The sequence below is a fragment of the Limnohabitans sp. genome, assembly GCF_036804465.1.
Taxonomy (GTDB): domain Bacteria; phylum Pseudomonadota; class Gammaproteobacteria; order Burkholderiales; family Burkholderiaceae_C; genus Limnohabitans.
On the sequence record NZ_DAIRSK010000002.1, the window covers coordinates 57,672 to 115,342 of the forward strand.

Genomic DNA, 57,671 nt, shown 5'->3' on the forward strand with positions numbered 1-57,671 from the left:
TTACCCGCATAAATCGGTCGCTCAAAGGTGTCGGCGGCTTGGATGCGGGTCACGTCAGAAACCTGCGCCACATCAAGCAAAGCCGCCACACGCGGTGCCGTGTTCTTGCCTGCCGCCGTGGCGGGGAAAAGAATGTGCGAATAAGCACTCGCCAGCGCATGCACTTGGGTGGCCAAGTTTTCGGCCAGCCCATCAGCCAGCGGGGGCCCATCCACATGAATCACCTGACTCAGGCCCGCCATGCTGGAGGCAGCCTGTGCAGCCTGACTGGCCGCATGTCCCATGACCAGCAAATGCACTTGCCCTTGCGTGTGTGCGCTGATTTGGGTAGCCGCCATGACGGTGTTGAGCGTGGCAGCTTGGATGGACTCGTGGTTGTGTTCAGCGATAACGAGGATGTTCATTGGGCAATTTCCAAAATAAGGGGTTCAGATGACCTTGGCTTCATTTCTGAGCTTGTCGAGCAAGGTCGCCACATCGGCCACCTTGATGCCCGCTCTGCGCTTGGGCGGCTCGCTGACATGCAGCGTCTTGAGGCGCGGCAAAACATCCACCCCCAAGGACTCCGGCGTGAGCGTGATGCAAGGCTTTTTCTTGGCCTTCATGATGTTGGGCAAGGTGACATAGCGGGGCTCGTTGAGCCGCAGGTCCGTGGTGACTATGGCAGGCAGTTTCAGGCTCAGCGTTTGGGAGCCGCCGTCCACCTCACGGGTCACAACGACATGGCCATCGGCCAGCTCGACCTGAGAGGCACATGTGGCCTGCGGCCAGCCCAGCAATGCCGCCAGCATTTGCCCCGTCTGGTTGCAATCGTCGTCAATGGCTTGCTTGCCCAAAATCACCAGTTGAACTTGCTCTTGATGCACCAAGGCCATGAGCAACTTGGCAACCGCCAAGGGTTGGAGCTCATGCTGGGTTTCCACCAAGATGCCCCTGTCAGCGCCAATCGCCATGGCGGTGCGCAGGGTCTCTTGGCACTGAGGGAGGCCACAACTGACGGCAATCACTTCAGAAGCAAGGCCTTTTTCTTTGATGCGCGTCGCCTCTTCCATGGCAATTTCATCAAATGGGTTCATGCTCATCTTGACATTTGCGATGTCAACACCCGAACCATCTGACTTGACACGCACTTTCACGTTGTAATCCACCACGCGCTTGACTGGGACCAAGATTTTCATGTTTGAGCTTCCTTGTGTGGCCTCATTTCACCGAACAGCACGGGAAATGAACTATGCAATGGACTTTGGCTCAAGTACGAACTTTGGTCAGCGTCCGAATGGACGATGTTGGCTGTGTTGGCTGTTTCACAATCACTCATGTTTTGACTGAGCCCTCCAAAGACCTTCATGCACAACCCTTACGCCCCCCTTCTCCAGCCAGGTCGCATTGGCCAATTGGACATTCGCAACCGCATCATCATGTCGCCTATGGGCTCTAATTTTGCTGAGACCGACGGCACCTGTGGCGAAAGAATTCAAGCCTATTACGAAGCCCGCGCCAAGGGGGGTGCCGGTTTGCTGACCATGGGCGTGTGTTCTGTGGCATTTCCAAATGGCACGGGCGAGCCCTATCAAGTGGGGGTGTCTCGCGACGATTTCATTCCCGGCCTCGCCCAAGTGGCAGCGCGCGTGCATCGCCATGGCGCCAAGATCGCCATGCAGTTGCAACATGGCGGTAAAACCGCGGCCCTCGATCGTGCCCAAGGCCGTGAACTGTGGGTTCCCTCCATTCCCAAAATGGTCAAAAACAACATGATGTCGGCCATCACCCGGGAAGAGTTGGCGACCTTCATCGGCATTGGCCCTCATCCGGTTCGAATCCGTGTGATGGACAAAGCCGATATCGCGGTGATGGTTGAATACTTTGCAGCCGCAGCGCTGCGCGCCAAGCAAGCGGGCTTTGATGCGGTCGAGCTGCATGGCGCCCACACCTACATCTTGGCTGGGTTTTTATCGGCCTATTCCAACCAACGCGACGACGAGTACGGCGGCCCCTTGGAGAACCGTGCCCGCTTGTTGCTGGAGACTTTGCGCGCCGTCAAGGCTCGCGTGGGCAGTGATTTTCCAGTCTGGATTCGTCTGGATGGTGAGGAGTTGCACACGCCCGCAGGCATCACACTGAACGATGCGATTGCCACTGCCAAAATGTGCGAGGCAGCGGGTGCCGATGCAATCAGTGTCTCAGCCTATGCCACGCTGACCAGTGGCGTGGTCTTTACCGAAGCGCCCATTCCTCAACAACCAGGTGCCTACATCTCCAATGCGGCAGCGATCAAAGCTGCCCTCTCCATCCCAGTCATCGCGGCCGGGCGAATTGAGGCTGAGGTGGCTGCGCAAGGCATTACCCAAGGTCAATTCGATTTTGTGGCGATGGCGCGCAAGATGCTTGCCGACCCAGAAATTCCAATCAAGCTGGCGCTTAACCGCCCTCAAGATATCCGGCCCTGCATTTATTGCTACGCCTGTGTGAGTGAAATTTTTGTCAACAAAAGGGTCAAGTGCGCCGTCAACGCACAGACAGGCCACGAGTTCGAACACCCCATCGAGGCGGCTGCCACGCCGCGGCATGTGCTGGTGGTCGGTGGCGGTCCAGCCGGCATGGAGGCCGCTCGGGTGGCGGCCTTGCGCGGCCACAAGGTCACCCTGATCGAGCGCACCGATCGGCTAGGAGGCACCCTGTTCTTTGCGGGTTTGGCGTATCCAGAAAACGGCAAACTGCTCGACTATCTGGTGGCGCAAATCAAGCAACTGCCCATCGATGTGCGACTCTCTACCGAGGCCTCACCCCAACTGATCCAGCAACTCAAACCGCAGGCCATCTTGATCGCAAGCGGCGCCCGCCGAGCTGCGCCTGAGATCCAAGGTGCCGAACAACGCCATGTCTGGAGCGGCGACGAACTGCGCCGGCTGATGACCGGGGACCGCGCCGACGAAGTCGCCAAAGCCAAACTGAACCTCGCTGAACGCGCCTTGTTCAAGGCGGGCGGCATGTTGCGCGTCACCGACAGCACCGAGGCGCTGCAAAGTCTGTCCAAACTCTGGATGCCTCTGGGCAAGCAAGTCGTCATCATTGGGGGCGGCCTGGTCGGACTGGAGCTGGCTGAATTTTTGTTGGCCCGTGGACGGCAGGTCACCGTGCTCGAACCCAGCGACAAAGCCGGACGCGAGCTGGCGATCGTGCGTCGTTGGCGCGTGCTGGATGTGGTCACCTCACATGGCCATTTGCACCTCCAGGCCAAAGTCAGCGAGATCACCAGCCAAGATGTGGTTTGGCAAGACGCCGAGGGCCTTGAGCAGCGAACCCATGCCGACTCGGTGGTGCTGGCCATTGGCGCGCAAGCCGACGACCAAGTATCACAGCTGCTAGCCGAATGCGGCGTGCCGATGCAGCGCATTGGCGATTGCGCGAGCGTCAACTACATTGAAGGCGCCATGCACGAGGGCCATCGCGCTGGGCGGGAAATCTAAGGCCCTGTGGTGAGCGCGATTTGGTTGGGTCGCAGACAGCCCAATGCCATCGCCACCAAGCTGTCCAAGAGCGCGGGAGACTCCAGCTGTGCAGGCAAGTCTTCAAGCATTGAGCGGATGACGCTGCGCAAGCCCTGACCAATCAAATAGGCAGCCAACTCAGGATGAGGCGTCGTGATTTCGGCCTTGTGCATGAGCAGCAAGGGCAGCCAAGTCGCCTCAATGAATTCAGCGGCAGTGCGGTAAGGACCGCGCCACATCCCCAAATGCAAGGCCGTGTGGTAGCGCAAATGAAAGGCTTGGTTCAGTTTAAACAGCCTCAGCTCGACTCGGATGATGTTGGCCAACACTTCGCGCAACAAGGCGTCGAGTGGCACACCAATCAGTCTTTCGCGCATCAACAACAAATGCTGAGATTCCTCGTCCAGCACCCGCTCGTACAACATGCCGACGATCGCGTCCTTGTTTGGAAAATATTGGTAGATGGAGCCCACCGCGGCCCCAGAAACTTCCGCAATGCGTGCCACCGTGAGGGCCTCTTCACCGCCCTCATCCAAGATACGAAGACAAGCCTGCGCCACCGCATCTACCAGAGCGAGTGAGCGCGATTGGTTGGGGCGCTTGCGCAGTGGGGGCAGCTCTCTTGGCGACTGAGCGCCGACCCACTCATGGGCTTGGGGATTCTTTTGCATGGAAATGCGAGTGTGCTGGGTTGGTTACTTTGGTTCAGTCAAATTATCTAATCAAATCATTGAGTTAGCACCCCTTGAGCCAAACAGAAAAAGCGACTATCACAGGCGCTTAGTCCTCCCTACACTTCAGTTTGCTGCCTCGTTGATGCCAGCCTTAGGTTTGAATTGACAACAAACCTAAGAAAGAAAATTTGAATGAAGCAAAGGAGATCGTGATGCCGAACCATTTCACTGTCCACCCACTGGGTCCCGCCATTGGTGCCGAGGTTCTTGGTCTGAACCTTGCCGATGGATTTTCCAATGAGACCCTCTCGCAAATCAATGTTGCACTTGTCAAACACGAAGCGCTGGTGCTGCATGTGCCTCATTTAACGCCTTCACAACACCTGTCCATTGCACAATTTTTTGGCACACCAGAAGTCCACACGTTCTATCCCAACTTGGGCGAGGGGTTTGAACAACTCACCATCATTGACTCCAAGCTAGGTGACCGCGCTGACATGTGGCACCACGATGAGAGCTTTTTACCCAGCCCTCCCATCGTCACGATGACTCAGGCGCAAATTTTGCCGCCTTGTGGCGGAGACACCTGTTGGATCAGCATGACCACGGCATATGACGCTTTGTCTGATCGGATGAAGCATTACCTGGATGGCCTGTCGGCGTGGCACGACATGAACGGCCCTATGACGGCCGCGCTGCGCCACAACGCAGTGACGCACGAGCGCTACCTCCAAGTCGTCAACATGTCTCGTCGACATCTGCATCCGATGGTCCGGGTTCACCCCGTGACTGGGCGCAAGGCCCTCTACATCAGTCCCACGTACACCACCCACATCGAAGGCCTGGAGCCCTCCGAAAGCGACGCCATCCTGGCGTTCTTGCACGCCCACTGCCAGCACATCCGATTTGTCTACCGGCATCGCTGGCAATTGGGCGATATGGTGATTTGGGACAACCGCAGCGTGATACATCACGCCATTCTTGACTACACCCCGCATCAACGACGCATGCATCGTGCATCGGTTTTTGCAAGTGACGCGCATCCCGCATGACGCTCACGAGGTCAGCACACACACGTGATGAAAGACAAACAATGAAAAATGATTTGAATCAAGAAATGCTGGCGAAATACGCGCCACGCCCCAGACGCCGTGCCTTGCTGCCGGAGCTCAATCCCAAGCAACAGCTGGCCATGCTCTGCCGCGTGCTGCACCGCGAGGGCTACAACGACCACCTTGCTGGACACATCACGGTACGTCAGGACGACGGGACGTACCTGGCCAACCCATGGGAGCTGACCTGGTCAGAGGTGACAGCCTCAGACATTTTGCGTCTTGACGACAAGTTCCAAGTGATCGAGGGCGATTGGAACATCACACCCGCCATCAATTTGCACAGAGATGTGCATCAGGCGCGGCACGACGTCGAAGTGGTGATTCACAACCACCCGACTTGGGGCTTGGTGTGGTCAGCGGTAGGACGTGTGCCACCGATCTATGACCAGACCTCGGCTCTGGTTGACACCGATCCAGTTCGCCACGACGAGTACCGAGGCACAGTGGAAGACGATGAACTGGGCCGAGCGGCTGCGAATTCGCTGGGCCAACACAAATGGGCGTTGCTGGCCAACCACGGGGTATTGGTTGTGGCCAACGGCATTCGTCAAGCCCACCTCAGAGCCATCACCCTCGAGTGGCGTTGCCGCATGGCATGGCGAGTTGAAATGCTGGGCGCAGGGCTGCCCCTGCCGGATGATGTGGTCAAGGCGACGGGGCAACGCACAGATACACACGGCTTTCCCTTTTTATGGGAAGCCATGGCACGCGAAGAAATCAGGCAAGACCCTTCGGTTTTAGATTAGCAAGAGCAGGGGGGTCATCCATCAGGCTCTGAATTCGACTTGCCGCCTCCAGCAAGTTGATCAAATTTTCTTCGTTCATTGGCTCAAAATGTTCGACGACCGATGGATGGACAAACAAATGACCACTTTCAGAGCGATAGATCCAACCTTTTTCAATCAACAACTCGACCTTACGACGAACGGTTTCTCTCGGTATGTCGGTTGCATCGGATATGGACAACGCATTACAAGGGCGAAGCACCTTGGCATGAGCGTCAATATCATCGAGTGCGATGGCGTCATTGCCCTTCGTTAAAAGCCAAGCGCCAACATTGTGCGTCGCAATTTCACCGAGCACCATAGCCATGACGATGTCGCCCTTGAAAACAGAATAGATCGAGCGCAATAAAGGCAATGTGAAGCCAGACATTGCAAATGACACCCTATGCCTCTCTAATTTAAGGCGCTCTAAATTCGATGGCGTTAGTTTGGTATTCATGTACCCATTTTGGGTGTCTTCACCACCACTGCTTTATCAACAAAGATTAAATTGCAAGCCTGTCTTTAAGCGCTTAACAAATTTTGATTGATTACACGCAATTTTCAAGCACGGCGCAAGAAGAAAAACATGAAACAGGAGATGAAAGATGAACACCCTAGAGCTCGACATCGTCAGCCCTTCGATTTATGCCAATCCTGCCTTGCTGCATGAACGATACGAGAGATATCGTACAGATGCGCCTGTGGCATGGATCAATCAGGAGCCCTATCGGCCTTTCTGGGCTTTGACCAGGCATGCCGATATCGTAGAAATCGAAAAGCAAAACACCTTGTTCATCAACGAACCTCGCCAAAATTTAGTTCCGCGAGAAGTTGAGGACAGGACCCTGGCTGCACTGGGAAAGAGAACAGCAGCAGTTCGAACCATGATCGACATGGATGAACCTGACCATCGAAAATATAGGAATGTTGCACAAAGCTGGTTTCTGGGTTCTGGTGTGACACGTTTTCATGGAAAGGTAGAGGAAATTTGTGCCGCATGGATTGAAAAAATGAAAGATTGCGGACCAGAGTGCGACTTCGCTAGTGACATAGCGAACTATGTTCCCCTCGCTGTCATCATGTGCATACTGGGATTGCCTGAGAAAGACATGCCTTTTGTGCTGAAAAGCACACAGCAACTCTTTGGCGCCAGTGACTCCGACATGAAAGACGAAAACGACGACTACGGTGTTACTGTGTTTCACAACCTCATGGATTATTTGGGACAGTTGGTTGCACAGAGGCGCCAAAATCCTACGGATGATTTAGCGAGTGTCATTGCTAATGGAATGGTCGACGGCGCGCCAATGGCAATGCTAGAAACCTTGTCCTACCTCCTCATTACAGCAACTGCGGGACATGAGACCACCTCTTCGGCGCTAGCTGGCGGGATGCTTGCATTCATGCAAAACCCTGAACAAATGAAAAAAATAGTTGCCCAGCCTGATCTGTGGGACAAAGGCGCAGATGAAATCGTCAGATGGGTGACGCCTCTGCGCCATATGATGCGCACAGCCACGCAAGACTATGTACTTCAAAGTCAAACCATTCGAGCTGGCGACAGCATTGGCCTGATGTACCTATCTGCCAATCGAGACCCTGCAGTTTTCACCAACCCATACGAATTTAACGTGGAGCGCCCAGCCTCGCGACATCTTGCATTTGGGATTGGCGCGCACTTTTGTTTAGGTCGATTGTTGGCATTGACCGAAATACGTACTTTTTTTAAAAAGCTGTTGCCCCAACTTGCGCTCATTGAGTTAGCTGGTGAACCTCAATTCGCACAAAGCAACTTCATAGGGACCCTGAAAAAGCTTCCGATCCGATATCGTTTCAGATGAGGCGTCACCCAATCTCATGCGGCTAAATAACTCTTTGATAGGGCCATCATGCATCGTAAATTATCCGTGTTAGCGATTTTTCTTTTGAGCATGACCACCTTCAGTCTGGCGCAAAGCAACCCAGATACACGACAAACTTATGTCGACTTTATGAAAGAGAAGCAAGCATTTCATTTGGGCACCTTGGCCTACTTATGGGGTTATCCCATGGTGGACATGACCAAGCAAATGCACAACGAAACGAACAAGATTGCAGCCAAGCAGCCAGTGCTTGCACCTATAAATCAGTTCTTTCGCAATGAAAATTTAATCACGCCTTCTACGGCAGGCGAACTGCGTGCACCCAACAACGACACCTTGTACTTGAGTGGCTGGTTTGACCTATCTCAAGAACCCATAGTCATCGATGTACCAGACACAATGGGTCGCTATTACACACTAGCCATCACTGATTTTTTTAATGAAGTGACGCATCTAGGAAGACGAACGACAGGCACGAAATCTCAATCATTTGCATTGTTAGGCCCCAATTGGAATGGCACTTTGCCGCCAGATGTTCAAGCCGTCAATTTAGCAACCAAAAGAGTTTGGATATTAGGTCGCATTGCTGTCAGTGGCATCGCAGACTTAACTGCTGCCAGAACGCTGCTGCGCAATTTCGATTCCACCCCCTTGTCGCAATGGAAGAACAAACAGCTCGCTGCTCAAAAGTCAGCGCCTAAGGAAGCTGCTGCATCAAGTCCGATGAGCACACTGGCTTTTTTTCAAATTCTGAACCAATGGTTACGTGACAATCATCCCAGAGCGGGAGAAGAGTCATTGGTCAGAATGTTTGATCAAATTGGGATTGGACCCCGCTCTATTTTTGATCCAAACAAATTAGATCCAGCAAGTCAAAAAGGCCTTGAGGCTGCCATTGCTGAAGGGCAAGCCCTGTTGAGAGCAAGCTCACAACAACCCATGCCCGATGTTCGAAATGGCTGGATCTTTCCGTTGGGCCTAGCAGACTATGGAGAAAACTACCTGATGCGTGCCGCCGTGGCCTTTGGTGGATACGCCAACAGGCCGCAAGAAACCGTCTATGCCGCTCGAACCGTGGACGACAGCGGGCAACTGATGACTGGAGAAAATCGATACAGAATTAAGTTTCCAAAAGGAAAGTTGCCACCTGTTGGCGCATTTTGGTCTATTACCGCCTATGACCTAAAAACCTTTCAATTGATCGAAAACACCATCCAGCGATATTCAATTGGCGATAGAACTGAGGGTTTGGTTTTTGAAGCAGATGGTTCCTTGCAAATTGATATCTCTCACGCAGCACCGCCATCAAAAGTCAACAATTGGTTACCCGTTGGCAACAATCCCTTCTCTTTGGTCGTTCGAATGTACGAACCGTCTTCAACCATTTTGAACGGTGATTACCACTTACCCAAACTTGAAAAGTTAAAGTGAGCTTTTCATAAGAATTCAGTTTTTTCAGTGCAATCGTCATCAAGGCATATCGAGCGCAGCGCCCATCAAGATTTGCTTTGAAGATGTAACAACCAAAGACGTGCCAACAAAGCTTCCGCTGTGTTGCCGTTCAGCATTTGAAAGACATCACGTGCTTGTTCTTTTTGCTCAGCCAAGTAGTGCGCATAGGCCAGCCTCAGGCGTGCGGCTTGTGGCTGACGCAAGCCGCCCTTTTCAATACCTTGTGCGATCAACGCCGCGCCGCGGGAGGCCTGACCACCCAAGGCCAGATTCAAGCCCATATTGACCGACGGATTGCCATCCTTGGCTTTTGCCAATTGGGCATCTAGCTGAGGCAGCAGTTTGTCGTCCTCTTGCTTCAATCGGCTGGCTTCAGCCAACAGGGCGTTGAACTTGATGCCCTCCTCAGGCCCGTCTGCTGTGGTGCTGAGTTTGGCCAACTCAAGCACTTTGCGCGCCTCAGACGGGTAGCCCGCACTGATGGCCAATTGGGCGTGTTCGATTGCATCGGCCATGGTCATCACAGCACCCGTGTGTTGCATCAGTCGGCGTAAATCGATGTCCAGATAAGCTGGAAAGTCCTTGCGTTGGGTGATCCGCAACAACAGTTCTGCCCACACTTGGGGCTTAGGGTAGTAGCGCACCAGCGTCTCGAGGGTGCTGACATAAGCAGGCATATTTTTCAGTTGGTGCAAAGCACTGGCCAGCAGACGAATATCGACCTCTTCGGGCACTCGACCAGCGGCCAGCTCTGCTGCAAGTCGCGGCTGAAGGATATCGACCGCTGGTTGGAACTGGCCTGAAAGATACAAGGCTTGGCCCTGCAGTTGACGAAATTGCTCTCGCTGCCCACCCAAGGTGAAATAGCGTTGTGCCCAGTGGGCGGCATCGGGGTAATTTTTGGCACGGTATTGAATCAGCACCAAATGTTCCATCAAGGCCAGCCGATCGACCAATGCACCGCGTTCGGTTTGAAGGGCTTTTTCAAGCGCCTTGCCCGCTGCTGCTGAATCACCTGCTGCCATGTGAACCACTGCGCGCAAGCGTTCGATGGTGAACACCTCAAGCGGGTTGGCCGTGGTCAGTGCATCGAGCGCAGAAAAACGGGCGAGCGCCTCGACGTGTTTGTTTTGTTTGTTCAGCTCTTGGGCTTGCTGCAGCGGCACGATGACCTCAGGGCGAATGGTCTCCTGCGCGTAGACAGGCGCAACGCCATTGGCAAACAGCAAACAGGCGGCCAAGGCTAGCCCAAGCCATGAGGGGTTTTTTGTCATGATGAAAGTAGGCAATGTCGCAAAAAATTAAAAGTTGGGTGCTTCTACGCCACCGTCAACACCCAAAATTTTTCCAGTGATCCACGCTGACGCGGGCGACACCAGAAAAAGCGCGGCAGCGGCAATGTCCTCGGGCTTGCCTAGGCGCCCCAATGGCGTGCTCGAGACCATGCGCTGCTTGCGTTCGGGGGTTAGAAATGGGGCCAAAGCGTCGGTCATGATCGTGCCAGGCTCGATCGCGTTGATGCGAATGGCAGGTCCAAAGTCTTGCGCCAAATTGCGCGTCATCTGATTCAGCGCAGCTTTGGCCGCCCCATATGCGCTGAAGTGTTTTTGCGCATAACGTGCCGCCACCGAAGAAATGTTGACCACGGCGCCGCCGCCAGCCTCACGCATGGATGGAGCGGTTTTTTGAATCATCAAGAAAGCAGGTGTGACGTTCCACGCCAGCACGGCACTTAACTCAGCCCCACTCATTTTGAGCGGGCTGTTGGGCCCGGCTCCACCCGCGTTGTTAATCAAAATGTTGATCTGGCCCAACTCGGCCAGCGTACGAGTGACCAATGTGTCGAGTTGAGATTCGTCACTGACATCGCACACCACAGTGATCGCCCTGCGGCCCAAGGCTCGAATGTCGTTGGCCACCGCATCCAGATCAGATGCGGTGCGGGCAGCCAGCGCCACATCTGCACCAGCTTGCGCAAGCGCCAATGCGCAAGCACGGCCAATGCCCTTGCCTGAGCCCGTCACGATGGCGACCTGACCGTGGAGAGAAAACAATGGAGCAATAGAGATCATGTTTGGAACGCGCTAATGAATGAATTCAGGAGGCTGCCATCGTCTGTGCCTTTTCAACCCTTGTAATGGCACAAATGGACTATGCCGCGCACGCACGACTGGTCTTAAGCTCACGGCTTGAATCTAAAAGGGCTTCAACATGCTGTCAAGATCGCGCCTGATTTTTTTTCTTAATCAACAGCTTATCCCAGGCTTGATCAATGGCCTGATCAACAGCGCTATCGCTTGGGCGATGTACCGCAACACTTTGGAGCTAGGGCTTTGGGATCGGGGTGCGTATGCGATCGACCTTCTCGCCACGGGTTTTCTTTTGCCCGCCATCAGTTGGTTGATCGTGCAACACTTGCTGCAACGACAGGCGTCAGCCGGCAAAGCGCCTTCGCTGACAGATCTATCCCGCCCCTGGTTATTGCGCTGGATGCGTTCAACCCGCTGGAAAGGCGCAGCCAGAATTGGCCTGATGGGTATGCTGCTCGTGGGGGGGTGCGTGGTGGGCGCTCTTGTCTTGGCGGGTAGCCCACCCTTGAAGGGCACCGATTACGCCGTGTTCAAAGGCTTGTTTGGCGCCTTGCTCAGCTTGGTGCTGCAACCAGTCATGGTATTTTCGGCACTTCAAGGCGGCCAGCCACAAGCGCTATTTAAGGCGTGATCGCGCCTCGTATCATGAGCGCAAAATTGTCACTGTAGGGTGGCAACATGCCCCATTCACGCCGCGGATCGTAGCTGCCCGCGCTGTACACGCTGCGGGCATGACTGAACTCAAGAAAGCCCTCATGCCCATGGTAGTGCCCCATGCCGGAAGCCCCCACGCCGCCAAAAGGCGCATCATGCAAGGCGGGGTGCATGGTGACGTCATTGATCGAGACGCCGCCAGACAAGGTGTGGTCAAGTACCCATGCCTGTTCAACCGCATCGCTGCCAAAATAGTAAAGCGCCAACGGCCTCTCGTCTGCATTCAACTCAGCCACCGCATCTGAAATCACTTGGTACGTGCGCAGCACCAAGGCTGGACCAAAAATTTCATGCCGCGAGATCTCACTCTCAGCAGGGGGATTGACAACGATGCGCAAAGGCATGCGTCGACTGCGCAAGCCTTCAGCATCGGGCAAATCTCCAGCCACCACAACCCGAGCACCACGCGCGTCGGCGTCGGCCACATAAGACTCCACGCGCGCAAAATGTTGGTCGTTGACCACAGGCACCACATCGGGGTTGACTGAGAGGCTTGGGAACAGCCCGCTGTAGAAGGTTTGCAAGGAATCGATGAATGCTTGGGCCTGCGATTCGTGCACCCAAACCACGTCTGGTGAAACACATAACTGACCGGAGTTGGCGCTTTTTCCGACGGCAATACGCTCCGCCGCGTTGACCATGTCGGCCCCGCTTCCAATCAAGACAGGGGATTTACCGCCCAACTCCAGAGTCACTGGCACCAGGTTTTCGGATGCAGCCTTCATGACCAGCTTGCCCACCCGGGTCGAGCCTGTAAAGACCAAGTGATTCCAAGCTTGGCAAGAGAACGCCATCGCCACATCAGGGCCGCCGGTGACGACTGCCAATTCATCGGGAGAGAAAAATTCGGCCACCGCCTGGCTCAATACCAAAGCGGTGCGCGGTGCGATTTCAGAAGGCTTGAGCACGGCTCGGTTGCCAGCGGCAAAGACACTGGCCAGCGGGGACAGCAAGGTAAACAAGGGCGCATTCCAAGTGCCAATGATGCCCACAACACCTTTGGGTTGGTATTTGACCCAGGCGGTGGCACCAAAGTTATCGAAGGGCGACACACTCGGGCGTGCCTGGTCAGGCATCCACGCAGCCAAATGATCGCGGGCATGCTTGAGCGAACCAATTGAGCCTGCGACATCGTTCATCATGGAAAAAACGCGAGGACGCCCTCCAAAATCATCGCCCATGGCTTCACACAGCGCATCGTTGTGCTTGACCAACAAGTCAATCACGCGTTGCAGTCGGTCGCAGCGGGTGGCAGCACTGACCGGACCCTCTCGGATAAAAGCGGCCTTTTGCGAGGCAAGCAGTTGGGCTAGGGACTGGGCATGGTGGGAATCGGACATGGTTTTTTCCTGTCAGTTGGCCTGTTTGATCAGCATATGGCCATGCTAGCGAGCTTCATTTCAGCTTGCTTAGTCTGAAAAGACGATGGCACGGGCGGGCCAGTTCGGTCAACATGAGCCATGAACTCTTTCAATGCCCCAAGCGTCACCTGGCGAACTCACCTGAGTCTGGCGCTGCTGGCGTTGGTCTATATTTTTTCGGTCATCGACCGCCAAGTCATTGCCATTTTGATGCAACCCATCAAAACCGAGTTTGGGGCGACCGACACCCAAATGGGTTTGCTGAGTGGGCTGGCTTTTGGTTTGTTTTATGCCGCGCTGGGCGTGCCCGTGGGCAAACTGGCCGACCGCTACAACCGCAGCCTTATCGTGGCGGTTTGCTGCTCTTTATGGAGCGTGGCCACCCTGGCCTGCGGACTGGCCAGCCAGTTTTGGCAGCTTTTTTTGGCACGCATGTCGGTGGCCATTGGCGAGGCAGGTGGCATGGCACCCTCTATCTCGCTGGTGTCTGACCTGTACCCTGCGCGTCAACGCTCCATGGTGATCAGCCTGTTCATGACGGGCCCCCACTTGGCGGTGGTGATCGGGCTGGCTTTGGGGGGGTGGATTGCACAGGAACACGGTTGGCGTGCCACCTTTATTTTCTTTGGGGCCCCAGGTATTGTGCTGGGTGTGTTGGTCTGGTTGCTGGTCAAGGAACCCCAGCGCGGTGCATTTGATCCCCCAGTTGACGCGGATTTGGCGCGCGCGAACGCAGCAAATTCTGCGCCTGAGGTCCAACCATCGTTGTGGCGTCAAATACGTCGTCTTTTGGGAATTTGTGCGTTCAGGCGGGTTTCTTTGGCTTGTGCCATGGCTGGGTTGGCGGGTTATGCCTATGGCGTTTGGACGCCAAGTTTTCTGGTGCGCACCCACGGCCTGAGCCTGGCCCATGCTGGATTGATGTTTGGTCTGGCCAGTGGCTTTGGCGCTTTGGCTGGGGGTTTGAGCAGTGGCTGGTTATGCGATCGGCTGGTCGCACGTGATGCCCGTTGGCAACTGGCTCTGCCGCTGATCGGGGTATTGGTGTCGATTCCATGCGCCATCGCATTTTTACTTTGGCCTGCCAGTGGTTTTTGGCAAATGGGGCCGTTGATGGTGCCCCATGCCATGTTGTTTGCCAGCGTCTTTGGATTTTTTGCCAGTTGGTGGCCCTCCTTGTCTTACAGCGCCATCAGCCACATGGTGAGCGCCGCCGAGCGAGGCGTGGCTGCGGCGTTGCTGAACTTCTTCATTACCCTTTTTGGCATCGGTTTTGGGCCATTGATCACCGGCATGCTGAGTGATTGGCTGACGCCCATGTTGGGCGTGCAGGCATTGCGCTGGTCATTGGTTGGCGTGATGTTGTTGATGATTCCAACCGCAATTTTGCTGGGCATGGCCATCAAGCCTTACAAAGACCAACTGCGTCAATTAGGCCGTCTGAGCACCAGTGCGCGAAGCTGAGACGCCAATGAGTGACGATGCAATGCCATCGGCTTTGTCCAACCCCGCCCCCGTGGTGTTGGTGACCGGTGCGAGCCGTGGCATCGGTGCTGCCACTGCATTGGCCTTTGGTCGCGCGGGATGGCGCGTGGCCATTGTGGCCCGCACACTCGCCAGTGAACACGCCATGCCGCACCAATTGCGCCACCCAGACGGGCAATTGCTGGCGGGTAGCCTTGCCTCCACAGCCTCCACCCTCAAGGCGTGCGGGGCCGAGGTCATGTCGCATGCGATGGACTTGATGTCAACCACCTCGATGGATACGGCCGTGGATGCCGTGCTAGAACATTTTGGACGCATTGATCTGCTGATCAACAACGCGGTCTACCAAGACCCCGAAGTCAATGCAATGCTTTTGTCCTTGGAAGACGACGCCTTGCAACGCAGCTTGATGGGCAATGTGGTGGCCCCTTTTCACTTGGTACGCAGGGTGCTGCCCCACATGCTCAAGCAAGGCGGTGGAAAAATCATCAATGTTTGCTCAGGTGCAGGCCAATACGACCCGCCCGCTGCCGCTAACGCGGGCGGCTGGGGATTTGCCTACGGCGCATCCAAAGCCAGTCTTGCAAGACTGGCCGGGTGCATCAACCGTGAGCATGGTGGAGAAGGGGTTTGTGCTTTCAGCGTCAACCCCGGCTTGGTCAGCACCGAAGCTGTGGCGGCCACATTGGGTCAAGAGGGTGAGCTGGCCCAACGCTTTGGGATCACGCCTGCAAGCGCTATTGCAGCCAGTCTGTTGTGGTTGGTCACCGACCCGCGCGGCGCAGCACTGCGCTTGAAACCCTCACTGATTGATCTCAAGGCCTTGGTTCACGAGCACGGGTTGGGCGCTCAGGGCCTGGGTATGGCAAGAGATCATTCGTCTTCTTGAACAAGGCCTGGCCAAGGCAGGCCGAATTTTTCGGCTCAGAAAATATCTCTCAAGCGCTCAGTATTTGCAAGCCGGATGGCTTTTGGCGTATTGGGCGGCCCAACGGTAATCGGCTTTACCCGCAGGGCTGCGCTGGACACGATCGGTCAAAAACACTTCTTTGGGTACTTTGTAACCAGACAAGCGCTCGCGACAGATGCGCTCGAATTCAGGGCCATCAAAGGCCTGCCCCGCAGCAAGCTCCACCACAGCCGCCACTTTTTGACCCCAGCGATCATCAGGCAAGCCAACGACCAACACGTCAGCAATGGCCGCATAGCGTCGAACTGCCTCTTCGACTTCTTCGGGAAAGACTTTTTCGCCGCCCGTGTTGATGCATTGAGAGCCACGCCCCAACACCACAATGTTGCCGTTTTCATCGATGCGGGCATAGTCGCCACTGAGCACCCAGAGCTGGCCCTCAACTGTCACAAAGACTTCGGCACTCTTTTGGCTGTCACCGTAATAAGCAATGGGTGTATGGCCGCACCGAGCCAAAATACCCAAGTCACCTGACTGAGTCAGGCGTTGCTTGGTATCGCTCAGCACCGCCAAATCGGGACGGGCCTTGAGCACCATGAAGCCGTCACCCTTGTCAGGCTTTTCGCCACTGCCTATGAGACCTGTCTCAGATGAGCCCATGCCGTTGGACAGTGCAATGTGAGGAAGCGCAGCCTTCAAACGCTGCTGCAGCTGCGCCGACAGCAAGGCTCCACCGTTACCCACCACTTTCAGCCGATCAAGCTTCCAGCGCGTTGGATGGGCTTCCAGTGCTTTGACCAAGGGCAAAGCCATGGCATCTCCCACCATGGAAATGATGTTGATCTGATCGCGTTCAATGATGTCCAAAATATGCTCGGCATCAAAATGGTGTTGGTCATTCACCACGACAGCATGGCCTGCGAGCAAACTGATGAGCGAGCCCCACATGGCAGCCCCATGCATCATGGGTGCGATGGCAAAAAAGCTCAGAGGCGGCGCGCTCACCACCAACTCGGCCAGGTCTTCGGGTCGATCGATAGGCGGGCGCTGAAAGTAAATGCCGCCCCCCCCTAATGCACCAAGGAAAAGCGACTTGTGGGGCCAGACCACGCCCTTAGGCATGCCCGTGGTGCCGCCGGTGCACAAAAGGTACAGATCGTTGTCACTGCGCGAGCAGTTTGGCAATTCAGCATGACCATCAGCCAGCAAACTCTCATAGTGATCAAACTCATGAGAAACAATGGCCTGTGAGCCACTGCCAACCTGAACTTTTAGGTGCAACTGCGGCAATTGACTTGTGATCTTCTCGACCTCAGCTGCCACACTCGCGTCAAAAAATAAAGCTTTCAGCTCAAGCGTACTTAACAAGTAGTGCAACTCATCAGCGACATAGCGGTAGTTGACATTGGCGGGGACCGCGCCGATCTTGCAGCACGCCAAAAAAGTCTCAAGGTATTCGGCTGAGTTGAAAAGCTCGATACCTACGTTGTTACCACGCACGATGCCGCGTGCTTGTAAGGCTGAGGCCAGTTGATTGGCGCGTTGATTGAGTTCTCGAAAGCTCAATCGCTGCTCGCCGCAAACGAAAGCCGTCCGATCTGGCACAGCCGAAGCCACTACTTCAAACAAATCGGCCAGGTTAAAAGTTCTTGTCATGAGTGACTTTCCTTGGGGCATATTGAGTAAATCACCATCAGATCGTCCAACAATCTGCCTCCCACTTCATCGTCCAAACGTAGTAACGGCCTGCCTGCGCTGAGGCTGATCGTCATTTGCAACAAATCGTCCAAATAGGGTATGCAAGCAAACGCGCATGCCCCCAAGATGTTTGCTTTGTAAATGCTTTTTGTTTGGAGACTATATGGCCACGTCCAAAGATTACCGTCTTGGCGAATACACCTTCCCTAGGGGGTGGTTCATGATCGCTGACTCAGAGGAACTCAACACCCACAAGCCCTTGGCGGTCCGCTTTTTTGGCAAAGACTTCGCTTTGTACCGCGGCCGTGCGAGCGGCAAAGTTGTGCTTTTGGACGCTTACTGTCCGCATATGAAAACGCATTTGGCAGCGCCAAACAACACCTCCTATGTGGTGATTGACGGAGGCGGCAGCAACGTGGATGGCGACGGCATTCGCTGTCCCTACCATGCTTGGCGATTTGGCCCTGACGGCAAATGTGACGATATTCCCTACCACAGCGGCCCCATTCCGGCTGCCGCCTGCGTCAAAAGTTGGACGGTGACAGAGAGTCTGGGTGCGGTCTGGGTGTGGCATGACCCCGAAGGTGGCGAGCCCGAGTGGGCGCACCCGAGCTTGCCGCAATGGGATGACGCCTCATGGGTGCGTGGCCATTGGGATCACTTGGGTCTATTGAACCAACACCCGCAAGAAGTCATCGACAACATTTGCGACTACGGCCATTTGGGGCCCATCCATGGCTCCACTGTGGACCGCTACGAAAACGAGTTCAAAGGACACACTGCCACGCAACGTCAATGCGGTGGCCACCGCACCCTGACCGCTGCCGATGGCTCGGGGGCTGTGTTGCATACCGACACGACCTACCACGGCCCAGGCGTTTTGATTTCTTATCTGACTGGCATGTTCGAGACGGTTTTGCTGATCATGCATACGCCCGTTGACGATGGCTCGATCAAAGTCTGGCACTCCCTGATTGTTAAATCCCCGAGCGCCAGTGCGGTCACAACCACCGCCGATTTGGTGGCCGCACGCCAATACCAAGAGTCGAGTCGTTTGGCTTTTGCGCAAGATTTCGAAGTCTGGATGAACAAAGGGCCTTGCTTGAATGGTTTGTTTATCCCCAGTGACGGTCCTTTTTTGAAAGTCCGAATTTGGTACAAACAGTTTTACAACCCGCGCGCCAAAAAGCATGAGTATTTGGAGCAATGCGAAGGGATCTATGTACCGCGTGGCGCGGTGGCCTACACCGCTCGCACGGATACGGTTGAGACGCAACCCTCCTGAATCAAAGGCTTCGCACCATGAACCCTGATACACCACCCCCCCGCGCAGCGGAGTCTGCATCTCACACCTCAGCCACAGGCTTTGCATCGGCACCCGGCGTTGCGCTGCTGTTGCTTACCCTGGCAGCCACAGTGCAATTTTTTGATCGGGCGCTGATGGTGGTGATTTTGGAGCCCCTGAAACAAGAATTTAGCCTGACTGATGCACAGCTAGGCTTCTTATCGGGACTGAGCTATGCGGCGGCCTTTGCGCTGGCAGGGATTCCATTTGGGTGGCTGGCTGACCGTGGCAACCGACGCAATTTATTGGTCGCTTTATTGGCGGCTTGGAGTGCCTTGGTCGCGCTGGCGGGGTCTGCCAACAGCTTCATGGCTTTGGTGTTGACTCGGGTGGGCATTGGCGCTGCAGATGCGGGGGGGCAGCCCTGCTCGGTGTCCATGATTTCTGACCTCTATCCCAGCCAAAGGCGTGCCACAGCGGTGGCCGTTTTCTTCCTCAGCGTGCCACTGGGCATGGCCTCGGGCTTCATGGTGGGGGCCTTGGTGGCGAGTGAGTTGGGATGGCGAATGGGGTTTTATTTGGCGGCCGTGCCCGGCGCAGTGCTGGCCTTGCTTTTGCTTTTTCTGGTGCGCGAACCCAAACGCGGCGCCAGCGACGGTGTCAGCACCACCGACGCGCCAACCCCAAGCTTGGGCGAGACCTTGCGCTTTATGCGCGGCCAGTCCTCACTGGTCTACCTCATGGCAGCATCTGTGCTGGTCACCGCATCTTCGTCAGCCATGATGTCGTGGATTGGCTCTTTGCTGGTTCGAAGCCATGGCCAGAGCTTGGAGAATGTCGGGCTCATTACAGGACTTTGCATGGGCGGTTTTGGTGCGCTGGGCACCTTGTTGTTTGGTTGGTTGTCCGACCGCCAAGGCCTGCTCGACATGCGCAACCAGCCTCGCATGATGGCGGCGGCGGCGGCCGTCATTGCCGCGAGCGGCGCAGCTGTGGCGCTGATGCCCACAGTGATGGGGGCAGCCGCATCGCTGGCACTTTTTGCGGCTTTGGTAGCGGGTCTGAACGGTCCCACCTATGCCCTGACGCAAAGTCTGGTTCAGCTGCGGATGCGGGGCACCTCTATGTCTACTTTGGTGGTGTTGCTCAACTTGGTGGGCGTGGGTGTGGGGCCGGCACTGGCGGGGGTGCTGAGTGATTATTTTGCCGCTTCATATGGCAGCGAGTCCGTGCGCTGGGCCATGGTTTGCGTGCTGGTTCTGAACCTGCCTGCCGTGATTTTGTTTGCACGGTCTGCACGCACCATCCAAGCTGATTTGGTGCGCGCGCAGGGCCACAGCCTGTCCCGCTGAATCGGCCAGAGGCCTGCCAAACGTCCCCTCAAGGTCGACGGTGCGTGACGTGGGTGGCCATCAAAACAGAGGCCTGCATGTCGCACAAATGGCCCATCGACTGAGTGAGTTGGGTTCGAAAATCAGTGGGCTTGGATGCCTCAGACAAGGTCTGGGCATCCTTGAACCACCATTCGACAATGGCATCAAAGTCGTAACCCGCAGGGCGTTCGGGCATGACTTCGTTCAAGACCACTCGGCCTGCTGGTGCCCAAGGGCTGAGATGGCAAGCCATGCCATCCAAAAAATCCGCCACTGCCATGGCAGGGCGACGTCGCATGAAGCCCACCCACACGGCGTCACCGAAAGGCCTGTCGGACAGCACCCTTTCGTGGGCAACCAGTGCGCAATCTCGCACATATCGGTCAAACACACGCAGCTCATCCGGACGCATGATGGCCAGGGTTTCAGGGTCGTTCCAGATATCAGCAGCCACACCCAGATCACGTAGCTTCAACAGGTTGACGCCATCAAAGTCAGTGCTGGCTCCGCTGGGAGGGTCGGTTGTGATTCGTGTGCACTGGGTCACGCCCAGCACTTTGTCTTGCACATTGCGGCATTGCCGCCCGAGTGCCGAATGCTCACGCCAGGCTTGGGCAAAGTCAGCCTCGGCCAATGCAGGATGACGCCGTGCCAAATAAATCATCTTCCATTGCACGGGGTTCGAATGGGGTCGAGTCGACCTTTCAGCGTGTGGGTTCATGATCCATCTCTGGTTTGAGCGGCCTTGTGGTATGCCTTGGGATAGGCCCGCATGGCATAGCCAAAAGCCATCACAGCTGGCAGCAGCATGGTGACCATCCCCAGCATGGCATATCGCAGGCTGTCATCTCCCACGCTGTCAATCAGCAAATCACTGAACCAGCCCGTCAAAATCGCGCCCAAGCCATTGCCCACGATGGCACCTGCCAACAACACCATGGCGTTCGCCGTGGCGCGGCGCTGGCTTGGCACAACCAAGCTCAAAGCGGCATAGGTTGGGGCCGCCCACCAAGGTAGAAAAAAAGAAAACACAAACATCAACACGACAGCAAGCCACAAAACGCCCGAGGGCAACAACAAATAGGACACGCCAGTCAACAGTGCCAAGCCCAAACCTGTCATGGGCACGCCCATTTGCCAACGCAAGTCGCGGTGCACCAGCCGATCGGCCAAAGCCCCTGCCACCAAACCGCCTGCCATCGACATCAAGGCCGCGCCTCCAGAAATCCAACCCGCTTGTTGCAAAGACATGCCCTGGTGGCGCACCATCAGGGCAATGTTCCATGTGCCAAACGAATAAGCAGACAGCAAGGCCAGCGCAGCCCCAAGAATCGTCCAGCGTGTAAATGGTTCAGCCCATACTGCCGCAACAGCCCCAGGCTGAGGCGCAGGGACGGACTGACCCAAGGGTTCGACGCCCATGCGAGAGGGCTCACGCACGGTCCAGCGCAACACGAATGCCAATAGCAGCGAGGCACAGCCAATCGAAGCCACGGTCACGCGCCAACCGTAGTGTTGCGCCAACCATGAACCCAGCACCAAAGCTAGCAAAGCACCAAAACTCGCACCTGCGCCCAACACGCTCATGGCGCGCGCCCGATGGGCCGCAGGATAAATATCGGCCAACATAGACATGGAAGCGGGCGTGCCACCCGCATCACTGATGGCTCCGCCGGCCCGACTGAACATGAGTGACAAGAAACCCACCGAGGCCCCGCTCAGCAAACCCAAAACACCCCCCAGGCCCCGACAAAATGCAATCAGACTGCGGCGATTGCGATGATCCGCCAAGCGCCCCAAAGGCACGCCGAGGACACCAAAGGTCAGGGCAAAGCCCAGCCCCGTGACCAAGCCGATTTGCAGGTCGGATAAACCAAATTCCAATTTGATGGGCTGAATCACCACCGACAAGATTTGCCGATCCATAAAAGCCAGTGCCGACAACAAGGTGAGAACGGCCAAGATGTACCCAGGCCTTGTAGGCGCAGGCAAGTGGTCAGTCTTCATGTGTCAGCCAAGCTTCATCGGTCACGCTGATCGGCTAACGGTTGCTCTAAGCTGTAGGGCTTGATGGCCCACAGAAAGTAACCCGTCCCAATGGCAAAGCAAAGCCCTGTGCTCGCAACCAAGGACCAGCGCAGCGCTTCATTGCCCAGCATCGGGGTCAGCACGTCGCTCAACACACCAATTGCGACGGGGCCGATGCCGCCGCCAAACATGATCAGCCCCAGATTAAACACAGCCAGCCCCGAGGCGCGTCGGTGCGGTGCAATCAAATCAGACATGGACGCATAGACAGGGGCCGCCCACCAGACGGCCGTGAACCCAAAAAGAAGATAAAAGCCTATGGCGTGTGGAATCAAAAATGTGCCCACTTGCCAACTTTGCCCCGCAGGCATCAGAAAAAAAGCGACGCCCAAGGGCAAGGCCAACAAACAGCCTAGCGCGGGCACACCCAAACGCCAGCGAATATCTCGCTTGGCCAGCCGGTCGCACAACCAGCCGCTGAACAACGAGCCCAAAGCCGCAGCAAAACCGCCCAGCAAGCCCATCACGATGCCAGCACCTTGCAAGGACATCCCATGTGATCGCACCAAATAGGCGGGCGTCCAGATGCCAATGCCATAGCCCGCAAAACCCATCAGAATGGCCCCCAGCGTGATGCGGGCAAATGAGGCAGAAGACCAAAGGTCGCGCACCATGCCAACGATGGGCTCGACTGGCGGGGGTTCGCTTCGGGTGGCGTCGCTCTGCCAATGGCCTCGACGCGGTTCAACACCCGAAAAGCGCAACAAAAACGCGGCCAACAAGCCCGGCAAAGCCATCCACAAAAAAGCCGAACGCCAGCCATAGTGCTGCGCAATCCAGCCACCTGTGGTTAGTCCCAAAAGAATGCCAAGCTGGGGGCCTAACAAGTAAACCCCCATCGCACGACCACGCTGTTGCGGCGGATAGTGGTCAGCAATCATTGAAATGGAAGGTGGCCCTCCACCTGCCTCACCCACAGCCACCCCCACGCGGGCCAGCGCCAGCGACCAATACCCCACCGCCATCCCGCAAACCGCCGTCATAGCGCTCCAAGCTGCGCAGCAATAAGCCACAAAGTTGCGTCGGTTGGTTCGGTCTGCAAAACGACCAAAGGGAATGGCCAAGGCACTGTAAAACAAGGCAAAGGTCAGCCCACTGAGTGCACCCATCGCCGTGTCCGAGACTTGAAACTCTTGTTTGATCGGCTCCATCAAGATGCCCATGATCTGCCGATCAATAAAGCTCATGGTGTAGACAAAAAGAAGCAACAACAAGGTGTAGTGGCTTCGCCATCCGTGTGCGGCTTGGTTCATGAGATTAATCCTGGTCGGTAGCTCGGGCCATGCATGGGTGCTGAGCAATTCACAGCATTTTGAAGGATGGGCAAGCAAGAGCATCGTCCAGTCAGACGATGGGATCACAGGACCAGCACTGGCGTAGACCTACCCTCGCTTATCGCGCCTTTCATCCGCATAAGCGTGCATTGCCCAAGCAAAAACACCAATTCCGATTGCAAAACAACTGCCAGTCACGACAGCAAGGGAGATACGCAAAGCTTCGTTGCCAAATTGGGGAATGAGCTGGTCACTCAACAAGCCCACACACAAAGGCCCGAACCCACCGCCAACCATGGTCAGACCCAAACTAAAGATAGACAACCCCGTGGCACGGCGGTGCGGTGCAATCAACTCGGACAACACGGCATAAACCGGGGCCATCCACCAAACCGAAGTCACCCCAAAGATCAAGTACAGACCGACTGCTGCTGGCATGGCCATGTCACCCACATGCCATGCATCGCCAGCTGGCATGAGGTAGAAGCCCAGCCCGCTCGGCAAAGACAACAAGCATCCCAACAGTGGCACGCCAATGCGCCAACGAGGGTCCCGCTTGGCCAAAGTGTCGCAAAGCCATCCGCCCAACAAAGCGCCCAAAGCGGCAGCGACTCCCCCCAGCAAACCCATCACGGCACCTGCGCCTTGCAAGCTCATGCCATGCGAACGCACCAAAAATGAGGGCGTCCAAATGCCAATCGCATAACCCGCAAATCCCATGCACAGGCCAGCTAAACCTATTCGCATAAAGACCTTGGATGACCACAAGCTGCGCACAATCTCCCCCAGTGATTCGGTCGTCCCACCGACGGGCGCCACCTCCTCATTCCACGCGCCTCTTGGCGGTTCAACTGCGGTGTAGCGCAACAACATGGCCGCCAAAACGCCTGGAACTGCCATCCATAAAAATGCTGCGCGCCAACCATGGTGCTGGGCGATCCAGCCACCTAAAGTAAGACCAAACAAAATACCCAGCTGCGGCCCTAACCAATACACCCCCAAAGCACGTCCCCGTCGCTCTGGAGGATAGTGATCGGCAATCATGGACAACGATGGGGCGGTGCCACCTGCCTCCCCCACAGCAACACCCACACGTGCCAAAGCCAGACTCCAATAGCCTGTCGCCATACCGCAGATGGCGGTCATGGCACTCCAAGCCATGCAGCAATAAGCCACAAAATTGCGCCTATTGGCGCGGTCTGCATAGCGAGCAAAAGGGATGGCCAATACGCTGTAAAAAAGAGCAAACGTCAAACCACTGAGCACGCCCATGGCGGTGTCTGAGACCCCAAACTCCTCCTTGATTGGCTGAATCAAAATACCCATGATCTGTCGATCAATAAAGCTCATGGTGTAGACAAACAGCAAGACCAACAGCGTGTAGTGACTTCGCCATCCAAAAGCAGCTTGGTTCATTGGTTAACCCTTTCAAACGGTCGTCAAGGCGCCTGCACCCAACCCGAACGCAGGCTTGGCACCTAGGACCGATGCGTCGCAGCGCTTGATCTGATTGGCACTGTGTCGCAAACTCGTCAACCTTAGTCTTCGATCGGATTGAGCAAAGTTTGGCCCAACACCAAGTCCGCACCCTTGTCGCCAATCACCACAGAAGTGGCGTTGGTGTTGCCGCAGATCACATTGGGCATGACGGAGGCGTCGATCACGCGAAGCCCTTGAATTCCACGCACTTTCAAATCGGGGGTCACAACGGCCATGGCGTCATCGACACGACCCATGCGACAAGTTCCCACTGGGTGGTAACCCGTTGTCAAGTGCGGCGCCAGCCAGTCTAGCCATTGGCTATCGGTTTGTACTTCAAACCCGGGGCGAATCTCGGATTGAATCAACTCGGCCAGGGCTGGCTTTGTCGCCATGTCGCGTAAAAAGCGCAGTGCCCACAACAGGGCGCGGCGATCGCGCTCATCGTCCAAGTAATTCATGCGTATCACAGGATGAACATTCACATCGGGTAAGCGCAAACGAACAGATCCTCTCGAAAATGGCCGCACTTGGTAGGGCGCCAAGGTGATGCCGTCAAAGCTGTCCGGCGTTGGAGGGCGGTCTTTGTTGATTTGTGCATCCGGGTCGCCGGTGACAGGAAGGCCAAAGACCTGAACATCGTTGTAGGGCAAACTTGGATCGGTTTTGAGATAGCCACCAAATTCAGCCGGCGGGCTGGTCATCGGTCCTTGACGCGTCAACAGATAGCGCAATACCGAGCTGACCAGTCCGAAACCCTGAAACCTTGCGTTCATGCTGGAGATGCCAGGACGCAAACGCCAAGACATGGGCACACAACAATGGTCTTGCAAGTTTGCCCCTACGCCAGGCAGGTCGGCCACAACAGCAATGCCTTGATCGCGCAGGTGTTGGGCAGGCCCCATGCCCGAGAGCATCAGGAGTTGCGGGGAATGAATGGCGCCAGCACAAAGCAAGACCTCGCAGCGGGCAGCGGCCCATTGAAGCGGCCCATCGCCAATGCGGTATTCAACCCCCGTTGCATGACCATTTTCTGTGGTGATGCGAAGCACCATGGCGCGGGTGATGATGTTGAGATTTCCCCGTTTCATGGCGGGCTCGATGGCATTGACCGCAATAGAAGAACGCTTGCCATCGCGCACATTGACCTGCAATGTGCCGACACCGCGAGCAGTCCCATCATTGAAATCGTCGACATGCTCCAGTCCCGCTTGTTGCGCAGCAAGAATCATGGCTTGCGTGATGGGGTGAACCGAGGGCAAATCGGCGACATGGAGAGGACCGCCTTGGCCATGGTATTTGTTGCGAATACGTTGCTGGTCTTCCGTGCGAACAAAGTAAGGCAGCAAATTGTTCCAGCCCCAACCATCGGCGCCCGCAGAGACCCAATCAGCATAATCATGGCGATGCCCACGGATATAAATCATGCCGTTGATCGATGAAGAACCGCCCAAAATCTTTCCGCGCGGCATCATCATTCGGCGACCACCGGCCCAGCGCTCGGGCTCGGTCATATGCCCCCATGAGTGTTTTTTACTGTAGGACAAAGCCCCCCAACCTGCGGGCATGCTGACCATCAAGTCGCGCTTGTGGCTGGCGCCTCCCTCCAACAACAAGACCTGATGCTGACCGCTTTCGGTCAGCCTGGCGGCCAACTGCCCTCCCGCAGAACCGGACCCAACAACGATGTAGTCGAATATTTGCTTGTGTGTCATGCCTTGCTCAATCCATTTTGAAGATTTCGGGCTGGGTTGCCATCAGGAACGTTTGACTGTGTTTTGCAACAACTGGAGCAGCTTGTTGCTGTAGGGCGGCAACAGACCAAGTTTGCGACGCGGATCCCACCAACCCGCGTGATAGACACCACGCAAGTGACTGAATTGTGCAAACCCTTCGGGCCCGTTGTAAACACCCATACCCGAGGCTCCTACGCCCCCAAAAGGAACATCATTGAGCCCTACATGCAGCATGACATCGTTGACGCAAACACCTCCCGACAACGTGTTGCCCAAGACATGCTCTTGTTCTTGACGATCACGCCCAAAATAGTAAAGCGCAAGCGGACGTTCATATGAGTTGATCTTGTCCAGTACTTCGTGGATGTCATCGTAGGTCACGACAACCATTGCTGGACCAAATATTTCCTCGCGTGCAATGCTGGTTTGCGCTGGAGGGTTGATCACCAAATGCAAGGGGCAGCGTCGGTCGGTTGCCAAAGCGTCCACTTGTCCTAAAGTTTCGATGCGCGCGCCTGCTAATCGGGCCTCTTCAATCTTGGCGTTCAAACGCTGTAAGTGCCTGTCGCTGACCACACTGGTGATGTCGGGATTACCGCTGACCGTGGGGAACATGGCTAACCACAGCGTACGAAATTTGCTGACAAATTCCTCTACGCGCTCACGCGGCAAATACACCGTGTCAGGCATGACGCAAATTTGCCCCCCATTTTGCGCACGGCCCATGGCTATTTTTTCAACCACCAGGTCAAGATCAGCAGAGCGCCCAACGATGGTTGGCGACTTGCCGCCCAACTCCAAGGTCAGGGGTACCAAATGCTCTGCGGCATCACGCATGATTTGGCGAGCCACCCCAGTGCTGCCCGTAAAAACCAAATGGTCAAAGGCTTGGCGGGTAAAAGATTGAGCCACATCCAGCCCGCCAGTCACCACTGAAAACTCCAATGGATCAAAGTACTGGGATACAGCTTCGACAAGCCACTCCGATGTACGGGGCGAGAGGTCGGAGGGCTTGGCCATGACGCGGTTGCCCGCAGCAAATACGCCAGCCAACGGGGCAAACACCATAAACAACGGACCGTTCCATGTTCCAGCAATGCCCACGACACCCTTAGGCTGGTAACGCAGCTCAGCACGGGCACCAAAAAGATTGAAAGGAAATAGCCCTGAGCGTCGCTGGGGCTTCATCCACTGATCCACGTGCTTGATGGCGTATTTGAGGGCTGCAATAGGCGCTTGCACATCCATCATGAGTGTGCTGACTGGATGGCGGGCGCCAAAGTCGTCACTGATCACTTCACAAATACGGCCACTGTTGTGTTTGAGTAATTCGACGCAACGAATCAACCTGTCCTTGCGCACAGCGGCCGACACAGGTCCTTCTGAGAGAAACGCCTGTCGCTGCAGTTGCAAATGTGCGGCTATCTGGTCTGCATGGGGGGAAGCAGGCAAGGCGCAAACTGTCATGAATGTCTCCTCTTTTTCATTGTGACGTCTAACAACTCTGCCACTTTCGTGATGCCGTGGTGGTTCATGTCTGGTTGACATTCTCTTGGCGGCAACAGGGATGCGCTCACCTAATTACCCAAAATGGGCAATCTTTGTCACGGGTTTTGAAGTTTGGAACGAAACTTGTGACGGAGGTCAGAGTTTCCCCATATCCTGTCAAGCAAGTTAATCAAGGAGAACCATACCCATGACTTTTTCTATTGCCCAGTGGTTTCGAAAAATTGCCACATTGCTTTTTCTAGCCAGCAGTGTGGTGTCTGCACAGACAGCGGACAGGCCCAATATTTTGATGATCATGGCCGACGACATTGGCCCCTCCAACGTGGGTATTTACTCACACGGCATGATGGTCCCGACACCCAATATAGATCGGCTGGCTAAAGAAGGCATGCTGTTTACTGATCACTATGCAGAGCCCTCTTGCACATCAGGGCGTGCAGCGTTCATAACGGGTCAGATGCCCATTCGAACCGGCTTGACAACTGTCGGACTGCCAGGGTCAAGCATCGGTCTTGATAAGCGTGACCCTACTTTGGCGGAGCTACTCAAAGAGCGCGGATACCGAACTGCCCATTTCGGCAAGAGTCATTTGGGTGACCGTGATGCACATCTGCCGCACAACCATGGATTTGATGAATTTTTTGGCAATTTATATCACCTGAATGCAGAGGAAGAGCCAGAGCAACGCGACTATCCAACAGCTGCTTTGACGAAATACAAGCCACGCGGCGTCATCCATGCCATCGCTGGGCAAACCCCGCGAGATCAAGGACCCTTGACCGTCAAGCGGATGGAAACAATCGATGACGAGGTGACAGCTCGGTCAATCAAGTTCATTGAATCTTCCGCTCAATCAAAGACACCTTTTTTTCTGTGGCACAACAGCTCGCGCATGCATGTTTGGACACATCTCAAGCCCGAGTCACGCTATCTGGCCTTGCCATATTCTTCTGAAGAGGACATCTATGGCAGCGGCATGATTGAGCTGGATAACCATGTTGGCCTGATACTGAAAAAGCTAGACGAGTTGGGTTTGACCAAAAACACCATCGTGATGTTCACCTCAGACAACGGACCGCAAGGTTTCACTTGGCCAGACGGTGGGACAACGCCATTTCGTGGAGGAAAATCATCGACGTGGGAAGGTGGCTACCGTGTTCCGATGTTGGCGCGTTGGCCTGCGGCCATACCAGCAGGTTCTGTCTCCAACGGTATCCAAACACATTACGACTTGTTCACCACACTAGCGTCAGCTGCAGGCGTCCCCAAAGTGGCAGACCAACTGAAAGCAAGCCATCAGGTCCTGATCGACGGAGTCGACAACATCGATCATTGGCGCGGTAAAAAGCCCTCGGCGCGCAACAGCTTTATCTACTACAACGAACGTGAGTTGGTCGGTGTTCGCATTGGCCCTTGGAAAGGTTTGCTCAAGGAGCGTGATGGATTTTTTGATCCACTTAAACAGAGCTTTGCTTTCTTTAACCTGCGCATGGACCCCTATGAGCAGCGCGGCGGACGTGAGTCGAACAAACTTGCTTTGCGCAAGGCCTGGATTGGGGGTCAGATTCAAGACTTGCTGACCGAGCACTTCATAAGCTTAAGAATGTACCCACCGCGCCAAATAGGTGGCAGTCTTCGACCCGACGATGCGACGCGCCAACCACCAAACAAAGCGCCTTGAGTCCACATATAAGCGTCTTCTAGTTGCAAAACCCAGACATGATGGAGGCCATATTGGCTTATCCAAACCTGATGGCCCCCCTTCAGCTTGGTTCGCTGCGTTTGAAAAACCGAGTCTTGATGGGCTCTATGCACACCGGACTCGAAGACCTGCCCGGAGGGTTCGAGCGTTTGGCTGCGTTTTATGCTGAGCGAGCGCGAGGGGGCGTGGCGCTGATCGTCACCGGTGGATTTGGTATCAACCCAAGCGCACTTGGGCTCACAGAGCGTGCAGAGTTTTCTACTTTACACACTCAGGCCCAAGCTCTGCAACACCAAGTAATCACCGCTGCCGTGCACCATGCAGGGGGGCTCATCGCCTTACAAATGCTGCATGTGGGTCGCTATGACTACGCCAGTGGCGGTGTTTCTGCGTCTGCCTTGCGCTCACCACTGTCACGGCATCTCTCGCATGCGCTGACTTGTGAAGAAATTGAGATCTTGATCGAGGACTATGTTCGTTGCGCACAACTGGCCCTTTTAGCGGGCTATGACGGTGTAGAAATCATGGGCTCTGAGGGCTATCTGATCAATCAGTTTTTGGCACCTCAAACCAATCAACGCAACGACCACTGGGGTGGCAGCGCTCAGGCGCGTCAGCGCTTTGCGCTGGCCATTGTGCAGCGTGTTCGTGAGGCCGTAGGCCCCGACTTTGTCATCATCTTTCGCATTTCACTGCTGGACTTTGTTGCGCATGGCAGCAATTGGGAAGAGACCGCCTCGTTAGCCCAGGCTTTACAAGCGGCTGGAGTTTCTTTGCTCAATACTGGCATCGGTTGGCATGAAGCGCGTATACCCACGATTGCAAGCTTGGTGCCTCGTGCCGCTTTCAGCTGGGCCACACGACGCCTACGCGAGGTGGTGACGGTGCCAGTGATTGCCAGCAACCGCATCAACATGCCTGATGAGGCAGAGGCACTTCTGGCTAGGGGTGATGCAGATATGGTGTCAATGGCGCGACCCTTTCTGGCCGATGCTGACTTTGTAACAAAGTCAGCACAGGGGCGGGCACAAGATATCAACACTTGCATTGCTTGTAATCAAGCTTGCCTTGACCAAGTCTTTGCCCAGCAAGCTGTGAGTTGCTTGGTAAACCCCCGCGCTTGCCGCGAAACAGAATGGCCAACAAGCAGCTTCGAACAAGCGCTTCGCCTAGCCGTGGTGGGTGCTGGCCCTGCTGGCCTCGCCTGCGCCACCGAAGCAGCAGCCCAAGGCCATGAGGTCACGCTGTTTGATGCAGCAGATCAAATCGGTGGACAGTTTGAACTGGCACGTCGCATTCCAGGCAAGGAGGAGTTTAGCGAGACGCTGCGTTATTACGCGCGTCTGATTGCGCAAAGAGGCATCAAACTGCATCTGGGTGTGCGAATCTCTCCTGCAGAACTCAGAGGCTTTGACCACGTTGTACTTGCCACTGGCGTCAAGCCTCGACAGCCCGAGATGGCGGGGTTAACACACCCCAAAGTCATGAGTTACGCGGACGCGATTCGACAACCCCATAGCGTCGGGCAACGGGTGGCCATTGTGGGAGCAGGTGGCATTGGTTTTGATGTGGCTGAACTACTCAGCGGGCCTTTGCGCCCAAGCCACGAAGATCCACTGGAAGCTTATCTGAATGAATGGGGCATTGATCGCAGCTTGTCAGGCCGTGGAGGACTGGCGGCATGCGCCAAAAAAAACACGCCGACCTTGTCGGGACGAGAGGTCTGGTTGTTGCAGCGTAGTCCCGGAAAATTGGGACACCGACTGCCACGCACCACAGGTTGGATAAGACGAGCGCTTTTGGACAGACGCGAGGTGCATTTGTTGGGCAGCGTGACGTATTTGGGTGTGGATGACCAAGGACTGCATGTGCAAGTCGAGGATCAACCGCGCTGCCTTGCTGTTGACCATGTGGTAGTTTGTGCCGGTCAAGAGTCTGACCGGCAACTGATGGCGCCGCTACAAGCCATGGGCATCGCCTTCAGTGTGATCGGTGGCGCTGATTCAGCAGCCGAGATCGATGCAAGGCGCGCCATTGAGCAAGGCATGCGCACCGCATTGGCGCTTTGAGTGCCTTGTCCATTTGCCGTCAGGTTCAGCGCTCTAACTCGTGAAAGGGCACGCCTTTGTCGGTGCGAGGTTCGGGAGCTAGGCCCAATACACGCTCACCAATGCTGTTTTTCACAATCTCGTCCGTGCCGCCTGCAATCCGCATTCCAGCAGATCCAAACCAAAGTCGCTCCACCAATGCAAAGCGTTCGCCCAACTCGCTGGCTGCCAAAACACCGCGTTCACCCAACAAATCCATCGCAAAATAACTGAACTTTTGTAGCGTTTGTGCGGCCACATTTTTGGCGCCACTCATCTCAGGGCCAGGTTGACGACCCTTACTCAGCGCGGTTAAACCACGGCATTGCAGCAACCAAAGGGCCTGGGCATTTAAATAAAAATCCGCAAGGAAACCACGCATACGACCATCGCGCAAAGCGCTTTGACCTAAAAAACGAGCCTCTCTCAGCAACTCAGCCAAGGTGCGCCAAAGCTCTGCAGGCATGACACCGGCAACAGACAAACGTTCGCTCATCAGGCCCGTCAGGGTGACCTTCCAGCCACCTCCTACTTGGCCGACCAACTGGCTATCGGGCACAAACACGTTTTCGAAAAAAACCTCGTTGAACTCTGACTCCCCACCCGCTTGACGAATCGGGCGCACCGTCACACCAGGGCTGCTGATTTGGATAAAGAAGGTGGACAAACCATCAAATTTGGGAAGTGCTGGATCAGTGCGGGCTAAAACCAAACCATATTCAGCAAATTGAGCCAACGAGGTCCAGACTTTTTGACCATTTAACAACCAACCCTGCCGTCCATCGCTACACCGCTGGGCACGTGTGCGAACCATGCCTAGGTCAGAGCCTGCACCGGGCTCACTCAGCAATTGGCACCATAAGTGCTGACCCGTGAGTGCGGGGGCGATGTGGGCTGAGCGCACTGCGTCGCTGGCGTGCGCCATCAACGAGGGGATGACCATGCCCAAGCTGACATTAAAGAAGCTGGTGGGTACGTTATAGCGCCCCTCTTCTTGCCGCCAAATTAACTCTTGCATCGGCGTGCCACCCCTACCCCCAAACGCCGAGGGCCAAGTGATGGCCCCAAAACCTGCAGCAGCCTTGCAAGCTTGCCAATCCCTTGCGGCTTGCATTCGTTCAGTCGGGCTGAGATCGGGACCAAAAAAATCATCGTTTCGCGCCTTCAACGTGGCATTGGCATCAAGCCATGTGCGGCACTCTTGACGGAAAGATGATTCCTCGGGCGAGTCATCAAAGTCCATGGATCCCGGCACCACAGGCCCCCGTTGGACGGGCAGGCTGGGGGTGTCCAACTTCGTCTCGAGCTCTGAAGCGACTGTCTCGCGCCACACGTGTACGTTGCCCAACAGCACGGCCAACTGGCGTGCTCGACGGTAGTGCAGGTGACAGTCCAACTCCCAGGTGTACCCCATGCCACCATGCACCTGAATATTTTCTTGTGCGGCCAAACTATAAGCCTCAGTGGCAGCTACGCGCGCGCTGGCGGCAGCAAGCGCGAGCTCGGGAGCGCCGCCTGAGCTGGCCGCATCGGCAGTCAAGGCCCAAGCCCCGTAATAACAATGAGCACGTGCCAATTGGTTTTGGGTGTAGATGTCAGCCAGCTTGTGCTTGATGCCTTGATAAGAGCCAATGGTTCGACCAAAAGCTTTGCGCTCTCGTGCGTAAGCCACTGCCATTTCAAGCGCTGCGTCTGCGCCTCCCAATTGCTCGAAGGCCAACAAGATAGCCGCCCGGTGACGAACGCGGCTGAGCAGGTTCATGGTGGCCGCACCAGGCGCCACAGCATCCAACGCTTGGGCATGAGCGGACAAAAAATCGAGGGCACAACAGGGTTTGGCCGGATCTATGGTTTTCAAGGGTCTACGGCGTACCTGATTCGTCAACTCGACCAGCACCAGGCAAGGCTGCCCCTGCAAGTTACGCGCCAACACCACGGCAAAAGCAGCACAACCGCCATCCAAAACCAGTGGTGCAGTGCCCGTCAAAAGCTCGCCATCGAAAACTGGCAGTGGGGTCTCGTCATGCTCTTGATCGTGCGGTGCAAACAAAGTGGCGATTGCGCCTTGAGCAACACGTGGTAGCCAGCGTTGCTGCTGAGCTTCAGAGGCCCCAAGCAAGATGGCTTGGCTGGCAAAGTAAAGCGTAGACGACAGCGGCACAGCAGCCAATTGACGACCGACTTCTTCGGCCACGACACATAACTCCATGGCACCCAAACCAATGCCGCCGCACGAGTCTGGCAACATCAACGTCGTCACACCCAGGCCACTCAATCCCTGCCATACGTCTGCAGCATGGGTAGCGCCTTCGTCGATGACACAGCGTGCAACCGAGACCGGGGACTCTTTGATGAGGTATTTGCGAACTTCGTTGCGAAGCAGGTTTTGATCGTCTGAAAAATCAAAGTTCATGGCAGTGCTTTCTAACGGGCTTATGCAGTCATTTTGCGGGCAGTGTGACCATAAAAAGTTTCACCTTTGGCGGCCATGTCGCGCAACAAGTTTGGTACACGCAGGTGCTCCCCAAACAGATCTGCCAAGCGGTCTGCCCCTGCAACAAAGGCCGCTATGCCAATCCCATCCATAAAACAAAACGGGCCACCCGTGTAGGCTGGGAAACCTACTCCCAAAACAGCACCGACATCGCCATCCGCAGGGGCCAGCAACACCCCCTCCTCCATGGCTCTCGCTGCCTCAATGGCTTGCACATACAAGATACGCTGGCGCAAGACGTGTGGGTCAGGTTGTTGTGCACACAAGGGATACAAGCCAGATAGACCTGACCACAAGCGCTTTCCAGTGGCATCGTAGTCATAAAAGCCTTTGCCCATTTTCTTGCCCAACCGGCCTTGCTCAAACAACTGTTTAAGCACGGGTACTGAGCGGCCAGGTTTGTAGGTATCAGGAAACTCACGCGCCTGGGCCTCACCCGCGTGCACCGACAACTCGATCGAGAGTTCATCTGTGATGGCAAGAGGTCCGACCGGCATGCCAGCATGACGGGCACAGTTTTCTATCAACGCGGGTGCGATGCCCTCTGCCAACATGCCAATCGAGTCATCGACAAATGCACCAATGAAACGACTGGTAAAGAAGCCGCGGCTGTCGTTGACCACGATAGGGGTTTTTTTAAGCTGCGCAATAAAATCCAGCGCCTGTGCCAAGGTGGCATCTGACGTCTGCTTGCCTCGAATGACCTCAACCAGCGGCATCCGGTCAGCGGGCGAAAAAAAGTGCAAACCGATGAATCGCTCAGGTCTTTGCGTCGCTTTGGCTAACAAACTGATGGGCAAGGCCGAGGTGTTGGTAGCGAGCACGCATTGCTCAGACAAAACAGCGTCCAGCCGTTTGACGACCTCTGCCTTGATGGATCGGTCTTCAAACACGGCTTCCACCACCATGTCGGCATCGCGCAACAACTCATAGTCTGTGGTTGGTGTGATGAGGGTCAAGATAGCGTCGGCCTTTGCCTGTGTGGATTGACCTTTTTCGATCAAACGCTTGAGCACCTTTTCGGCATAGCCCTTGCCCCGCTCAGCTGACGTTTGATCACGGTCAATCAACACAACTTCAATGCCTCGCTGTGCGGCGACCAAAGCGATGCCCCCGCCCATCATGCCTGCACCAATCATGCCTAATTTTCGACATTTGAACGCGGCAAAACCAGCGGGACGGTGCATGCCTTTTTCAGCCTTGGACTTGTTCACAAATAAGGTACGCACCATGGCACGCGAAACGGTGCCACGGGTCAACGAGGCCATGTACTTGCTTTCAATTCGAAGCGCTTTGTCCATGGGCAGTTGGGCGCCCTCGAACACGCAACTCTGAATGGCGAGCGGTGCGGGCAAGTTGTGATGCGTGGCGGCCTGTAGCAATGTGTTACCCACCACAAAGCTGGGGGTGACCCGCGCATCCAAAGGTCCCCCGCCTGGAATTTTGAAGCCTTTCACGTCCCATGGCTGCGTGGCAATTGGCATCTCCAATAGCCATTTTTTAGCGGCATCAAGCAATTCAGTGGGGGCTACCACCGCGTCAATCATGCCGACTTCTTTGGCTTTGGCAGCGCTGACATGTCGACCCTCCAGCAAATAAGGCGTGGCAGCCAAAATACCGATCAGGCGAACCAAGCGTTGCGTGCCACCCGCAGCGGGTAGCAAACCTATTTGGACTTCGGGCAAACCCAAGACCAAAGTGGGGGTGTCCGATGCGACACGGTAATGACATGCCAGACAAAGCTCAAACCCGCCCCCCATCGCGACCCCATTGATGGCAGCTGCAAATGGTTTGCCACATGTTTCCATTCGACGCACCAGCTTCGACAAGGAGGCGCATTTTTCCACCAAAACCTCGATCGAGTCACTCACCATGCTGTCTAGGTTTGCCTCCATGGCAAGCAGGTCGGCACCAGCGACGAAGCTGTCTTTGGCAGAGGTCAAAATGGCGCCTTTGACAGCTGGATCGGCGACCACGCGGTCAATTCCAATGGATAGGCTGCGCATGAAATCTGCGTCGATGACGTTCATCGTCTTGCCCGGGTAGTCCATGGTCAGGGTGGCGATGCCGTCCGAATCTACGTTGTAACGAATGATGTCTTGCATGTTGTTCTCTTTCGCGTTGCTTCAGTCGCGCTCAAACGCGCTCAATGATCATGGCCGAACCCATGCCGGCCGCCACACACACGGACACCAGTGCAGTTTGCTTATCTGTGCGTTCAAGCTCATCCAACACAGTCCCCAAAATCATGGCGCCTGTTGCACCCAAAGGGTGACCCATGGCAATGGCTCCTCCGTTCACATTGATTCGGTCATGGGGAATTGAAAGCTCCTCCATCATGCTCAGCACCACGGATGCAAAAGCTTCGTTCAGCTCCCAAAGATCAATGTCTGAAGGCTGCATACCAGCAATTGCCAAAGCTTTGCGCGCAGCTGGACCAGGACCATCGAGCATCAAAGTTGGCTCCGAACCAACTGCCGCGAAAGATACGATGCGGGCGCGAGGCTTCAACCCCAAACGCACGCCTGCTGCCGCATTACCGACCAACACAGCAGCGGCACCGTCCACGATGCCCGAACTGTTGCCGGCATGATGGATGTGCTGGATCTTTTCGACCTGTGGGTAGCGTTGCATTGCCACACTGTTGTAGCCATACTTTTCACCCATTTCAGTGAAAGCGGGTTTGAGTGCTGCTAGGCTTTCCTCACTTGTTTCTGGGCGAATAGTCTCGTCTCGCGACAGCAGGGTCAGGCCTAGGAAGTCCTGCACAGGAATGACAGATCGATCAAATCGACCCTCTGTCCAAGCTTGATGTGCACGGCGATGGCTCTCAACCGAATAGGCGTCAACATCGCTGCGACTGTGACCACGTAATGAGCCGAGCAAATCGGCAGAAATGCCTTGCATCACAAAATAAGTTTTGAAGGCCACTTGTGGGTCTTGTGCCCAAGCCCCGCCATCGGCACCCATCTGAACACGAGACATCATCTCGATGCCCCCACCGACCGCCAAATCGGCCTGGCCTGCCATGACCTTGGCTGCGGCAAAGGCCACAGCCTCCAGCCCAGACCCGCAGTAACGGTTAATTTGAAGGGCGGGTACTTTTTGATCAAAGTCAGCCTGCAACACGGCCATGCGTGCAATGTTGCCGCCCTGCTCACCCACCGGCACAACGCAACCCATGACGACATCATCGATGGCCGCTGTGTCCAGCCGATTGCGTTCGCGCAATGCCACCAAAGGCCGGCTGGCCAACCAAACCGGCGTCACTTCATGCAGACTCCCATCGGCTTTACCTTTACCCCTTGGGGTACGCACGTGATCGTATACAAACGTATGCATCTTGACTTTCCAATTGTGTGAGATCAACAGGTTGACTCAGTCACTCAACCACCAGTCGGTGAATGAGACTTCATCATTGCTAGCTGCTTAGTCTTGCCCAAGTGACCGCGATTTGCGCAAGGTATTACCCATTTTGGGCAATTCAATCGTCTTGAGAGTTGGCCGTATTGAGCAAGGATTGCAGTTTGGCGGCGAGCGCCAAAATCTCTTCGGTCGTTTCAGCATTGCGCTTGGCAAACCCAGCACTCACTCCCGAGCGCACCATCAGCCTTTTGTGTTCGTCCCTGTAAAGAAGACCTTTTTTGAGCAATTGACCCACCTTGCGCCGCACCGTTTCACGAGGTATGCCCGTGGCTTCACTGATGGAAAAGACGTTGCATGAGTTCATCAAATGACCGCGTCTAGCCATGTCGTCAAGCAATTTTTCGTGCACATGCTGTCCACCTTTACGAAAAAATTCAGAAACGTTGTGCAGCGAAATCTCTCCCAAGATGATCATTTGAACCATGTCACCGTCAAATTGGTGATAAAGCTTTCTCATCATTGGGACGGTAAAGCTAGCAATCAAATGCGATATTTGATAGGCATGCCGATCCATCAACAAGGCTTTATCGGGCGGGGTTTTGGACGTCATGACTTCAGCAAACCAGACTGCCACCATTGACCGCAAGCACTTGCCCGTTGACCCATTCTGCTTCTGCCGAGGCCAAGTAAGTGACTGCAGCACCTACATCTTGCGGGGAGCCTGCGCGTCGAACAGAGGCGGTCTTGCGCGCGATTTGTTCTGAACCTTCCCAGTTGTTCATGGTCCCCAATGACAAAGCGTTGGCTGTGACACCGTGTCTGCCAACCTCCCCAGATAAATTACGAATAAAGCCAATGGCCGCCGCCTTGGCCGCGCCATATGCGCAAAGCCCCATGCCTGTCGCGGTTCGAGAGGCATCTGAGTTGATGACCACAATTCGGCCCCAACTTCGCTCGATCATTTGCGGCAAGATGGCTTGACAAGCATGCATGAGCCCATGCAAGTTGAGTTGCAACCAAGCATCCCATTCGGCAGGTGCAGAGTCAAGAAACTGTGAGTATTTCCAGCCTTGAGCTGGTATGCCCGCATTGTGAACAAATACATCAATCGCAACATGCTGCGAAAGTATTTGACTGACCATAGAAAAAATCGCTTCTCTATTCGTCATATCTGCTGTGGCAAAGTAGCCTTGAAAACCAGAATCATTCAAAGATCGTGCAGCTTGCTCAGCACGCTCAGCATAAAAATCATTGATGATCACTTTTGCACCCTGGCGAGCCAAGGTTTGCGCGATACCCCACCCCATGCCCCGCCCAGCACCGCTGATCAAAACCACTTTTCCATCTAATCTGAACATTTTGAATCTCCCGCCGAATCTTTTCTTCACATCAGTTTGCCAGAGCAATACCTGAGCGGCATACTTCAAATAGAGGGGTTATTTTTTTGGACAAAGTGTCATGATATTGCCCAGCCCATTGACTGAACAACCCAATTTTTCTGCAGGCAAATACAAATGGAACCGAGCTCTTCAAACAAGGCGTCCGCAGGCCCGCTGCAGGGACTGAGGATTATTGAATTTTCAGGGATTGGTCCTGGTCCCTTTGCAGGCATGATGCTCGCAGACATGGGTGCTGACGTGATTGTGTTGGACCGCGCTGCCGATCAGCAAAGAGCGTCGCTCTACCCCCGAGCACCCATGAACCGTGGGAAGCGATCTGTGGCGCTTGATCTCAAGTGTGAGGCAGGTCGCGCACAGGCTTGGGCCCTGATCGAATCAGCCGATGCTTTGATCGAGGGGTTTAGACCAGGTGTCATGGAACGTCTTGGTTTTGGCCCCGAAGAAGTTGCCGCGCGCAACCCCAGACTGGTCTATGGCCGTGTGACGGGCTGGGGTCAAACAGGCCCTTTGGCACATGCTGCTGGACATGACATCAACTATGTCGCCCTGTCGGGCGTACTGTCCACGTCTTGTCGAGCTGGCCAAGCGCCGGCAATACCGCCGACGGTGGTTGGAGACATGGCAGGGGGCGCTATGTTTCTTGTGTTTGGTTTGGTTTGTGCATTATTTGAGGCCCAAAAGTCAGCTCAAGGCCAAGTGGTTGATGCCGCCATGATCGATGGTGTCACTGCGATGAGCGGGCTAATTCACCAGATGCGTGGAAACGGTTTTTGGCTCGACAAGCCTGAGCAAAACTTGTTTGCAAACAGCTCACCTTTTTACGAGGTTTTTGAGTGTGCAGACGGTTGTTACATCACGCTGGGCGCGATTGAGCCGCAGTTTTATGCCGAATTACTCAAACGTCTTGACCTCGATGACGTCTCCCCAGCAGATCAGTATGTTTGTAGCAACTGGCCCGCACTCAAAGAAAGGGTGGCGGCAAAAATCAAAACTCGTACACGCGCCCAATGGCAAACACTGCTCGAAGGTAGCGATGCCTGTTTTGGGGCGGTTTTAACGCTAGAAGAAGCCAGCCAACATCCACATAATTTAGCCCGAGGATTGTTTGTGGAGGTGAACGGCCAGCGCCAACCTGCGCCAGCACCAAGGCTTTCGAGAACACCGGCCCGATCTCCGACTCTGGGTGCCTTGTGCGGCGAACATACGGCAGAGATCTTGGCTGAACTGGCTGCCAAAAAAACTGATTGATTCCAGCCAAAATCGAGCCAAAGATAAAAGCCACTGACCGAAATCAGTGGCTTTTTCTCGACTGGTGGGCCCACCAGGACTTGAACCTGGGACCAAAGGATTATGCTTACTACTACAGCTTTCGCTGCCTGTTTCCAGTTTGTAGTCTGGACTGTCTCTTGTCTTTACGACCTACCCGTACAGTCTCTACACCTTCCTAATACGGCGACTAGGCTTGGCTCGGGATTACCACGCTGCAAGCAGCACAGGCTTCCCCGAATTTGAGTAGTTCTACATGCCAGCAGAGTGAACTTGCCCGCATGCAACCCAACGGCAAATGACCATGACATGTTTGTGTTTTAGGTCACCTGCGCTTTAAGTCCTCTGCTCTAACCAACTGAGCTATAGGCCCGAAAAACAAATTGTACTTTGCCTCCTGATTGTAATTGGGCGCAACAAGACGGCATTCAAGTATTGCTTGGTGAGGTCGAAACATTTGGGTAGGACGCTGATGTCAGCATCCAGTCATTTTGTGAATCACGCCCATGACCTTCGAAATCTTCAGCTCCTTGTCGAGCAACATCATTCGCTGGCCACGCCTTTGGGTCATGGCGGGAAGCCTTTGCTTGCTTGTCGCTTGTGGTGGCGGGGGTGGTGGCGGGGGTGAATCGTCGTCCACAGGCGCAGCACCCACCATTTCATTGGCACGATCTGGATCGGTGGATGCCATTTATTCTGGCAATGCGGCCCTCCTTTTGCCTAGCTTCAATTACGGCACAGGGGTGCTGAGCTGGAAGGATGCGCAGGGACAAACGCAAATCGTTGCGGCCACTTCAAATGTGCCCATTCAAGTCAACCCCACACAAACAACGGTCTACACCCTGACTGTGGGCTACCAAGATCCATCGACGGTTCGTCCACAGACATTAACCGTCAACACCACACAAACAGTCACGATCAAGGCCACAGAAAGCTTGGTGCCCACCTTTGATTTGGTCGCCAGCAGTAACTTGATCACCTTGGGCAACACGGTCACGCTCACGCCCACTTTTTCGTGGACAGCCGGCACCATCATCAGCAGCGTCATCAATTACGGCACGCAAAGTATTGCCGTGAACTCAGCCAAATCGGAAACACTCTCACCCACCACCAATACCACTTACACCCTGCGTCTTGAGTACCGCGACGAGCGCGTGATTCCCAATGTGGTGGCGGTGGTGGAGAAAGCTGTCATCGTCGATGTCACCACCAGCCCTGGCAACTTCACCACTGGCGGCGCTTTGGCGGCAGGACGCAGCGACCACACCATGGTGCAACTCCCCAGCAGCCCGCTCATATTGGTGGCTGGCGGCACAAGCAATGGAACCACCGTGCTCAAAACCTGCGAGCTGTACGACCCAATCACCAACACATGGCGTGCGACGGGCGAGATGAAAACAGCGCGTCGGGGCCACACAGCAACGGTGTTGAACAACGGAAAAATCTTGGTGACTGGTGGCAACGACGGCACCAATTCTTTGTCAACCGCTGAAACCTTCGACCCAAGCACCGGCGTGTGGACCAACACCATCGGCCCCATGGCTTTTACGCACCGCTACCACACAGCCACTTTGTTGAGCGATGGCAAGGTGTTGATTGCAGGAGGCACCGTCGGCCCGCTGGGTACAGCTGATGCAAAGTACACAGAGGTGTACAACCCGTCAACAGGCACATTTTTCGCAGGACCTTTGCTGCCAGAAGAGCGCCAAGGCCACACGGCCACGCTGCTGAGCAATGGGGATGTTTTGTTTGTCGGCAACAGCATTGGCAACGGCGCTTTGGCCAGAACCTTGACCTATGACGGAGCCACCTTCACCTGGGCGCATTTGGCCGCCTCGCCTTTGACCACGGGCAGTTTGGCCCAAGCGCGCTACAACCACTCGGCAGTGTTGTTGGCTTCGGGCAAGGTCTTGGTGACCGGCGGCTTTAGCTTGGACTCGCGCACAGCAGAAATCTACACCCCAAGCACCCGCACGTGGGCTACGGCCTACAGCATGAGCTCACCGCGGGCCTACCACACCAGCACCGCGCTTCGCAATGGTGATGTGGTGGTGATTGGTGGCTACAACGGAACCACCTCTTTGACCAGCATGGACTACTACGAGGCAGCATCCAACACCTGGTCTAGCAGCCCGCAAAGAACCCTGACAGTGGGGCGCGCCATGAACACCAGCCTGATGCTCAGCAATGGCAAGGTGCTTACTTTGGGAAGTTACTGCACGGTGCCATCGGGTGCGTGCACAACATTGACCAGCTCAGAAATTTGGGCTCCTTGATCAAGTTTGATGGCCCTGCGTCGATACCTCTTTACACAAGCTTCTTTCACGAATGGTGTTTTATGAAAAAAATTCTCACCCTTGCCGCTCTGGCTTCTTTGGCTCAAATCAGCTTGGCGCAACCTGTCAAGCCTACTTACGCCTATTTTGAAGGCGCAAATTTCAGCATGGGCGCTTCGCAAAATGCGACCAAAGCCGTTTCGGCAGCCAACACAACCAAAGCCAACACCAATGTGGGCTTGGCCAAAGTGAACTACACCTTTGCTTTGGCATACCCTGCCAAATTGGGGGTGAGCGCCACCTTTGATTTGAAAAACTCAAAAGTGGTGGCAGGTGAAGTGTTGGCAAAAAACTCTCCTACCGAAATCACGATAGAGCCAGGCGTTTTGTTGCTCAGCAACTCATTGCTCTACGCCAAGTTGGGCACCTACGCCAGCACCTACCAAAGCAGCGTAGGCACGCGTAAATTGAGTGGTAGCAGCTACGGCATTGGCATCAAGCACTATGTCTACGGCCAAAATTTCATCCAAGCCGAGTGGACACAGCGCGCCACTGACAGCGTGAATGCAGGCTTAGGTGGCGACAAGTTCAAGCAAAGCTCTGCTGCGGTGTTGGTGGGCTTTAACTTCTAAGCCCTTAGCGTTTGACGACCGCAAGGGATTTATCATCCCTTGCATGAAACTCTCTCCCAAAGCCCTCGGGCTTGGCGCGGCCTTGGTCACGGTGCTGATTTGGTCATCCTTCATTGTGGTGGCCCGCGCGTCGGCCTCACACAATTTGCTTCCCCTCGATATTGGTTTTCTGCGCATCGTTGGCGCGGGGTGCGTGTTGCTGCCTTGGGGCTGGTGGCTCATGCGGACGCAACGCCAACAGGGCAACACGAGTGATGCGCCTATTGGTTCTTTGATGGGCTTGTCCCCACTGCCCTTGCGCATCACCGCTTTGGCGGGGGTGTTTGGCAGCATGCTGTACGCCATATTCGCCTATTCTGGATTTTTCTTTGCGCCTGCCGCACACGCGTCGGTGCTGATGCCAGGCAGCTTGCCGTTGTGGACATCCCTGCTGGCTTTGGTGTTGTTGCATGACCCCATCACCCGAACACGCGCCATCGGCCTGGCCTGCATTGTGCTGGGTGACATCTTGGTGGGGGGTACTAGCCTGCTCAAAGCGTTCGATGGCGGTGAGGTTTGGAGAGGCGATGTGTTGTTCATGTGCGCCTCTTTTTGCTGGGCCTGCTACAGCGTGCTGGTGCGTCGCCACGCGCTGGATCCCGTGCGGGCCACCATTGCCATCACCGCGTTTTCTTGTGTGACTTTTGTACCTTTATATGCCTTGGCGGCTTATGCCAGCTGGGTGCCTACGCACCTTGGCACAGCGCCAGTCAGCGAAATGTTGTTCCAAGCCATTTACCAAGGTGTGGGCTCAGTGGTGATTTCGGGCATCACCTTCAACATCATGATTCGCCATTACGGCCCCGTTCGCTCCACCATGATCACCGCTTTGGTGCCGGGACTTTCCGCCTTTGGGGCCGTGGTGTTTTTGAATGAACCCATGAGCCTCAACCTGATGGCTGGGTTGGCACTGGTGACTTGCGGGATTTTGTTTGGCGTGCGACTACCCAAACCGTAAACCCATCACTTGTGACTGAGGGCGTTACTCACCAGTTTGGACGTGATGTCCACAATTTGAATCATGCGGTCATAAGCCATGCGCGTAGGGCCGATCACGCCCAGCGTGCCCACCACCAAGCCATCCACCGCATAAGGCGCGCTGACCACCGAGAGCTCTTCCATGGGCACAATTTTGCTTTCACCACCAATGTAGATACGCACGCCTTGTGCCTGCGCTGAGCTGTCGAGCAAACGCACCAACTGGGCTTTTTGCTCAAACAAATCAAAGGCGCGGCGCAGATTGCCCATGTCGCTAGAAAAATCGCTCACCGACAACAAATTGCGCTCGCCGCTGATCACCACGTCGTCTTGCACTTGCGTCAACGCCTCGGTGCTCACCTGCACAGCCGCTTGCATGAGTGTGGCGATTTCGCCACGCAAAGATTCCACCTCGGCGAGCAGCTTTTCCCGCACTTGCTCAATGGCCATGCCTGCAAAGTGGTGGTTCAAGTAATTGGAGGCCTCCACCAATTGCGCGGCGGTGTAGTCTGCCTCAGTGAACAGAACGCGGTTTTGCACATCCCCCTCGGGCGAGACGATGATGACCAACAAGCGACGGTCAGATAAACGCAAAAATTCAATGTGGCGAAACACCGAGCTGCGCTTGGGCGCAATCACCACCCCTACAAAATGAGACAAGTCCGACAGCAAAAGTGCCGCATTGGCAATCACCTTTTGCGGCTGATCCGGAGCCAAGGTGGCCATCTGAAACTGACTGCGATCAGCCGACAACATGGTGTCCACAAACAAGCGGTAGCCGAGGGCTGTGGGAATGCGCCCAGCCGAGGTATGGGGGCTGGCAATCAGGCCCAATTCTTCCAAGTCAGACATCACATTGCGGATGGTGGCGGGCGACAGCTCGATGCCCGTGGCACGCGACAACGTGCGCGAGCCGACGGGCTGCCCGTCGGCGATGTAGCGCTCTACCAGCGCTTTGAGCAATAACTTGGCGCGATCGTCTAGCATGGTCATCCTGTTGTCGAATTTTAGTGATGTAATTTGCCTATGAAATCCAAGTTTCGCCAGATTGCCTTGCTCGGTAAATACCACTTGAACGCGGGCTCAAGCATCAACCCATCATCTCGCCAAACCTTAGAGGGCATCGCTCAGTTGTTGCACACGCTGGGCTGCGATGTCATCCTAGAGCAAGACACGGCACAAGGGATAGGTTTAGGCGGCTATTCCGTGATGAGCACCGAAGAAATCGGCAAGTCGTGTGACTTGGCCATTGTGCTCGGTGGCGACGGCACCATGCTGGGCTATGCCCGCCAGCTAGCGCCGCATCAGGTACCGCTGATTGGCATCAACCAAGGTCGCTTGGGTTTTATTACCGACATCCCCCTGAGCGAGGTCAAGCACACGCTCACCGCCATGCTTGGCGGCGCTTACGAGGAAGACCACCGCGCTTTGATGCGTGCCAAGGTTTGGCGCGATGGCCATTGCGTGTTCAACGCCCTGGCCATGAACGATGTGGTGGTCAACCGTGGCGCGACCAGTGGCATGCTAGAAGTGCGCGTTGCCATTGATGGCCGCTTTGTAGCCAACCAACGTGCGGACGGCTTGATCATCGCCACGCCCACAGGCTGTACCGCCTATTCGCTGTCCGTGGGCGGGCCTTTGCTGCACCCGTCGCTGCCTGCTTGGGTGATGACACCGATTGCGCCTCACACCTTGTCCAACCGTCCCATCGTGCTGGCTGACACCGGCGAGGTGACGATTGACCTCGTGGCAGGTCGTGACGCCAGTGCCAACTTTGACATGCAGTCGCTGGCCTCACTGTTGATAGGTGACCGCATCACCGTCAAGCGCTCAAACTACCATGCCACCTTTTTGCACCCACGCGGCTGGAGTTATTACGACACCTTGCGTCAAAAACTGCATTGGAACGAGGGCGGGGCATGAGTTTGCGGCATATCGTGTTGCGCGATTTTGTCATCGTGCGCGAGCTCGATCTCAATTTGTCGAGCGGCTTTTCCGTGCTCACAGGTGAGACAGGGGCTGGTAAATCCATTTTGATTGATGCCTTGCAATTGGTGCTGGGCGCTCGGGCTGACAGCAGCGTGGTGCGCGAAGGCGCAGCGCGTGCCGAAATTTGTGCCGAGTTCGATACCAACCCTGACATATTGGCATGGCTGAGCGACGAAGGTTTTGCCGACCTTGCCACAGACGAACAGTTGCTGCTCAAACGAACCATGGACGCACAAGGCAAAAGCCGCGCTTGGATCAATGGCAGCCCTGCCACTGCCACTCAATTGCGCACCTTGGGCGACATGGTGCTGGATATCCACGGGCAACATGCATGGCAAAGCCTGACTCGGCCTGAGGCTGTGCGCGGCTTGCTAGACGCCTATGCAGGCTTGACGCTGCATGCACTGACCCAAACTTGGACGCAATGGCGTCAGGCCACTCAAGCGCTGCACGAAGCACGCACCTCACAAGCGACGCTACAAGAAGAGCGTGAACGCTTGCTGTGGCAAATCGCCGAAGTCGACAAACTCGGCCCAGCAAAAGACGAATGGGACGAGCTCAATAGCCAACACACCCGCCTCTCCAACGCGCAAACTTTGATGGACGCTGCGCAAGCGGCTATCCACGCGTTAGAAGACGATGACAACGGCGCGTTGCGCCTGTTGGCAAAAGCACAAAACGCGCTACAGGACCAAACCGATGTCGAGCCCGATTTCGCCGATTGGGTGGATGTGCTGGCCTCTAGCCTTGCTCAAGCAGGCGACGTGGCGCACTCGTTGAATGCTTATTTGGGCCACGCAGAACTCGACCCTGCTCGCTTACAAACCCTAGACGAGCGCATGTCGCTGTGGATGTCCTTGGCACGTCGCTTCAAGCGCACGCCTCAAGAGCTGCCTGCGCTGTACCTTGAGTGGAAAGACCGCCTGACCCAGCTCGATGCAGCCACCGACCTTGAAGCGTTGATCGCCACTGAAACCAAAGCTGCAGCGGCCTACCAGACCGAGGCCCGCAAAGTCTCTCAGGCTCGCACCCAAGCCGCGCCCAAGTTGGCCAAAGCCATCACCCAAGCCATGCAAGGCTTGGGCATGCAAGGCGGCCGCTTTGAGGTGCAACTCGACAAAACCGAGCAGGCATCAGCCAGCGGCCTAGAGAACACGACCTTCTTGGTGGCAGGCCACCCCGGCAGCACACCGCGACCGGTGGGCAAGGTGGCGTCTGGAGGCGAACTGTCGCGCATTGCCTTGGCCATTGCCGTGACCACCAGCGCGTTGGGGACGGCACAAACCCTCATCTTTGACGAGGTCGACTCAGGCGTGGGCGGCTCCGTCGCCGAAACCGTGGGCCGCTTGATGAAGCAACTGGGCCAGGACCGTCAAGTGTTGGCCGTGACCCACTTGCCGCAAGTCGCCGCCTGTGCAGACCACCACTTGTTAGTGATCAAACACAGCGACACGCAAGGCACCTCGAGTCAAGTCAATACGCTGAACGCCGAGGCACGGACCAATGAAATTGCACGCATGTTAGGCGGCGAAAAAGTGTCGCCCACGACACTCGCCCACGCGCGTGAAATGCTTCAAACCTTTGCAAAGACTGGCAAATCATGAAACAAGAACTGGTGCTGATCACTGGCATGTCGGGCTCAGGAAAGTCGGTGGCCTTGCACGCTTTAGAAGATGCAGGCTACTACTGCGTAGACAACTTGCCGCCCGAGTTGTTGCTGCCTTTTGTGCAGCTTGAGCTTCAGCAAAGCATCAGCCAAGTGGCCATCGCCATGGACGTGCGCAGTGCCAACTCGCTGCCGTTGGTGCCAGCGCAACTGGCGTATCTGCGCACCATGGATGTGGATGTGCGCATGCTTTTCCTAGACGCCACCACCGAGATCTTGGTGCACCGATTCTCAGAAACACGGCGCCGCCATCCGCTGTCTCGCCAAGACCCACAAGCCTTGGTGCAAGACCAACAACGTGACTTGGTCCAAGCCATTGAGCTTGAGCGAGAACTGCTGTCAGAGCTGCGCGAAGAGTCGCACATCATCGACACCAGCTTGTTGCGCAACAGCAAGTTGCAGAGCTACATCAAATCACTCATTTCGGCGCCTGCCTCGCAGCTGACCTTGATGTTTGAATCGTTTGCTTTCAAGCGCGGCATTCCGGTGCACGCCGACTATGTGTTTGACGTGCGTATGTTGCCCAACCCCCACTACGAACCTGCATTAAAGCCACTCACAGGCCGTGACGCGCCTGTGGCCAACTGGTTGGCCGAACACGATGCAGTGGCGAAGATGGCCAGCCAAATCACCGGGTTCATGAACACTTGGCTGCCCGACCTCAACCAAGACCACCGCAGCTATGTGACGGTCGCCATTGGTTGCACGGGCGGTCAACACCGTTCGGTGTATTTGGTGGAGTTGCTCTCCAAGCAATTCGCCACAGAGTGGGTCACGCTCAAGCGCCATCGCGAGCTAGATATCGCAACTTAAGGCGGCGGTGAAAACCTGTCTCAGCGGCGGGCGGGGTGTGCTTCACGCTAACCCGCTGAAATGTTCATCGTTCGAGCAACTTGCGGATGGGTGCTGGCAAGCCCAAGCTGGGCCAGTCGGTCTTTGTTGACCAACGTCCTTCGCCCATCAAAGTGCCGAGTTGCTCTGGGCTAGGCAAATTCAGCGCGACCGGATGGAGGTGTAAATCCTTGTGCGTGAGCACATGCTTGATGACGCCGCCCTCTTGCAATTGCGCATGGTGAGTGGTGGGTAAAGCCGCCAGCAGAGCGTCAAAGCTTTGAAACACTGGCAGGCAGTACAAACCGCCCCAGACCCCAATTGGCGGACGCTGCATCAGCCACACATCGCCTGCGCGTGTGACGGCTTGTAACAACCACAGTTGCTCAGACGTGCGTTTGAGTTTGCGTGTTTTCACAGGGTAGGTTTCGGGTTGGCCCTCAAGTTTTGCCACACATGTCTGGGCTAAGGGGCATACAACGCACTGCGGTTTTTTGGGTGTGCACACGGTGGCACCCAAATCCATCAGGCCTTGGGTGTAGGGCGGCATGGACTGTTTGACATCGTGCTGGGGCAGCAAGGTTTGAGCCATGGCCCACACTTTTTTTTCCACCTGAGCAAAAGCCAAGTCTTCTTTGAAACCCAAATAGCGCGTCAGCACCCGTTTGACGTTGCCATCCAAGATCGCAATGGGTTCGCCAAAGCACAATGAGGCCACTGCCGCTGCGGTGGATCGGCCAATGCCTGGCAGTGTTTGCAAGGCGTCAGCGCTGCGCGGAAACACGCCGCCGTGCAAAGACACCACGTCTTGCGCAGCGCGATGCATGTTGCGAGCTCGGCTGTAGTAACCCAAGCCACTCCACAAGCCCATCACCTCGTCTTGATGCGCGCTGGCCAAATCAGCAACCGTTGGAAAGCGGGCCATGAAACGCGCAAAGTAGGCGCGCACCGTAGTCACCTGGGTTTGTTGCAACATGATTTCAGACAACCAAACAACATAGGGGTCTTGGGTGTTTTGCCACGGCAGGTCGTGGCGGCCATGCTTTTTTTGCCAAGCCACGACGGTGTCGCCAAAGCTCTGATGTGCTGTCATGGTTTTTGGCAAGCCGGGCAAAAATAGGTGGAGCGCTGCCCCTGCTGAATGCGACGAATCACCGAGCCGCAGTCGCGGCAGGGCTGGCCCGCGCGGTCATACACATGGGCTTCGAGTTGAAAGTAGCCGGTTTTGCCGTCAGCAGCAGAGAAATCGCGCAAGGTGCTGCCGCCTTTTTTCACGGCGCGGGCCAAAACATCTATCACGGCTAGGCGCAGCTTCTCGGCGCGAGGGCGACTGATGCGTGCGGACCGCGTGGTGGGGCGAATGCCCGCCAGAAACAAGGCTTCAGACGCATAAATATTGCCCACACCCACCACCAGCTCGCCGCCCAACAGCACTTGCTTGATGGACGTTTGACGCTTGCGCAACCCCGCGTGAAAGGCCTCAAGCGCAAAAAAACCGTTCAAAGGCTCGACCCCCAAGTGACCCAACAACTTCACCGCCTGCGAACTGTGCTCGCTGGACGCAAACACCACAGCACCAAAGCGACGCGGGTCGTTGAGGCGCAGCAAGCCGTGACTGGTATCTAAATCGAAATGGTCATGGGTTTTTGGGGGACTGCGATCATCCCCGAACGACAGGCTACCCGACATACCCAAATGCCACAGCAGCAAACCGTGTTCCAAATCAACCAGCAAATACTTACCGCGTCGCCGCACGTCCCGCACCTGTTGGCCAATCAAGGACGAGGGCTCGCAACCCAAGGGCCAGCGCAGCGGCTTGCCAACACGCACCCCCTTCACACGGGCACCAACAATGCGGTCGACAAAGCTCAAACGGGTAACTTCAACTTCGGGTAATTCGGGCATGGAGAGCAAACAAAATTAGTCAACGATTATGATGCGGTTATGAAATTTCCCTTGTCCGCCGCACGCCTCTGGGCCTTGTGCATTGCGCTTAGCGCGGCTGCGTCTTGCGCGGTGTCTTTCTCAGCCAACGCCCAAGCCCGCGAAACCGACAAGGTAGAAAACTCAGCCATGTCAGGCGAGTTGCTTTATCAAATTTTGCTCGGCGAGATGAACCTTCGCCATGGCGAGCCTGCTGCAGGCTTTTCGCTCTTACTCGATGCAGCCAGAAAATCCAACGATGTTGGACTTTATGAGCGCGCCGTTGAAATCGCCCTCCAAGCTCGCTCGGGCGATGGCGCTTTGATGGCGGCGCGTGCTTGGTCACAAGCCTGGCCAAAAGACCGCAAGGCCAACAACCAAGTGTTGCAAATTTTGTTGGCCGTCAACCAAGTCGCCGAAAGCTTGGAGCCGCTTAAAAAAGACATCTCACTTGCGCCTGAATCCCAGCGCGACAGCGCCATCAACCTCATCCCCCGTCATTACGCCCGCGTCACCGACAAACAACGCGCCACCGCTGTGGTGCAGCAAGCGCTAGAGCCTTACCTCGCCAAAAACAACGCCACCAGCGCCGTGGCTTGGACCAGTTTGGGTCGCATGCGATTGGCCAGCGCCGACATAGCCGGTGCCATTGAAGCCGTCAAAAAAGGCCAAGCCGCCGATATCAAAGCCCAAGGCCCTTTGTTGCTCGCCTTGGAGTTGATGGGTAAAAAAATCCCGCAAACCGAACCCCTGGTGGAACAAGGCCTGCGCAAACAAAACAGCCCTGAAATGGCCATGAGCTATGTGCGCATTTTGATTGAGCTAGAGCGCTACAAGGACGCCACCGAACAACTGCAAGCCATCACGCGCAAAGACCCCAAGCTGGCCGACGCTTGGTTGGTGCTGGGCTCTTTGCAATTTGAGCAGGGTCAAGGCCAAGAAGCCGAAGCCTCTCTGGCTCGCTATGTCAATCTCGTCACCCAAGCTCCTACCGACACCAGCACACGCGGACTCAATCAAGCACAAACGCGCCGCGCTGCCTTGTTGGCACGCGAAGGCAAGATGGGACAGGCGCGTGAGTTGATTCAACAAATTCCAGCCAACAGCGCCGACGAGCAGCGCAGCCGTTTACTGGCCGAAGTGCAACTGTTGCGCGAGCACCGCCAATGGCAAGCTGCATTTGATTTGCTGGCCGCCAGCAACGCGGGCGACCTAGATTTACTTTACGAGCAAGCCATGCTCGCCGAAAAGCTCAACCAACTCGAGGTGATGGAAAAGCTGCTGCGTCAAATCATCGCTCAAAACCCCAGCTACTACAACGCCTACAACGCCTTGGGTTTTTCGCTGGCAGACCGCAACATGCGTTTGCCTGAAGCCAAACAACTCATCATCAAAGCCCTGACCTTTGCGCCAAATGACCCCTTCATCACCGACAGCTTGGGCTGGGTGGAGTTCCGTTTGGGCAACCTGAGCGCAGCGCTGAACTACCTGCAAAAAGCCTACAAGGACCGAGCAGATGCTGAGATTGCAGCCCACTTGGGTGAGGTGCTGTGGATGATGCAGCGCCAAGACGAAGCCATCCAAGTTTGGCGTGAAGGACTCCACCTAGCGCCCGCCAACGAGACCTTGCAGGAAACTCTGCAACGCCTCAAACCTGCACTCTAAAACATGCGCGCTGGTTGGCTTGCACTGCAGATGGGCGCCATGTTGATCGGCGCCTCCTTGGCTGGGTGTGCCACGCCCAGCCACATCACCCAGCCCTTGCGCAGCGCGCATGACAATCATGCGCAATGGCAGGGTCGCATCAGCGTGCAAGTGCAAGGACATACCCCTTCTTTGATGAGCGCTAGCTTTTCTTTGCGAGGCGACGCCCAAAACGGTGAGCTTGATTTGCATTCGCCACTGGGCACCACCCTGGGGGCGCTGCAATGGACGCCGCAGCGGGTACAACTCAGCGACGGCAGCAAGCACCAATTCTTCACATCGCTGGCCGATTTGACCGAGCAAGCCACAGGCGCAGCCCTGCCCGTGGAAGCGATTTTTGGTTGGCTGCAAGGTCGCGATGTCCAAGCCACGGGCTGGTTAGCCGACTTATCTGCTAGCGCACAAGGATCGATCACCGCACGCCGCATCAGCCCCCTTCCCGAAGTGACGCTGCGCATCAAACTCGACTTGTAAACCATGCGCTCGCTACACCACGTCTTCGCACCAGCCAAGCTCAACCTTTTTTTGCACATCACGGGTAGGCGTGACGATGGCTACCATTTGTTGCAATCGGTCTTCATGCTGATCGATTGGTGTGACACCTTGCACTTTGATGTACGCGAGGACGGCAAGATTCAACGCCAAGACCTGACTGTCTCACTTCCTGCAGATGATTTGGTCATGCGTGCCGCGCAGTCGCTTCAACGCGCAAGCGGCACCCACCTCGGCGCGCACATCGCGATTGAAAAACACATTCCTGCGCAAGCCGGCATGGGCGGCGGATCGTCCGATGCAGCCAGCACCTTGCTGGCCCTCAACCGCTTGTGGGGTTTGCATTGGCCGCTGTCTAGACTGTTGCCCTTGGGCTTGGAGTTGGGTGCCGATGTGCCTTTTTTTCTGAGTGGCCAAAATGCTTGGGTGCAAGGCATTGGCGAACAAATCACACCCATAGAACTTCCCGCTGCTCAATTTGCAGTGGTCAAACCCAATGCGGGATTGGAGACGGCCAAAATTTTTCGCGCGCCGCAACTAGAACGCGCAACAGAAACTGCTACAATGCCGCTCTTTGCTGCAAATCATTACGGTTTTGGCCGCAACGATTTGCAACCAGTCGCTCAAGCGTTGTGCCCAGAAATTGACCAAGTCCTCCAATGGCTAGGCTCTTATGGATTAAGCCCACGCATGACCGGTTCTGGCAGTGCAGTGTTTGCCAAGTTACCAGATGGTGTGCTGATTGGTTCAGCCCCACACAACTGGCAAATGCGGATATGCAGCAACATGGCAGCGCATCCTCAAGCGGGATGGGCAGCTAGCGAAAGTTAAGGGTTGATCGCTGCAAAGCGACTGACCTGTGTAGGGGATTCGCCAAGTTGGTTAAGGCACTGGATTTTGATTCCAGCATTCCGAGGTTCGAGTCCTCGATCCCCTGCCAAATGTTCAAAAGCACATCTGTGCACGGTTTGCAAGTGACGACTTACTGCGTCATTGGTCTTGAAGCGAAAGTCATACGTCATCATGTCGACCCACATCCCCGACTTCATGGTCTTTACTGGCAATGCCAACCCTACTTTGGCTGCCGAAATTGCAACCCACCTCGGCATCGAAGTCGGTGCTGCCAACGTCGGCCGCTTTTCTGACGGCGAAGTCACGGTGGAAATCAACCAAAACGTGCGCGCCCGAGACGTGTTTGTGGTGCAAAGCACTTGCGCCCCCACCAACGAAAGCTTGATGGAATTGCTGATCATGGTGGATGCTTTGAAGCGCGCCTCAGCAGAGCGCATCAGTGCAGTCATTCCCTACTTCGGCTACGCCCGTCAAGACCGTCGCCCGCGGTCAAGCCGTGTGCCTATCTCGGCCAAGTTGGTGGCCGACTTGCTACAAACCGCCGGCGTAGCTCGGGTGTTGACCATGGATTTGCACGCGGACCAAATTCAAGGATTCTTCGACATCCCTGTCGACAATATTTACGCATCGCCTGTGCTTTTAGGTGACTTGCGAACCAAGAATTACGAAGACCTGATTGTGGTGTCCCCCGATGTCGGTGGCGTGGTGCGCGCCCGCGCATTGGCCAAGCAACTCGGTTGCGATTTGGCCATCATCGACAAGCGCCGCCCCAAGGCCAATGTGTCAGAAGTGATGAACGTCATTGGCGATATCGAAGGCCGCAACTGCGTCATCATGGACGACATGATTGACACGGCTGGCACCTTGGTCAAAGCGGCTGAAGTTCTCAAAACACGTGGTGCCAAAAAAGTATATGCCTACTGCACACACCCTATTTTCTCTGGCCCTGCGATTGAGCGCATTGCCAAAGGCGATGCGCTCGACGAAGTGGTGGTGACCAACACCATTCCTTTGAGTGAAGCGGGTCGCGCCTGCAAAAAAATCCGCCAACTCACTGTGGCCCCGCTGATCGCCGAGACGATCCAGCGCATTGCCAAAGGTGAGTCGGTCATGAGTTTGTTCTCCGACCAAGACCAGCTGTTTTAAACAGCTGACGCAAGTCGTCGAGCATCACCCCGGGCTGCCTTCCTTGTGTTGTGCAGTCTATTTTTGAAACTGGAGCCACACTGGTCGCGGTGGGTTCTTACTGGAGTTAATTATGAAATTTGTCGCTTTTGAGCGCGCTAAGCAGGGAACGGGTGCGAGCCGCCGTCTGCGTATCACGGGTCGCACACCAGGCATCGTCTATGGTGGCACGGCTGATCCCATCTTGATTGAACTCGATCACAACGCGTTGTGGCATGCCTTGAAGAAAGAATCGTTCCACGCTTCTGTCTTGCAAATGGAATACAACGGCACAACTTCCGAAGTGTTGTTGCGCGACGTTCAATACCACCCGTTCAAACAACTTGTCTTGCACATCGACTTTCAGCGCATCGATGCCAACACCAAGATGAAGAAAAAAGTGCCTTTGCACTACTCTGGTGAAGAAAACTCCCCAGCGGTCAAAATTGATCAATGCTTGATCAACCACATTGCCACTGAATTGGAAATCTCTTGCATGCCCAAAGATTTGCCAGAGTTCATCGCTGTGGACTTGAGCAACTTGACCAAAGGCCACTCTTTGCACGCCAAAGACATCACCCTGCCCGAAGGCGTGACGGTTGTGGCGCCTGGCACCTCCAACCCCGTGTTGGTAGCCGTTGTCGCCACCAAGGCTGAGGCTCCTACAGCTCAAGAAGCTGCAGCCGCTGCTGGCGACAACAAAAAGAAAAAGTAATCCGCCTTGCGCGATTGCACTGAACGGCCCACTTCGGTGGGCCGTTTTGCTTTGGAATAATGCTGACATGATCAAGCTCCTCGTTGGCCTCGGTAACCCAGGCCCTGAATACGAAGCCACGCGGCACAACGCTGGCTTTTGGTGGATAGACACCGCTGCGCGCGACCTCAAGGTCCAGCTTCAGCCAGACCGCGCTTATCACGGCTTGCTGGCCCGCACCTCGGTCAAAGGCGAGAACGTGTGGCTGCTTGAACCGCAAACCTTCATGAACCTCTCAGGCAAGTCGGTGGGGGCGTTGGCGCGTTTCTTCAAAATTCAAGCGCAAGAAATTTTGGTGGTGCACGATGAGTTGGACATCACGCCTGGCGAAGCCAAACTCAAACTCGGTGGCAGTCACGCGGGCCACAATGGTTTGCGCGATATCCATGCACAACTTGGCACAGACCAATACTGGCGGTTGCGCATTGGCATTGGTCACCCGGGTGTGAAGTCAGAGGTTGCGAATTGGGTGCTGAAAAAACCAGCCTCCGATCAACGCAGCGCCATCGAAGACTGCATCACACGCACCAGCTTGGCTTTGCCGCATTTGCTGGCGGGCGACATGGTCAAAGCCACGCAAATGATTCACACCGCCAAGCCACCCCGGCCCAAACCACCTCGGCCGGCCACTCAGCCTGGCACAGACAAGACAGGGGTTGATGCTGATGTTGACAAATCACAAGACAAAGGGAGTGACGCGAACTAACACCCTCGTGGGTGCCACGCGCATTGGTGTGTGGCGACACGGCATGGGCTGCAGTTGCATTTCATGGCGTGCCATCACGTGCGCAGCACTTGCCCTGCTGATCAGCCATCACGCCAGGGCAGATACCGCCTACCGCTGCGGCGATTCTTACAGCCCCCATGCCCAATGTGCCAACGGACCCGCAGCACCCCTTGCACCGACGTCCGAGTTGCGCAATGCAGGGCAAGACAAAGCCAACGCCAGCAGTGACTTGCGCCAAGCACAAGCTTTAGAAAAACAAAGGTTGCTAGCCGAGCGCCAAGCGGCCGAAGCAGCACCCCTGAGGTTCAGCGCGCCCCTTGCACCCCCTGCCAGTGTCACCCACCAAGCCACCCAGCCGCAGCGCGGCAAGCGCAAAGGCAAGCGCGGCCAACAACCCAGCCCCTACTTCACCGCGGTAGACCCCAACGCAGCAGCCCAAAAGAAAAGCACCGCCAAAGCGGTGCCTGAGAAAGATTCATCGCGCCCATGACAGCGCAGCGCGTTGCCAAAGGCTGGCGACTAGGCGCTTTGCTGCAACAGCCGAAACTTCGCCAACAAAGCATCCCGCCCTTCCACCCGCTCAGGGTTCACAGGAATGCACGCCACGGGGCAGACCTGCACACATTGCGGCTCATCGAAGTGCCCGACGCACTCGGTGCATTTGTCGGGGTTGATTTCGTAAATCTCTGGCCCCAAGAAAATGGCTTCATTTGGGCACTCGGGCTCACACACATCGCAATTGATGCATTCATCGGTGATCATCAAGGCCATAAAAATCCGTCCGTGGGCTAAAACTTCAATTATCCCGCGCTTGCAATAACCGCTTTTGGCTATACACCGGCTGCTCAGGCAAATCAGCCAAATGCGTGGCATCGGCCCACGCTTGAATGTGCAACGCGCCGTCACGCCAAGTCACTTGGTTGATGCCTGCGTTGGGTATGTCGCACTCACGCGGGCCACTGAGAGACA

The 57,671-nt window shown here is 55.7% G+C and carries 50 protein-coding genes and 1 tRNA gene (2 of these 51 cut by a window edge); 27 read left to right on the forward strand and 24 right to left on the reverse strand.

What is annotated here, in order from left to right; translation table 11 throughout:
* Both V7Q41_RS01400 and V7Q41_RS01405 read right to left on the reverse strand, forming a co-directional pair.
* Positions 1–404 carry the start of an electron transfer flavoprotein subunit alpha/FixB family protein gene (locus V7Q41_RS01400; protein WP_333841836.1) on the reverse strand. It extends 541 nt beyond the left edge of the window, so 404 of the gene's 945 nt are visible here — the first part of the coding sequence; it begins with the start codon at positions 402–404; its stop codon lies beyond the left edge, outside the window.
* 24 nt (positions 405–428) lie between these two features.
* Entirely contained in the window at positions 429–1,178 is a 750-nt protein-coding gene (locus V7Q41_RS01405; RefSeq protein WP_333841839.1) for an electron transfer flavoprotein subunit beta/FixA family protein, read from the reverse strand.
* Positions 1,179–1,346: 168 nt separating this feature from the next.
* Here V7Q41_RS01405 and V7Q41_RS01410 point away from each other — a divergent pair, with 168 nt between their 5' ends.
* Positions 1,347–3,467 carry an FAD-dependent oxidoreductase gene (locus V7Q41_RS01410; protein WP_333841842.1) on the forward strand — a complete coding sequence of 707 codons (2,121 nt, stop codon included), beginning with the start codon at positions 1,347–1,349 and terminating at the stop codon, positions 3,465–3,467.
* Here V7Q41_RS01410 and V7Q41_RS01415 read toward each other — a convergent pair.
* Positions 3,464–4,159 (reverse strand): TetR/AcrR family transcriptional regulator, encoded by a 696-nt coding sequence (locus V7Q41_RS01415; protein WP_333841844.1) that lies wholly within the window; start codon positions 4,157–4,159, stop codon positions 3,464–3,466. The genes V7Q41_RS01410 and V7Q41_RS01415 overlap by 4 nt on opposite strands.
* Before the next feature lie 215 nt (positions 4,160–4,374).
* Between V7Q41_RS01415 and V7Q41_RS01420 the strand changes: the two genes are divergently transcribed.
* Both V7Q41_RS01420 and V7Q41_RS01425 read left to right on the forward strand, forming a co-directional pair.
* Entirely contained in the window at positions 4,375–5,214 is an 840-nt protein-coding gene (locus V7Q41_RS01420; RefSeq protein ID WP_333841847.1) for a TauD/TfdA dioxygenase family protein, read from the forward strand.
* 41 nt (positions 5,215–5,255) lie between these two features.
* The gene (locus tag V7Q41_RS01425; protein WP_333841850.1) at positions 5,256–6,023 is read left to right on the forward strand and encodes a class II aldolase/adducin family protein; all 768 of its coding nucleotides are present in this window, start codon (positions 5,256–5,258) and stop codon (positions 6,021–6,023) included.
* On the opposite strand, the gene V7Q41_RS01430 is transcribed toward V7Q41_RS01425, so the two are convergent.
* Positions 5,995–6,501 (reverse strand): hypothetical protein, encoded by a 507-nt coding sequence (locus V7Q41_RS01430; protein ID WP_333841853.1) that lies wholly within the window; start codon positions 6,499–6,501, stop codon positions 5,995–5,997. The genes V7Q41_RS01425 and V7Q41_RS01430 overlap by 29 nt on opposite strands.
* A 148-nt stretch (positions 6,502–6,649) precedes the next feature.
* Between V7Q41_RS01430 and V7Q41_RS01435 the strand changes: the two genes are divergently transcribed.
* Together V7Q41_RS01435 and V7Q41_RS01440 are read left to right on the forward strand one after the other, a co-directional pair.
* Positions 6,650–7,885, forward strand: coding sequence for a cytochrome P450 (locus V7Q41_RS01435; RefSeq protein ID WP_333841856.1), 1,236 nt, complete (start codon positions 6,650–6,652; stop codon positions 7,883–7,885).
* 48 nt (positions 7,886–7,933) lie between these two features.
* The gene (locus V7Q41_RS01440; protein ID WP_333841859.1) at positions 7,934–9,337 is read left to right on the forward strand and encodes a DUF1254 domain-containing protein; all 1,404 of its coding nucleotides are present in this window, start codon (positions 7,934–7,936) and stop codon (positions 9,335–9,337) included.
* 65 nt (positions 9,338–9,402) lie between these two features.
* Here V7Q41_RS01440 and V7Q41_RS01445 read toward each other — a convergent pair whose 3' ends face one another.
* Together V7Q41_RS01445 and V7Q41_RS01450 are read right to left on the reverse strand one after the other, a co-directional pair.
* Complete coding sequence (locus tag V7Q41_RS01445; protein WP_333841861.1) at positions 9,403–10,632, reverse strand: tetratricopeptide repeat protein; 1,230 nt, start codon at positions 10,630–10,632, stop codon at positions 9,403–9,405.
* Positions 10,633–10,659: 27 nt separating this feature from the next.
* Entirely contained in the window at positions 10,660–11,412 is a 753-nt protein-coding gene (locus V7Q41_RS01450; RefSeq protein ID WP_333841863.1) for an SDR family NAD(P)-dependent oxidoreductase, read from the reverse strand.
* Positions 11,413–11,569: 157 nt separating this feature from the next.
* On the opposite strand from V7Q41_RS01450, the gene V7Q41_RS01455 reads away from it, so the two are divergent.
* Positions 11,570–12,079 (forward strand): hypothetical protein, encoded by a 510-nt coding sequence (locus V7Q41_RS01455; protein WP_333841866.1) that lies wholly within the window; start codon positions 11,570–11,572, stop codon positions 12,077–12,079.
* On the opposite strand, the gene V7Q41_RS01460 is transcribed toward V7Q41_RS01455, so the two are convergent.
* On the reverse strand, positions 12,069–13,502 hold the full coding sequence (locus tag V7Q41_RS01460) for an aldehyde dehydrogenase family protein (RefSeq protein ID WP_333841868.1): 1,434 nt from the start codon (positions 13,500–13,502) through the stop codon (positions 12,069–12,071). The two genes, V7Q41_RS01455 and V7Q41_RS01460, sit on opposite strands and share 11 nt — an antisense overlap.
* Positions 13,503–13,622: 120 nt before the next feature.
* Here V7Q41_RS01460 and V7Q41_RS01465 point away from each other — a divergent pair, with 120 nt between their 5' ends.
* A complete protein-coding gene (locus V7Q41_RS01465) occupies positions 13,623–14,987 on the forward strand; it encodes a spinster family MFS transporter (protein ID WP_333841871.1) in 1,365 nt (454 codons plus the stop codon).
* A gap of 7 nt (positions 14,988–14,994) precedes the next feature.
* Positions 14,995–15,897, forward strand: a complete 903-nt coding sequence (locus tag V7Q41_RS01470; RefSeq protein WP_333841873.1) for an SDR family NAD(P)-dependent oxidoreductase — start codon at positions 14,995–14,997, stop codon at positions 15,895–15,897.
* Positions 15,898–15,954: 57 nt separating this feature from the next.
* Here the strand turns inward: V7Q41_RS01470 and V7Q41_RS01475 are convergent, their stop codons facing one another.
* On the reverse strand, positions 15,955–17,574 hold the full coding sequence (locus V7Q41_RS01475; RefSeq protein ID WP_333841875.1) for an AMP-binding protein: 1,620 nt from the start codon (positions 17,572–17,574) through the stop codon (positions 15,955–15,957).
* Between the two features lie 205 nt (positions 17,575–17,779).
* Between V7Q41_RS01475 and V7Q41_RS01480 the strand changes: the two genes are divergently transcribed.
* Both V7Q41_RS01480 and V7Q41_RS01485 read left to right on the forward strand, forming a co-directional pair.
* Positions 17,780–18,901, forward strand: coding sequence for a Rieske 2Fe-2S domain-containing protein (locus tag V7Q41_RS01480; protein ID WP_333841877.1), 1,122 nt, complete (start codon positions 17,780–17,782; stop codon positions 18,899–18,901).
* 17 nt (positions 18,902–18,918) lie between these two features.
* Positions 18,919–20,253: an MFS transporter gene (locus V7Q41_RS01485; RefSeq protein WP_333841879.1), complete on the forward strand. Its 1,335-nt coding sequence runs from the start codon at positions 18,919–18,921 to the stop codon at positions 20,251–20,253.
* A 28-nt stretch (positions 20,254–20,281) separates the two neighbouring features.
* Here V7Q41_RS01485 and V7Q41_RS01490 read toward each other — a convergent pair whose 3' ends face one another.
* The 6 genes from V7Q41_RS01490 to V7Q41_RS01515 form a co-directional block, all read right to left on the reverse strand.
* The gene (locus tag V7Q41_RS01490; RefSeq protein ID WP_333841882.1) at positions 20,282–20,995 is read right to left on the reverse strand and encodes an EthD domain-containing protein; all 714 of its coding nucleotides are present in this window, start codon (positions 20,993–20,995) and stop codon (positions 20,282–20,284) included.
* A complete protein-coding gene (locus V7Q41_RS01495) occupies positions 20,992–22,281 on the reverse strand; it encodes an MFS transporter (protein WP_333841884.1) in 1,290 nt (429 codons plus the stop codon). The genes V7Q41_RS01490 and V7Q41_RS01495 overlap by 4 nt, the downstream gene beginning before the upstream one ends.
* 14 nt (positions 22,282–22,295) lie before the next feature.
* Positions 22,296–23,615, reverse strand: coding sequence for a spinster family MFS transporter (locus tag V7Q41_RS01500; protein WP_333841887.1), 1,320 nt, complete (start codon positions 23,613–23,615; stop codon positions 22,296–22,298).
* A 129-nt stretch (positions 23,616–23,744) separates the two neighbouring features.
* On the reverse strand, positions 23,745–25,052 hold the full coding sequence (locus tag V7Q41_RS01505) for a spinster family MFS transporter (RefSeq protein ID WP_333841889.1): 1,308 nt from the start codon (positions 25,050–25,052) through the stop codon (positions 23,745–23,747).
* Between the two features lie 122 nt (positions 25,053–25,174).
* Positions 25,175–26,830: a GMC family oxidoreductase gene (locus V7Q41_RS01510; protein ID WP_333841891.1), complete on the reverse strand. Its 1,656-nt coding sequence runs from the start codon at positions 26,828–26,830 to the stop codon at positions 25,175–25,177.
* A 42-nt stretch (positions 26,831–26,872) separates the two neighbouring features.
* Positions 26,873–28,318 (reverse strand): coniferyl aldehyde dehydrogenase, encoded by a 1,446-nt coding sequence (locus tag V7Q41_RS01515; protein ID WP_333841894.1) that lies wholly within the window; start codon positions 28,316–28,318, stop codon positions 26,873–26,875.
* 229 nt (positions 28,319–28,547) lie between these two features.
* Between V7Q41_RS01515 and V7Q41_RS01520 the strand changes: the two genes are divergently transcribed.
* Together V7Q41_RS01520 and V7Q41_RS01525 are read left to right on the forward strand one after the other, a co-directional pair.
* Positions 28,548–30,041: an arylsulfatase gene (locus V7Q41_RS01520; RefSeq protein WP_333841895.1), complete on the forward strand. Its 1,494-nt coding sequence runs from the start codon at positions 28,548–28,550 to the stop codon at positions 30,039–30,041.
* Positions 30,042–30,082: 41 nt separating this feature from the next.
* On the forward strand, positions 30,083–32,131 hold the full coding sequence (locus tag V7Q41_RS01525; RefSeq protein WP_442918779.1) for an oxidoreductase: 2,049 nt from the start codon (positions 30,083–30,085) through the stop codon (positions 32,129–32,131).
* 25 nt (positions 32,132–32,156) lie between these two features.
* Here the strand turns inward: V7Q41_RS01525 and V7Q41_RS01530 are convergent, their stop codons facing one another.
* From V7Q41_RS01530 to V7Q41_RS01550, 5 genes are all read right to left on the reverse strand, one after another.
* Positions 32,157–34,562 (reverse strand): acyl-CoA dehydrogenase, encoded by a 2,406-nt coding sequence (locus V7Q41_RS01530; RefSeq protein ID WP_333841897.1) that lies wholly within the window; start codon positions 34,560–34,562, stop codon positions 32,157–32,159.
* Positions 34,563–34,582: 20 nt separating this feature from the next.
* The gene (locus V7Q41_RS01535; protein ID WP_442918771.1) at positions 34,583–36,748 is read right to left on the reverse strand and encodes a 3-hydroxyacyl-CoA dehydrogenase NAD-binding domain-containing protein; all 2,166 of its coding nucleotides are present in this window, start codon (positions 36,746–36,748) and stop codon (positions 34,583–34,585) included.
* A gap of 31 nt (positions 36,749–36,779) precedes the next feature.
* Positions 36,780–37,985, reverse strand: coding sequence for an acetyl-CoA C-acetyltransferase (locus V7Q41_RS01540; protein WP_333841900.1), 1,206 nt, complete (start codon positions 37,983–37,985; stop codon positions 36,780–36,782).
* Positions 37,986–38,127: 142 nt separating this feature from the next.
* Positions 38,128–38,583, reverse strand: coding sequence for a hypothetical protein (locus V7Q41_RS01545; RefSeq protein WP_333841903.1), 456 nt, complete (start codon positions 38,581–38,583; stop codon positions 38,128–38,130).
* Between the two features lie 40 nt (positions 38,584–38,623).
* Positions 38,624–39,367: an SDR family NAD(P)-dependent oxidoreductase gene (locus V7Q41_RS01550; RefSeq protein ID WP_333841905.1), complete on the reverse strand. Its 744-nt coding sequence runs from the start codon at positions 39,365–39,367 to the stop codon at positions 38,624–38,626.
* Positions 39,368–39,571: 204 nt separating this feature from the next.
* Here V7Q41_RS01550 and V7Q41_RS01555 point away from each other — a divergent pair, with 204 nt between their 5' ends.
* The 4 genes from V7Q41_RS01555 (at position 39,572) to V7Q41_RS01570 (ending at position 44,580) form a co-directional block, all read left to right on the forward strand.
* On the forward strand, positions 39,572–40,657 hold the full coding sequence (locus tag V7Q41_RS01555) for a CaiB/BaiF CoA transferase family protein (protein WP_333842146.1): 1,086 nt from the start codon (positions 39,572–39,574) through the stop codon (positions 40,655–40,657).
* 524 nt (positions 40,658–41,181) lie between these two features.
* Positions 41,182–42,951, forward strand: a complete 1,770-nt coding sequence (locus tag V7Q41_RS01560; RefSeq protein WP_333841906.1) for a Kelch repeat-containing protein — start codon at positions 41,182–41,184, stop codon at positions 42,949–42,951.
* Positions 42,952–43,013: 62 nt separating this feature from the next.
* The gene (locus V7Q41_RS01565; protein ID WP_333841909.1) at positions 43,014–43,583 is read left to right on the forward strand and encodes a hypothetical protein; all 570 of its coding nucleotides are present in this window, start codon (positions 43,014–43,016) and stop codon (positions 43,581–43,583) included.
* Positions 43,584–43,626: 43 nt separating this feature from the next.
* A complete protein-coding gene (locus V7Q41_RS01570) occupies positions 43,627–44,580 on the forward strand; it encodes a DMT family transporter (RefSeq protein WP_333841912.1) in 954 nt (317 codons plus the stop codon).
* Positions 44,581–44,585: 5 nt separating this feature from the next.
* Here the strand turns inward: V7Q41_RS01570 and hrcA are convergent, their stop codons facing one another.
* Positions 44,586–45,587, reverse strand: coding sequence for a heat-inducible transcriptional repressor HrcA (gene hrcA / locus V7Q41_RS01575; RefSeq protein ID WP_333841915.1), 1,002 nt, complete (start codon positions 45,585–45,587; stop codon positions 44,586–44,588).
* Between the two features lie 39 nt (positions 45,588–45,626).
* On the opposite strand from hrcA, the gene V7Q41_RS01580 reads away from it, so the two are divergent.
* From V7Q41_RS01580 to rapZ, 3 genes are read left to right on the forward strand one after another with little or no spacing between them, the layout of a single operon-like run.
* Positions 45,627–46,523, forward strand: a complete 897-nt coding sequence (locus V7Q41_RS01580; protein ID WP_333841918.1) for an NAD kinase — start codon at positions 45,627–45,629, stop codon at positions 46,521–46,523.
* Complete coding sequence (recN, locus tag V7Q41_RS01585) at positions 46,520–48,193, forward strand: DNA repair protein RecN (protein ID WP_333841921.1); 1,674 nt, start codon at positions 46,520–46,522, stop codon at positions 48,191–48,193. Before V7Q41_RS01580 ends, recN begins: the two co-directional genes overlap by 4 nt.
* Complete coding sequence (gene rapZ, locus V7Q41_RS01590) at positions 48,190–49,068, forward strand: RNase adapter RapZ (RefSeq protein ID WP_333841924.1); 879 nt, start codon at positions 48,190–48,192, stop codon at positions 49,066–49,068. The genes recN and rapZ overlap by 4 nt, the downstream gene beginning before the upstream one ends.
* A 64-nt stretch (positions 49,069–49,132) precedes the next feature.
* On the opposite strand, the gene mutY is transcribed toward rapZ, so the two are convergent.
* Positions 49,133–50,179, reverse strand: coding sequence for an A/G-specific adenine glycosylase (gene mutY, locus V7Q41_RS01595; RefSeq protein ID WP_333841927.1), 1,047 nt, complete (start codon positions 50,177–50,179; stop codon positions 49,133–49,135).
* Entirely contained in the window at positions 50,176–50,991 is an 816-nt protein-coding gene (gene mutM, locus V7Q41_RS01600) for a bifunctional DNA-formamidopyrimidine glycosylase/DNA-(apurinic or apyrimidinic site) lyase (RefSeq protein ID WP_333841931.1), read from the reverse strand. Before mutM ends, mutY begins: the two co-directional genes overlap by 4 nt.
* A gap of 39 nt (positions 50,992–51,030) precedes the next feature.
* Here mutM and V7Q41_RS01605 point away from each other — a divergent pair, with 39 nt between their 5' ends.
* The 8 genes from V7Q41_RS01605 (at position 51,031) to V7Q41_RS01640 (ending at position 57,192) form a co-directional block, all read left to right on the forward strand.
* Positions 51,031–52,674: a tetratricopeptide repeat protein gene (locus V7Q41_RS01605; protein WP_333841933.1), complete on the forward strand. Its 1,644-nt coding sequence runs from the start codon at positions 51,031–51,033 to the stop codon at positions 52,672–52,674.
* A gap of 3 nt (positions 52,675–52,677) precedes the next feature.
* On the forward strand, positions 52,678–53,187 hold the full coding sequence (locus tag V7Q41_RS01610; RefSeq protein WP_333841936.1) for a lipoprotein insertase outer membrane protein LolB: 510 nt from the start codon (positions 52,678–52,680) through the stop codon (positions 53,185–53,187).
* Positions 53,188–53,190: 3 nt separating this feature from the next.
* Entirely contained in the window at positions 53,191–54,036 is an 846-nt protein-coding gene (gene ispE / locus V7Q41_RS01615) for a 4-(cytidine 5'-diphospho)-2-C-methyl-D-erythritol kinase (RefSeq protein WP_333841939.1), read from the forward strand.
* 32 nt (positions 54,037–54,068) lie between these two features.
* Positions 54,069–54,145 (forward strand) — tRNA-Gln (locus tag V7Q41_RS01620).
* A gap of 83 nt (positions 54,146–54,228) precedes the next feature.
* Complete coding sequence (locus V7Q41_RS01625) at positions 54,229–55,203, forward strand: ribose-phosphate pyrophosphokinase (RefSeq protein WP_333841942.1); 975 nt, start codon at positions 54,229–54,231, stop codon at positions 55,201–55,203.
* Between the two features lie 112 nt (positions 55,204–55,315).
* On the forward strand, positions 55,316–55,936 hold the full coding sequence (locus V7Q41_RS01630) for a 50S ribosomal protein L25/general stress protein Ctc (protein WP_333841946.1): 621 nt from the start codon (positions 55,316–55,318) through the stop codon (positions 55,934–55,936).
* A gap of 67 nt (positions 55,937–56,003) precedes the next feature.
* On the forward strand, positions 56,004–56,681 hold the full coding sequence (pth, locus tag V7Q41_RS01635; RefSeq protein WP_333841949.1) for an aminoacyl-tRNA hydrolase: 678 nt from the start codon (positions 56,004–56,006) through the stop codon (positions 56,679–56,681).
* Positions 56,668–57,192, forward strand: a complete 525-nt coding sequence (locus tag V7Q41_RS01640) for a hypothetical protein (protein ID WP_333841952.1) — start codon at positions 56,668–56,670, stop codon at positions 57,190–57,192. Before pth ends, V7Q41_RS01640 begins: the two co-directional genes overlap by 14 nt.
* 29 nt (positions 57,193–57,221) lie before the next feature.
* On the opposite strand, the gene V7Q41_RS01645 is transcribed toward V7Q41_RS01640, so the two are convergent.
* Positions 57,222–57,473: a YfhL family 4Fe-4S dicluster ferredoxin gene (locus V7Q41_RS01645; RefSeq protein WP_333841954.1), complete on the reverse strand. Its 252-nt coding sequence runs from the start codon at positions 57,471–57,473 to the stop codon at positions 57,222–57,224.
* Between the two features lie 25 nt (positions 57,474–57,498).
* On the reverse strand, positions 57,499–57,671 hold the 3' portion of the coding sequence (locus V7Q41_RS01650) for a histidine phosphatase family protein (RefSeq protein WP_333841956.1). It continues 517 nt past the right edge of the window; 173 of the gene's 690 nt are visible here — the last part of the coding sequence; its start codon lies off the right edge, out of view; it ends in the stop codon at positions 57,499–57,501.

What these genes read in the sequence shown, in the direction of transcription:
- V7Q41_RS01405 (WP_333841839.1), bottom strand. Translation starts at nt 1,178, where the DNA reads ATGAAAATCTTGGTCCCAGTCAAGCGCGTGGTGGATTACAACGTGAAA.
- V7Q41_RS01410 (WP_333841842.1), top strand. Translation starts at nt 1,347, where the DNA reads ATGCACAACCCTTACGCCCCCCTTCTCCAGCCAGGTCGCATTGGCCAA.
- V7Q41_RS01415 (WP_333841844.1), bottom strand. Translation starts at nt 4,159, where the DNA reads ATGCAAAAGAATCCCCAAGCCCATGAGTGGGTCGGCGCTCAGTCGCCA.
- V7Q41_RS01420 (WP_333841847.1), top strand. Translation starts at nt 4,375, where the DNA reads ATGCCGAACCATTTCACTGTCCACCCACTGGGTCCCGCCATTGGTGCC.
- V7Q41_RS01425 (WP_333841850.1), top strand. Translation starts at nt 5,256, where the DNA reads ATGAAAAATGATTTGAATCAAGAAATGCTGGCGAAATACGCGCCACGC.
- V7Q41_RS01430 (WP_333841853.1), bottom strand. Translation starts at nt 6,501, where the DNA reads ATGAATACCAAACTAACGCCATCGAATTTAGAGCGCCTTAAATTAGAG.
- V7Q41_RS01435 (WP_333841856.1), top strand. Translation starts at nt 6,650, where the DNA reads ATGAACACCCTAGAGCTCGACATCGTCAGCCCTTCGATTTATGCCAAT.
- V7Q41_RS01440 (WP_333841859.1), top strand. Translation starts at nt 7,934, where the DNA reads ATGCATCGTAAATTATCCGTGTTAGCGATTTTTCTTTTGAGCATGACC.
- V7Q41_RS01445 (WP_333841861.1), bottom strand. Translation starts at nt 10,632, where the DNA reads ATGACAAAAAACCCCTCATGGCTTGGGCTAGCCTTGGCCGCCTGTTTG.
- V7Q41_RS01455 (WP_333841866.1), top strand. Translation starts at nt 11,570, where the DNA reads ATGCTGTCAAGATCGCGCCTGATTTTTTTTCTTAATCAACAGCTTATC.
- V7Q41_RS01460 (WP_333841868.1), bottom strand. Translation starts at nt 13,502, where the DNA reads ATGTCCGATTCCCACCATGCCCAGTCCCTAGCCCAACTGCTTGCCTCG.
- V7Q41_RS01465 (WP_333841871.1), top strand. Translation starts at nt 13,623, where the DNA reads ATGAACTCTTTCAATGCCCCAAGCGTCACCTGGCGAACTCACCTGAGT.
- V7Q41_RS01470 (WP_333841873.1), top strand. Translation starts at nt 14,995, where the DNA reads ATGAGTGACGATGCAATGCCATCGGCTTTGTCCAACCCCGCCCCCGTG.
- V7Q41_RS01475 (WP_333841875.1), bottom strand. Translation starts at nt 17,574, where the DNA reads ATGACAAGAACTTTTAACCTGGCCGATTTGTTTGAAGTAGTGGCTTCG.
- V7Q41_RS01480 (WP_333841877.1), top strand. Translation starts at nt 17,780, where the DNA reads ATGGCCACGTCCAAAGATTACCGTCTTGGCGAATACACCTTCCCTAGG.
- V7Q41_RS01485 (WP_333841879.1), top strand. Translation starts at nt 18,919, where the DNA reads ATGAACCCTGATACACCACCCCCCCGCGCAGCGGAGTCTGCATCTCAC.
- V7Q41_RS01490 (WP_333841882.1), bottom strand. Translation starts at nt 20,995, where the DNA reads ATGAACCCACACGCTGAAAGGTCGACTCGACCCCATTCGAACCCCGTG.
- V7Q41_RS01495 (WP_333841884.1), bottom strand. Translation starts at nt 22,281, where the DNA reads ATGAAGACTGACCACTTGCCTGCGCCTACAAGGCCTGGGTACATCTTG.
- V7Q41_RS01500 (WP_333841887.1), bottom strand. Translation starts at nt 23,615, where the DNA reads ATGAACCAAGCCGCACACGGATGGCGAAGCCACTACACCTTGTTGTTG.
- V7Q41_RS01505 (WP_333841889.1), bottom strand. Translation starts at nt 25,052, where the DNA reads ATGAACCAAGCTGCTTTTGGATGGCGAAGTCACTACACGCTGTTGGTC.
- V7Q41_RS01510 (WP_333841891.1), bottom strand. Translation starts at nt 26,830, where the DNA reads ATGACACACAAGCAAATATTCGACTACATCGTTGTTGGGTCCGGTTCT.
- V7Q41_RS01515 (WP_333841894.1), bottom strand. Translation starts at nt 28,318, where the DNA reads ATGACAGTTTGCGCCTTGCCTGCTTCCCCCCATGCAGACCAGATAGCC.
- V7Q41_RS01520 (WP_333841895.1), top strand. Translation starts at nt 28,548, where the DNA reads ATGACTTTTTCTATTGCCCAGTGGTTTCGAAAAATTGCCACATTGCTT.
- V7Q41_RS01525 (WP_442918779.1), top strand. Translation starts at nt 30,083, where the DNA reads ATGGAGGCCATATTGGCTTATCCAAACCTGATGGCCCCCCTTCAGCTT.
- V7Q41_RS01530 (WP_333841897.1), bottom strand. Translation starts at nt 34,562, where the DNA reads ATGAACTTTGATTTTTCAGACGATCAAAACCTGCTTCGCAACGAAGTT.
- V7Q41_RS01535 (WP_442918771.1), bottom strand. Translation starts at nt 36,748, where the DNA reads ATGCAAGACATCATTCGTTACAACGTAGATTCGGACGGCATCGCCACC.
- V7Q41_RS01540 (WP_333841900.1), bottom strand. Translation starts at nt 37,985, where the DNA reads ATGCATACGTTTGTATACGATCACGTGCGTACCCCAAGGGGTAAAGGT.
- V7Q41_RS01545 (WP_333841903.1), bottom strand. Translation starts at nt 38,583, where the DNA reads ATGGATCGGCATGCCTATCAAATATCGCATTTGATTGCTAGCTTTACC.
- V7Q41_RS01550 (WP_333841905.1), bottom strand. Translation starts at nt 39,367, where the DNA reads ATGTTCAGATTAGATGGAAAAGTGGTTTTGATCAGCGGTGCTGGGCGG.
- V7Q41_RS01560 (WP_333841906.1), top strand. Translation starts at nt 41,182, where the DNA reads ATGACCTTCGAAATCTTCAGCTCCTTGTCGAGCAACATCATTCGCTGG.
- V7Q41_RS01565 (WP_333841909.1), top strand. Translation starts at nt 43,014, where the DNA reads ATGAAAAAAATTCTCACCCTTGCCGCTCTGGCTTCTTTGGCTCAAATC.
- V7Q41_RS01570 (WP_333841912.1), top strand. Translation starts at nt 43,627, where the DNA reads ATGAAACTCTCTCCCAAAGCCCTCGGGCTTGGCGCGGCCTTGGTCACG.
- hrcA (WP_333841915.1), bottom strand. Translation starts at nt 45,587, where the DNA reads ATGCTAGACGATCGCGCCAAGTTATTGCTCAAAGCGCTGGTAGAGCGC.
- V7Q41_RS01580 (WP_333841918.1), top strand. Translation starts at nt 45,627, where the DNA reads ATGAAATCCAAGTTTCGCCAGATTGCCTTGCTCGGTAAATACCACTTG.
- recN (WP_333841921.1), top strand. Translation starts at nt 46,520, where the DNA reads ATGAGTTTGCGGCATATCGTGTTGCGCGATTTTGTCATCGTGCGCGAG.
- rapZ (WP_333841924.1), top strand. Translation starts at nt 48,190, where the DNA reads ATGAAACAAGAACTGGTGCTGATCACTGGCATGTCGGGCTCAGGAAAG.
- mutY (WP_333841927.1), bottom strand. Translation starts at nt 50,179, where the DNA reads ATGACAGCACATCAGAGCTTTGGCGACACCGTCGTGGCTTGGCAAAAA.
- mutM (WP_333841931.1), bottom strand. Translation starts at nt 50,991, where the DNA reads ATGCCCGAATTACCCGAAGTTGAAGTTACCCGTTTGAGCTTTGTCGAC.
- V7Q41_RS01605 (WP_333841933.1), top strand. Translation starts at nt 51,031, where the DNA reads ATGAAATTTCCCTTGTCCGCCGCACGCCTCTGGGCCTTGTGCATTGCG.
- V7Q41_RS01610 (WP_333841936.1), top strand. Translation starts at nt 52,678, where the DNA reads ATGCGCGCTGGTTGGCTTGCACTGCAGATGGGCGCCATGTTGATCGGC.
- ispE (WP_333841939.1), top strand. Translation starts at nt 53,191, where the DNA reads ATGCGCTCGCTACACCACGTCTTCGCACCAGCCAAGCTCAACCTTTTT.
- V7Q41_RS01625 (WP_333841942.1), top strand. Translation starts at nt 54,229, where the DNA reads ATGTCGACCCACATCCCCGACTTCATGGTCTTTACTGGCAATGCCAAC.
- V7Q41_RS01630 (WP_333841946.1), top strand. Translation starts at nt 55,316, where the DNA reads ATGAAATTTGTCGCTTTTGAGCGCGCTAAGCAGGGAACGGGTGCGAGC.
- pth (WP_333841949.1), top strand. Translation starts at nt 56,004, where the DNA reads ATGATCAAGCTCCTCGTTGGCCTCGGTAACCCAGGCCCTGAATACGAA.
- V7Q41_RS01645 (WP_333841954.1), bottom strand. Translation starts at nt 57,473, where the DNA reads ATGGCCTTGATGATCACCGATGAATGCATCAATTGCGATGTGTGTGAG.